The sequence below is a fragment of the Pseudomonas sp. S2_H10 genome (assembly GCF_054668285.1).
On the sequence record NZ_CP162754.1, the window covers coordinates 5231021 to 5285016 of the forward strand.

Genomic DNA, 53996 nt, shown 5'->3' on the forward strand with positions numbered 1-53996 from the left:
AGATTATTCGCGCAGCCGGGTCAACTCGCGCTGCGCTTTTCGTGCGTGCCAAATCAGAGCCCGCAGGAAACTTGCCTGGAGGGGGAGAACTTTTGCGAAAAGCCCGAGTCTATGTTTGCAAGTCTGGTGGTTTACTTCTGCAAGCCTCCTCCGAGCTCATCGAGGAGTGTTCATGCTAACCCAGGAAGAGGATCAGCAACTGGTCGAACGCGTTCAGCGCGGCGACAAGCGTGCTTTCGATCTGCTAGTGCTGAAATACCAGCACAAAATTCTCGGGTTGATCGTGCGTTTCGTGCACGACACCCATGAAGCCCAGGATGTGGCACAAGAAGCCTTTATCAAGGCATACCGTGCACTTGGAAATTTTCGCGGAGACAGCGCGTTTTATACGTGGCTTTACCGCATCGCCATCAACACGGCGAAAAACTATCTGGTTTCACGCGGCCGTCGGCCGCCGGATAGCGATGTCAGTTCCGAGGATGCAGAGTTCTACGATGGCGATCATGGCCTCAAGGATCTCGAGTCGCCAGAACGGGCCTTGCTGCGGGATGAGATCGAAGGCACCGTCCATCGAACCATTCAGCAACTGCCGGAAGATTTGCGTACGGCTTTAACTTTACGTGAGTTTGATGGTCTGAGTTACGAGGACATTGCGAGTGTCATGCAATGTCCGGTAGGCACCGTGCGCTCCCGGATCTTCCGCGCCCGGGAGGCCATCGATAAAGCCCTGCAGCCATTGTTGCAGGAAAACTAAAGACAGCGGCGACAGCCAAGAGAGGAACGCCATGAGTCGTGAAGCCCTGCAGGAATCGCTGTCCGCAGTGATGGATAACGAAGCGGACGAATTGGAATTGCGTCGGGTATTGAATGCCTGCGACGATGTTGAAACCCGTGAAACCTGGGCTCGTTATCAGATCGCTCGGGCAGTGATGCACAAGGATCTGCTGCTTCCACGTCTGGACATCGCCGCGGCCGTTTCTGCTGCCCTGGCTGACGAAGCCGTGCCGGCTAAAGCTTCCCGCGGTCCATGGCGCAGCCTGGGTCGTCTGGCGGTCGCAGCTTCCGTGACCCTGGCCGTGCTGGCCGGTGTGCGTCTGTACAACCAGGATGAGATCGCCGGTGTCGAACTGGCCCAGCACTCCACTCAACCTGCGCTGGCCGTTCCTCAAGTAAAAGGCCCTGCTGTTCTGGCAGGCTACAATGAGAGTTCGGAAGCTACCGGCCCAATGGCCAATGGCGTTTTGCAAGGTCAACCAGGCTGGCACGATCAGCGTCTGCCAGGCTACTTGCGCCAACACGCACAACAGGCTGCACTGAAAGGTACTGAGAGCGCTCTGCCTTACGCTCGTGCGGCAAGTCTGGAAAACCGTTAAGGAGGATCATGCGCGCCATACCTCTACTTTCGCTTCTGCTCAGTGGCTGGTTCATCGTTCCAGCCCAGGCCGATGATGCCCAGGACTGGTTGACCCGCCTGGGCCAGGCAGAGCAAACGCAAAGCTTTCAGGGTACTTTCGTCTACGAGCGTAACGGTAGTTTTTCTACCCATAACATCTGGCACCGGGTCCAGGATGGAAAGGTCCGCGAGCGTTTGATCCAGCTCGACGGTTCTGCCCAGGAAGTCGTTCGCATTGATGGGCATACTCAATGCGTCAGCGGCAAACTGATCGCAGGGCTTGGGGACTCTCCCAATTCCGCTGCCCGTGCACTCGATCCCCAAAAGCTCAAGAATTGGTATGACCTTGCCGTCATTGGCAAGTCACGTGTTGCCGGGCGTCCGGCGGTCATCGTGTCGCTGACACCCCGCGATCAACACCGCTACGGTTTTGAATTGCACCTGGACAAAGAAACCGGCCTGCCTCTGAAGTCTTTGCTGTTGGACGACAAGGGGCGGTTGCTGGAGCGCTTCCAGTTCACGCAACTGGATACGGCTGACGTTCCTTCCGAAAACGATCTGCAGGCCAGCAACGATTGCAAACCGGTCAATCTCGACAGTGACAAGGCTTCTGCCGTCAAGTCTGCCCAGGTCTGGCGTTCCGACTGGTTGCCACCCGGCTTCGAGTTGACCAGCAGCACCGCTCGCAAGGATCCGCAGACCAAGACCCAGGTCAACAGCCTGATGTATGACGATGGCCTGGCGCGTTTTTCGGTATTCCTCGAGCCGTTGAATGGCGCAACCGTCACCGACACCCGTACTCAGTTGGGGCCGACCGTTGCAGTGTCCCGGCGCCTGACCACGGCACAGGGTGAGATGATGGTGACCGTCGTCGGCGAGATACCGGTCGGTACTGCCGAGCGGATAGCGCTTTCGATGCGCACCGACGCCGCTGCATCCACGCAGTGAGCCGAATTCGAAATGTTTCGTGAGCATTTCAATTTGCAAAAATCCCTTAAATTTTCTATAGGTCAGAGCCCCTCGGCTCTGGCCTTGTTTGTTGTTCCCGGAACAAAAATACCGGCGTATTGTTCCCGGTGTTCCTTGCTCCATATCGCTTAACCATGCTCGTCGTAACGGGAGCCGTATGTCGATACCACGCTTGAAGTCCTACCTTTCCATTATTGCTACCGTGCTGGTGCTCGGTCAGGCGGTCACCGCCCAAGCGGTCGAATTGCCTGACTTTACGCAACTGGTCGAACAGGCCTCGCCTGCGGTCGTGAACATCAGTACCACGCAAAAGCTGCCGGATCGCAAAGTCAACCAGCAGATGCCCGATCTCGAAGGCCTGCCGCCAATGCTGCGCGAGTTCTTCGAGCGGGGCATGCCGCCGCAATCGCGCTCACCTCGTGACCGTCAACGCGAGGCAACCTCCCTGGGCTCGGGTTTCATCATCTCTCCTGATGGCTACATCCTGACCAATAACCATGTGATCGCCGATGCTGACGAAATCCTCGTTCGCCTGGCCGATCGCAGCGAAATGAAAGCCAAGCTGGTCGGTACCGATCCACGTTCCGACGTGGCGCTGCTGAAAATCGAAGGCAAGGATCTGCCGGTGCTCAAGCTCGGTAAATCCCAGGACCTGAAGGCCGGCCAGTGGGTGGTCGCTATCGGCTCGCCCTTCGGTTTTGACCACACCGTGACCCAGGGCATCGTCAGCGCCGTCGGTCGCAGCCTGCCGAACGAAAACTACGTGCCGTTCATCCAGACCGACGTGCCGATCAACCCGGGTAACTCGGGCGGCCCGCTGTTCAACCTGAACGGTGAGGTGGTCGGGATCAACTCGCAGATCTATACCCGCTCCGGTGGTTTCATGGGTGTGTCGTTCGCGATTCCGATCGACGTGGCCATGGATGTTTCCAATCAGCTGAAATCCGGTGGCAAGGTCAGCCGTGGCTGGCTGGGCGTGGTGATTCAGGAAGTGAGCAAGGACCTGGCCGAGTCGTTCGGTCTGGAGAAGCCGGCCGGTGCTCTGGTTGCCCAGATCCAGGATGACGGCCCGGCTGCCAAGGGTGGCCTGCAGGTTGGTGACGTGATCCTGAGCATGAACGGTCAGCCAATCGTCATGTCGGCCGACCTTCCGCACCTCGTTGGCGCATTGAAGTCCGGCGCCAAGGCCAATCTGGAAGTGGTTCGCGACGGCAAGCGCAAGAATGTGGAGCTGACCGTCGGTACAATTCCGGATGAAGGCGCGGAGATGGATGCGTTGCCAAAATCCAGCATCGAGCGCAGCAGCAACCGCCTCGGTGTATCCGTGGTCGAGCTGACTGACGAGCAAAAGAAAACCTACGACCTCAAGGGTGGTGTGCTGATCAAGGAAGTGCAGGACGGTCCTGCCGCCATGATCGGCTTGCAGCCGGGTGATGTGATCACCCACCTGAACAACCAGGCCATCGGTTCCACCAAGGAGTTCGCGGAAATCGCCAAGGCGTTGCCAAAGAACCGCTCGGTGTCGATGCGGGTATTGCGTCAAGGTCGTGCAAGCTTCATCACTTTCAAGCTGGCTGAATAACCGGTTTGACGGGTGAATAAAAAACCGCCTCGAAAGAGGCGGTTTTTTTGTGTCCGGACTTTTGGTCTGCGAGGGCGTCAGCCCATCATGTCCTTGATCATGCGCTCCTGTTCCATCAGTTCGCGTTGCCGCGCATCGATCCGCGAAGATAGCGGGAAGTTGCTGCCGGCCTTGCGTTTGGCGAAGTCCAGTTGCTGGATGGCCTGCCTGTAGTCCCCGACCAGCGCAAAATATTCGGCGCGCGCCTGATGCAGGCCGATGATATTGCCCGACAGGCCACGCGTCTCGGCAACCTGATACCAAACGTCCGGGTCATCCGGACGCGATTTGAGCAGGCCTTCGAGGGCTTTCTCCGCATCCGCGGTGCGGTTTTGCTTGAGTAGCAGGTCGACGCGCATCTGGTTCAGCGGGTAGTTGCCAGGGAACTGGGTAATCAACCGGTCAACCCGGGACTGTGCGTCCGGCAGGCGATTGTTGGTGATGTCCAGGTCGACCTGGGCCAGGTTGTAGATGATTTCGTTGGGGGCCTTGGCCAGCAACTGCTTGAGGTTTTCCCGCGCTTCGTTCAGTTGACCACCCTTGATCTGGGCGATCGCCAGGCCGTAGCGTGCCACGTCGTTTTTCGGGCTCTCCTCGAGCTGGGCGCGGAAGCGTTTGGCGCCGAGCCCCGGGGTTTCCTCATAGATCAGCTGTACGCGTGCGCGGATCAACTGGTAGCGCATGCTGTCTTCGATACCGCCGATTGGAAACTGTTCGGCGCGGTTGCGGGTGTCGGCGATTCGCGATTCGGTGACCGGGTGAGTCAGCAGGAATTCCGGTGGCTTGGCATCGTAGCGATACTGACGCCCCAGGCGCTCGAACATGGTGGGCATCGAGCGAGGATCGTAACCGGCCTTTTCCAGATTGAGGAGGCCGATACGGTCGGCTTCCTGTTCGTTCTGGCGGGAGAACCGCCGTTGTTCCTGGATGGCCGCTGCCTGTGTGCCGGCAATGGCCGCGATCCCGGCGTCACCGCCGCCCGCGGCTGCAATCACGATGCCGGCCAGCAATGCAGCCATCATGGGGACTTGCATGCGTTGTTGCGCTTCGACACCCCGGGCAAAGTGGCGCTGCGACAAGTGAGCCAATTCGTGCGCCAGTACCGAGGCATATTCGCCTTCGGTCTGGGCGTTGAGGAACAAGCCGCCGTTGACCCCGACGATCCCGCCCGGCGCCGCAAAGGCGTTGAGCTGCGGGCTGTTGATCAGGATGAACTCCAGGCGCCGGTCTGTGACCTGGCTGGTCTCCACCAGGCGGTAAACGCTGGATTCGACGTAATCCTTGAGCTGCGGATCGTTGAGTTGCGCAACCTGACTGCGCAGCATGGCCAGCCAGGCGCGGCCGAGCTGGTATTCCTGTTGTGGCGAGACAATGGCAGAACTGGCGTCGCCGAGTGACGGCAGGTCGTCGGCGAAGCCCGGTGAGGCGAGCAGGCAAGCGAGCGTCAGCAGGGTGGGGCGCAGAAATGTCATGCACAAAGCCTTAGTCGACAAAGACCTTACTGTAGCCGGACACCGGCGTTGCGACCAGATATTCTAGGCACCTCAACCACCTGACCCGGAGTGAAGCAATGACCGACGCTGTAGAGCATGACGTTGAACTGGACGCCAGCGGCCTGAATTGTCCCTTGCCATTGCTCAAGGCCAAGATGGAGCTCAACAAGTTGGCCAGTGGTGCGGTGCTCAAGGTCATTGCCACAGATGCCGGTTCGCAGCGCGACTTCCGCACCTTTGCCCGATTGGCCGGTCATACGCTGCTGCTTGAAGAAGAAGAGGCGGGTGTTTACCGCTATTGGTTGAAAAAAGCCTGAAACCTGCTGCGTTTGCTCCTAAGGATTATTGATGTTCAAAGTGTTACGCGACTGGATTCAGCGCTATTTCTCCGATGAAGAAGCGGTGGTGCTGGCTGTCCTGCTGTTTCTGGCTTTCACCGCCGTACTGACCCTGGGCGGCATGCTGGCGCCGGTGCTCGCCGGGATGGTGCTGGCGTACCTGATGCAGGGGCTGGTGGTGACCCTCGAGCGCCTGCGCGTGCCGGGCGGGGTCGCGGTGGGGATGGTCTTTGCGCTGTTCATGGGGCTGTTGTTGGTGTTCATCGTGGTGGTCGTGCCGTTGCTCTGGCATCAACTGATCACGTTGTTCAACGAATTGCCCGGCATGCTCGCCAAGTGGCAGTCGCTGTTATTGCTGCTGCCCGAGCGCTATCCGCACCTGGTGTCCGATGAGCAAGTACTGCAGGCCATCGAAGTGGCGCGTGGCGAAATCGGCAAGTTCGGTCAGTGGGCACTGACGTTCTCGCTGTCGAGCCTGCCATTGCTGGTGAACATCATGATCTACCTGGTGCTGGTGCCGATCCTGGTGTTCTTCTTCCTCAAGGATCGGGCCATGATCGGCCAGTGGGTGCGTGGTTATCTGCCCCGAGAGCGGGCGCTGATCACCCGTGTCGCGCATGAGATGAACCGGCAGATCGCCAACTACATTCGCGGCAAGGTCATCGAAATCTTCATTTGCGGTGGCGTGACCTACATCGCCTTTGTCGTACTTGAGCTCAATTACGCGGCGTTGCTGGCATTGCTGGTGGGGATCTCGGTGGTAGTGCCCTACGTCGGTGCCGTGGTGGTGACCGTGCCGGTGTTTCTGATTGCGCTGTTCCAGTGGGGCTGGAGCGATCAGTTCATCTACCTGATGGCGGTCTACGGGATCATCCAGACGCTCGATGGCAACGTGCTGGTGCCCTTGCTGTTCTCGGAAGCGGTCAACCTGCACCCGGTGGCGATCATCTGCGCGGTGCTGCTGTTTGGCGGGTTGTGGGGGTTCTGGGGGGTGTTCTTCGCGATTCCCCTGGCGACGCTGTTCAAGGCGGTGCTGGACGCTTGGCCGCGCAAGGAACCGGTCGTGGCGCCGCTGCTTTAGCGGTCAGGCTTTATTTTCAGTGAGGCTGATGGCCTCTTCGCGGGCAAGCCCGCTCCCACAGGATCAGCGCAGTCCTTGTGGGAGCGGGCTTGCCCGCGAAGGCGTACTGACAGACGCGGATGAATCAGGCCTTGTTCAGCGCCTGAGCAGCCGCCAGAACCGCATCAACATGCCCCGGCACCTTCACGCCGCGCCATTCCTGACGCAGCACGCCGTTGGCGTCGATCAGGAACGTGCTGCGGTCCACGCCCATGTATTCCTTGCCGTAGAGCTTTTTCAGCTTGATCACGTCGAACAGCTGGCAGATGGCTTCGTCCTTGTCGCTGATCAGCTCAAAGGGGAATTCCTGCTTGCACTTGAAGTTCTCGTGGGATTTCAGGCTGTCGCGAGACACGCCGAACACTTCGGTATTGGCGGCCTTGAACGCAGGGTACTGATCACGAAAACCCTGGCCTTCGGTGGTGCAGCCGGGCGTGCTGTCTTTCGGATAGAAGTAGATCACCACCTGCTTGCCCTTCAGGCCGGCGAGGCTGACGGTCTGCCCGCTGGTGGCGGGGGCTTCGAAATCGGCAACCGGTTGGTCGATGGCAACGGCCATGAAAGCTTCCTTACATTGGGTTCTGTGGGCGCCAGGGTTCGATCAGGGCGTCGAGGTTCAGCGCGTCGGCAAAATCCAGGAACTGATCGCGCAGCCAACTGATCTGCACGCCGGCCGGCAAGGTCACGGTAAACGTGGCGTTGAGCATGGTGCCGCCGGTCTGCGGAGCCTGATAGGTGTCGCAGGTCAGGTTTTCCAGCTCGACATTGTGGTCCATGAAGAACTGGCACAGCTCGTTGATGATGTCCGAGCGGTAGGCCGAGCTGACATAAGCGACGTACGGCAGGGCCTGGGGACGGTTTTCCAGGGCGGCGCTGCGTACCACGTTGACCGTGAACGCATGCCGCTTGGCCAGCACTGGCAGGCTGCCTTCCAGGCGCGCCAGGGCATCCCAGCTACCGGAGATTTCCAGCACCAGCGCACTGCATTCGCCATGACGGGTCAGGCGGGAGGTGACCACGGCGCAGCGGTTTTCATGGCTGGCGCGGCACAGGACGTTGGTCAGCTCCATGGGGTTGGCGCCGAGGGCACTGATGACAAGGAATTGTTCGCGAACTGTGGGGGTGGACATGCAGCATTCCTAAAGCGATGAGCGGTCGGTACATCAAAGGGCTGATTTGCCGGGAGCGAGCCTGCGGATGCGAACTCAGAAAGCCCCGAGTGACAGCTTGCACCGTGCTCCGGCAGGGCGGGAGCGAGACGTGGCAACGCTGGATCAGGACTTGTGATGCCGAAAATGGAGGCTGGAACCCGACGGACGAGCTTATCTGTACCGATCAAAGTCTGAAGGGTAGCGAAAACCGGCGCCAAGGGGAATGGCGGCAGCACAGTACTTCGCTTGTGCAAGCAACTTGGCGCCAGTACCATTACGGCTCTCTTTTTCCGGCAGGAGCGGTTTCATGATTGCGGGCAGTATGGTGGCACTGGTCACACCCATGGATGCACAGGGGCGTCTTGACTGGGACAGCCTCAGCAAACTCGTGGACTTCCACCTTGAAAACGGCACCCATGCCATTGTCGCCGTCGGTACCACCGGCGAATCGGCGACCCTTGATGTCGATGAACACATCGCCGTCATCAAGGCAGTGGTCAAGCAGGTCAATGGTCGCATCCCGGTAATTGCCGGCACCGGCGCCAATTCGACCCGCGAAGCCGTCGAATTGACCCGCAATGCCAAGGAAGCCGGCGCCGACGCCTGCCTGCTGGTCGTGCCGTACTACAACAAGCCGACCCAGGAAGGCCTGTACCTGCACTTCAAGCACATCGCCGAAGCGGTCGACATCCCGCAGATCCTCTACAACGTTCCCGGCCGCACCTCCTGCGACATGCAGGCCGAGACCGTGATCCGCCTGTCCACCGTGCCGAACATCATCGGTATCAAGGAAGCGACCGGCGACCTAAAGCGCGCCAAGGCCATCCTCGACGGCGTGAGCAAGGACTTCATCGTCCTGTCCGGCGATGATCCGACCGCGGTCGAGCTGATCCTGATGGGCGGCAAGGGCAACATCTCCGTCACCGCCAACGTTGCCCCGCGTGAAATGGCCGATCTGTGCGAAGCCGCCCTCAAGGGTGATGCCGAGACTGCGCGGGCAATCAACGAAAAACTGATGCCGCTGCACAAGGACCTGTTCATCGAAGCCAACCCGATTCCGGTGAAGTGGGCTTTGGTCGAGATGGGCCTGATGCACCAAGGCATTCGCCTGCCGCTGACCTGGCTGAGCGCACCTTGTCACGAAACGCTTCGCACGGCCCTGCGCCAGTGCAGCGTCCTGGTTTAATTGAGGAAGTACAACGCATGAAGCGAATGGCCGGACTTTCCGCACTTGCCTTGATTATCTCCAGCACCAGTGGCTGCGGATGGGTCTGGGGCCCGGAAGGTTATTTCCGTGACCGTGGTAGCGATTACCTGGAAGCGCAACAGACTGCACCGATGCAAATTCCGCCGGATGTGCAAACCGCCAAGCGTCTGGATCCGCTGTTGCCGATCCCGCGCAACGTGGCCGATGACACCGCCACGGGCGAATACATCGTTCCTCGTCCGCAGCCGCTGACGGCGGCTGCCGACGCCAGTGCCTACTCGCTGCAGAAGAGCGGCGGCACCAGCTCCATCCTGGCGCAGAACCCGCCGGCCGAAGTCTGGCCCGTGGCCGTTCAGTTCTTCCAGGACAACGGTTTCCGCCTGGATGAACAGCGTCCGCAAACCGGCGAATTCACCACGACCTGGCAGCATTCCGACGAACTGTCCGCCGCCGTGGCCAAGCGCCTGAGCGCGGCCGGCGTCAGCACCGACAGCGAAACCCGCGTGCGGGTGCGCATCGAACCAGGCGTGCAGCGCAACACCAGTGAAGTCTACGTGGTCAGCGCCGAGCGTCCTGCCGGCAGCACCGCCGACGTCGAGTTCACCAACCGTTCGGTCAACACTGGCCTGGACGCGGCACTGGTCGACGACATGCTCGCGAGCATGAGCCGTATCTCGGAGAAGGGCGGTTCGGTCTCCATGCTGGCTTCGCGTGATTTCGACGCACCCAGCCGTGTCAGCCTGAGCGAAGACGGCAGCGGCAACCCTGTGCTGAACGTCGGTACCGACCTCGACCGTGCCTGGTCGAGCGTAGGTCGTGCGCTGGAGCAAGGTGAATGGCGCGTTGAAGACATCAACCGCAGCCTGGGCCTGTACTACATCAACCTGGCCGAAAAAGCCGAGAAGAAAGACGACAAGCCTGGTTTCTTCAGCAGCCTGTTCGGCAGTGCGCCGAGCAAGGAAGAGCAGGAAGCCCGTGCCGAGCGTTATCAGGTTCGCCTGAGCAAGGTTGGCGAGAACGTCCAGGTCACCGTCGAGAAGAACATCAACACCGTGGCGCCGGCAGATGTGGCGCGTAAAGTGTTGAGCAAGATTCAAGACAACCTGGGCTGATCCTATGCGTTTTGCCGTTCTCGGCAGCGGCAGTCAAGGGAACGGCACGCTGATAGCCAGCGCTGATACGTATGTATTGGTCGATTGTGGTTTCTCCCTGCGGGAAACCGAAAAACGCCTGCTGCGCCTGGGTGTGAACCCTGCGCAGCTGAGCGCGATACTCGTGACCCACGAACATGCCGACCACGTGCATGGCGTGGGTTTGCTGTCTCGGCGCTACAATCTGCCTGTCTACCTCAGTCGCGGGACCTTGCGCGGGATGCGCAAACCGATAGAACCCGCAGGCTTTGTGGCCGGCGGCGAGCAACTGCAGATCGGCGACTTGAGCATCGACGTCATTGCCGTGGCCCATGATGCTTTGGAGCCGACGCAATACGTGTTCAGTGACGGGGAGCGGCGTTTCGGCCTGCTGACCGACCTGGGCTCGTACTGCAACAAGGTGCTGGACGGCTATCGCGACCTCGATGCATTGATGATCGAGGCCAACCACTGCCGTGACAGGCTGGCTCGCGGTCACTACCCGTACTTTCTCAAGCAGCGGGTAGGCGGTGAACTGGGACATCTGAACAACCATCAGGCGGCATTCCTGGTGGCCGAGTTGGGCTGGAAAGACCTGCAACACCTGGTCCTGGCCCATCTGAGCAGCAAGAACAACCTGCCGCAGCTGGCCCGGCAATGTTTTGTCGACACCCTCGGGTGCGACCCGGACTGGCTGCAACTGGCCGATCAAGATTCAGGGCTCGACTGGCGCCACATCGCCTAGCCCATCTACTTAGCAAGCGGAGCCCATCATGGAAAAACGTGAAGAACTCTACCGCGGCAAAGCCAAGTCGGTTTACAAGACCGACGACGCTAACCGTTTGATCCTGCTGTTTCGCAACGACACTTCGGCGTTCGACGGCAAGCGTATCGAACAGCTCGACCGCAAAGGCATGGTGAACAACAAGTTCAACGCCTTCATCATGCAGAAGCTCGAAGCTGCCGGCGTGCCGACCCAGTTCGACAAGCTGCTGGGCGACAACGAGTGCCTGGTCAAGAAGCTGGACATGATCCCGGTCGAGTGCGTCGTGCGTAACTACGCCGCCGGCAGCCTGGTCAAGCGCCTGGGTGTCGAGGAGGGCTTGAAGCTCAACCCTTACACCTTCGAACTGTTCCTGAAGGACGACGCCAAGGGCGACCCGTTCATCAACGAATCCCACGTCGTGGCATTCGGCTGGGGCACCGCCGAGCAACTGGTTCGTATGAAGGAACTGTCGCTCAAGGTCAACGAAGTCCTGAGCAAACTGTTCGACGACGCCGGCCTGCTGCTGGTCGACTTCAAGCTGGAATTCGGCGTGTTCCACGACGGCTCCATCGTCCTCGGTGACGAGTTCAGCCCGGACGGCTGCCGTCTGTGGGACAAGGCCACCAAGAAGAAAATGGACAAGGACCGCTTCCGTCAGGGCCTCGGTGACGTCATCGAAGCCTACGAAGAAGTCGCCAATCGTCTGGGCGTACCGCTTTAACCGACGCAAGCATCTGAAAGCACAGAAATATTTCGCTTAGGGGGTTCGCTTCCGGCGAAAGTGTTGTTATGATGCGCGCCGTTGGAGAGATGCCAGAGTGGCCGAATGGGACGGATTCGAAATCCGTTGTACCTTCACCGGTACCTAGGGTTCGAATCCCTATCTCTCCGCCATTATTGAACAAGACGAAGCCCCCGTAATCATTGATGATTACGGGGGCTTTTTCGTTTCCGGGGTTTTATTTAGGGCATTTTTAGGGCAAGAAGTATGTCTATGGGGCCGCTTCAGGCTGCTCTATGCCTTGTCTTAAATGCTGAAACACGACGCTCCATTAGTTTTCTGCTGGCGCCTTGATATGATTCATTCCTATGGCTGCGAAGCTGTGTAGAAAGTGATTCAATGCTGCGATAGGGAAAAGGAGTTTATCAATGCTAATCGCGATACTGCATATAGTGGGAGCCGTTCTAGGGACAATCGCGTTTGGTGTGATCGTCTTGTTTATTTCCTCGTGGGAGATAAACAGGAATAAAAGAGCGTTTCTGCAGGATCTCGCGATAACACTCGGGGTGGCTGTAGAGGATCTGAGCGACGAAAACCTTTCCCCTAGGATCGTTGCGCTGACATCTGAACGTTATAGCAACGATCGTTTTAGCAACCGACTCTCTGACCTTTGTGGAGTAGTGCGGGCTGCCTGGGATTGGCTTGGATGGCTTCTTCAGGTGGGAACATTCGTTGGCGTAGTTTGGTTTACCTTCACAGAGTCACTGACGAATGCCGTCAATGCTTGGTCGATCGTCGCGATCGGAGTGTTCTTTTGGATTGCAGGTGTGCTTTTCTCCCAGGCATGCCGACTGTTGACCGGGCGCTACCCAGGTCAAGCCAAGAAAGCCAGGAAGGGGATGGCCGACTTTCTCAATGCGCGGGGTAAGGACATAGTTTCATCGTAAGTCAGATCGTGATCTTCAGCGCTAGGTGCGAGTGGTCTGTACTGGGCCCCAACCTTGGCGGTCGTCCTTTGAAGGGGCTCCGGTCTTCATTCGTTTCTAAAACCAAGCATTTTTGAAACTAGCCCCGCCATGCTCTTGGTGTCCTTCGGTATCCATCTCCCGTAATGCTTTCGCACCATCGTTGTATCGGCGTGGCCCAGTTGCCTTGCCACCCATTCGACCGGGACGTAGCTCGACAGCATCTGACTGGCAAAGGTGTGGCGACACTGGTTCGCCCCGCGGTGCCTTACCTCTGCTTTTTTCAGATGGGCGGTAAACCAGTTGCTCAACGTCTTACCACTCCAGAGCAGGCCGCTAGTCGAACTGCGGAAAAGAAACCTGACTTTCATTTTCTTGGAGGTGATGTTGTCGCGCTGGATGACAGTGATTTCCACGGTGGGGGCGTCTTCGGCAGCGGCAACAATCTCCCGCATCAGTTCGAGAGCTGGGTCGATGAGCTCGACGACTCGAACCCTGGAGCGTTCTTTGGGGACTTTGAATTCACCGACGACCAATGCCCGGCGGACATGTACCAGGCCGGCTTCAAGATCGATGTCTTCAACGGCGAGCCCGATGAGTTCGGACAGGGACAGACCGGCCCAGCAGTTGAACTCAATCATCCGGGCGTCAGCTCGCCGGCCGGGATCCGCGTTGCCGATCAAGTCGATCTCGGTGCGACTGAAGGGGTCGGCATGCTCCAGGTCGACGTCAGATCCGACGTTGCTGATCCGGTCAAGCGGATTGGCTTTCAGGATGCCATCGCCAAAGGCATCAGCCCAGACCCCACGGACGACGGTGAAAATGTCGTTCACTGTCTTCGGGGCGAGGCCTTGCTTGAGCAGCTGCGCCTGGAACAGCTCGATGTCGCTCTTGCTGATGTCGACGATCCGGCGCTTGCCGAATTTCTTCTCGACGTGCACAGCCTTGCTGACGTAGTTGACGACGGTGCTTGAAGCTTTGAGCGCGCGCTGAACCTCCAGCCAGCGATCAATGCCTTCTTTTACGGTGCGCTTTAGCGAAGGGCCGCCAGTTCCTGTGAACATGGCAGCCCGGGGCGAGTTAGGAAAGTGGGCCGCATAGTCGAAGCGGCCCTCTTTGATTTCCGCCATGATGGTACGGCGCTTGTTGTCGGCATAGGCGATCGCGGCTTTGTTTACCTTCGAGATCCCTTCCAGTGGCTCCCGGCACCGTTGGCCGTTGAAGATGAACCAGATCCTCAGCTGCTTACCGTTCATCTCAACGCCGGTCGGCATCTTGTCGATCATGGTTTCCCTTCCATCCAGCGTTCGATGGCTGCGCGGTTATAGACGATTACGTTGGCCGGGTCGTAGCGCCAGTGCTTGCCTTCGAGCCAGAGGCCTCGGGTGCGGTACTTGCGGACAGCTTCGGTGCTTAGGCCGAAGACTGGGTACAGCAGGTCTTGGCGGAACCAAGCACCAGGTGTGATGTGGAAGTCGAGTTTCTCTGCTGCGCTCATTGTGTCTTCTCCGCTGCGCGCCGGGCGATGCTTTCTGCCTGACGCTGTTTGCTGCATTGTTCGTGGCTGCCATGCGCCCGCGACTTATTGCACTTGTCGCAGATGGTCTGTAAGTCGAGAGGCGGCATTTGCCCGCGCCGGATTCGGACCGTTCGGCGAAGGGCTGTCATGCAGCCTCCTTCAGCGCTTCCGCTTGGCGCCATGGATTGTTTGCTTGCGCCAGAGCTGCCATCGGTGGAGGGCTGACGCTGTTGCCGCACATGTGGACCTGCTGGGTCTTGGTGAATGGCTTGCCGTCCGCGCCGTGGCTGATGATGTAGTCCGCCGGGAAGCCCTGGGCCTTGTAAAGCTCGGCGGGTTGCAGCATCCGTAGGCAGATGTCGACGATCACATAGGGAGTGCCCTTGATCGTCACGGTGACCAGTGCCAGGCGATCCTTGGTGGTGATTGTCGGTGCTGGCTCGCCAGCGCTGCTTACGTTCTCGGTGCCGTAGTAGCTGATTAGGAAGGCCGCGACCCGCAGTGCGCCAGCTTCAACCTCTGGCGAGAGCTGGAGCTCAATCAGCGAACTCTTTCCGCCACCGCCGGCAGTGATGGTTGGTGCCGGTTCGTTCACGGCTTGGCCAACGCTGGCGCCGAACTGGCGTTCCATGAAGGCAGTGAGCAAACCGTGATGAGTGCCGCCGGCGCTGATGGTGTGCAGTGGGTCAGCGGCGTCCCGGGCATCGCAGTTGCCGCGCAGGTGCACCAAGTTCGCCGTCACCAGCTGTTGCTGGCTACCGGTATTGGTCACCGTGGTCATCGGATCCTCGATACTCTTGGCTGCCGTGGTGTTGAATCCGCCATTCATCTGGGCCATGAACACTGTCGAAATACCCATCGCGTGGGCGGCACCGGCCGGCCGCTGGTAGTTGCCACCGCTGGTGATGGTCGGCAGCGGCTCATCGAGCGCCTTGCCTTCGTCTGCAAAGCGGAACTTCACCAGGTGCGCAGCGGCGAGAGCATGCTTCACGCCGCCGGCGACCACGGTGCCGAGCGGTTGATCGAGGCCCGGCACCCGCGGTTCTTGTCCAGTGCGCTCGCCGTAACCGGTTTGAATCAGGGTTGGACTGATGAGCGTCAGCTCGCCGCGATTGGCACAGGTCACCGTCGGCAGTGGGGCGTGCGGGTCGTTGACGCGGTCGCTGCCTTGGTGCGTGGCTGGAGCGATGATCGGGCTGGCCATGGCGAACGAGCCACCGCGTGGCCAAGAGGTCACGGTGCGCAGAGGGTCGTGTGCTGACTGCACGCTTTCGCCGGACCAGTTCGCGATCGGAACAATGAATGGGTCAGCCGCATCGATGACGAACTTCTTCATGCCTTTGGCGATCCGGCGCAGGGTGGCCGGTGCCAGCGGCTTCGGCCGGTCGAAGATGCTCTTGCTTGGGATCGTCCAGTCGATGCACTCGGCGGCGGTGCGCCACTTCTTCTGGCCTTTGGTCGGGTGCTTGGCGTGGGTAGGCTCAGGCCACACGATAGGCTGGTCGTCGCAACGGGCGATCATGAACAGGCGCTCCCGGCTGGTCGGCGCGCCAAAGTCGCAGGCCTTCAGCACCCGCCACTCAACGATGTAGCCCAGGTGCTGCAGCTCAGCAACGAACACGGCCCAGGTCTGCCCGCGGCGCTTCGGGTCGGGCACCAGGAACTGCTGGTGGACCGGCACCACTTCGCCCGGTGCTGCAATGCCGCCGCCCAGCTTCACGACGCGGCCGGTGGACTTGCAACGCTTGGCGATCAGCGGACCCCACTGGAGGATCTGTTTCACGTTTTCCAGGCTGATGACGCGGGGCTTCTTCTTACCGGCCCACTTCAGGCCGATCCACGACAGGTTGCGGATCTCCCGCTTGCGCGGCTGTCCGCCAGCGGCCTGGCTGTGGTGTGTACAGTCCGGTGACATGTGGAACCAGCCCACGGCCTTGCCGCCGCATTCGGTATCCGGATCGCCGTCGAACACGTCGGTGGTGTAGTGCACGGCGCTCGGGTGGTTGACAGTGTGCATGCTGATCGCGCTGGCGCTGTGGTTCTTTGCCACATTCACCGCGCGACCCAGGCCCATTTCCAGCCCGGTACCGGCGCCGCCACCACCGCAGAAGAAATCGACAACGATCTCGTCATCCTGTGCATTGAACCCAAGGCCATATTGGGTTTTGAAGTCGAATGGATGCTTTTTGAATGCGGTCATACAGCGGCTCCCGGCTGAACGGTGTCGCTGATGCGGTTGGCCAGTTCGATAACTTTCTTTGCCTGCTGCCCGGCCTTCAACTGGGTCGATTCGGTGCCTGGCATTGCCCGCCAGGTTAACTGGGCGAGAATCAGCGTGGCGTGCGCTTGCAGCAGCGTTTGATGGTCAGCCCAGGTGAGTATCGATTCGGCTTTGGGTGTTTGGCTGAGGCGGATGATGTCGCTCGTCAGTGCGGCGACTCGCTCCCGGTGGTACTTGGATTGAGCCGCAACACCCCGCGCGACGGCGAGCAGGACTGCTTGGCGGATGAAGTAGGCAATCAGCAACAGCCCGGCGGCTGAGCAGGCGGCGATGATGATCAAGTGTTGTGTTTGCATGTGCTGTGCTCCTCGGTAGAACCCGCCGCCGGGATCATTGGTGAGAGGCCGGCGGCGGGGTGCTGCAGTGGTTGTTGCCCCTGGACGGCAGGGGCCACCGGTAAATCAGGCGGCTGCCGTCAACGCTTGGGCGTCAAGGTAGTCGGCAAGGTCGTGCAGGTAGACCACCGGCTTGGCCCGGGTTGAGCCGTGCAGGCGCTTGACCGTGAGCTTGATACGGCCTTTCTTGATCTCGGTCAGCAAGTGGCGGTCGGTGCGGATGTGTGAGAAGTAGTGCTCGCGGACCGCTGCCAGCGTCGGGCACGGTGTTGCGAACTGGCGCCGAAGTTGGTCGAGGGTGTTGCTCATGCCGCGTCCTCCCCGAACCCCTCCGATGGGGGCAGCAACTTGAGGCGGATCAATTCGGCTAGGCCTTCTTTGCTTTTGCCCATTGCCGCAGCGCAGACGTTGCCGCGTTGGTCGGCGACGACGGCACCGTAGGGGTACTCCGGCGATTTAGTCGGAGTGACGTAGGCGATTTGCCCTTCGCCAATGACGGCGTCGACACAGCGAAATACCTCGGCCAGTTCGGCGGTGACGGGTGGCAGCGATTCCAGCAAATGTACGGCTTCGGCTGATGCGCCGATCAGCGTGGCGCGGCTGATGATGGTCGGGTGGTTGAGAAACATCGGGACCAGCTTCAGTGCGCCGATGGCTTGGGTAATGGCGTTCTGGCTCATGCTGCGGCGTCCTTGTGCGTAATGGTGATGTTCAGTTTTTTGGCGATCCACTCGACACCTTCTTCCTTCACCATCACTACGGCGTAATGGCGAAAACGGTTGGTGTTTCCGATCTGGACGCTGCGCGGATCCGAATACAGATAGCCCCGGTCGCGGTGATGGCTGGCCAAGTCGCCGTCATTGGTCAGGATGCGCAGTTCTCGCAACCTGGTGCGGAAGGCGCGGGGCTTGAGGCCGAGCACGGCGGCCGTTTGTTCCAGGGTGCGATTCACGGCGCTGTCCTCAGGCTGCGAGCAATTTTCGAACGTTGTTCAGCAGAGCTTCCGACTCGGCCAACATCTGTTGTATTTGTGCTGCGCTTCCGGGTTGCTCTGGTGGCGGCGAAGGTTCTGCCGACTCAATTCGGCCGTTCGCGATGTCCTGAATGAAATCCCGCAGATGCAGATGATTGGCACGATCTGAACGCTTGAGGGTCAGCTCTCCGGTGTGGTCGCCGAAGTCCACGCTGATGATTGCGCTGTCGTCGGTGAGTTCCACTTCAAACCTTGCATGGATGGTTTGCTCTGGCCGTTGAAGAGGGCATACGGCTGCGCCGCCAACCTGAAGCATGCGATGCAGCAGGTCTTGTTTTGCGAGTGGGATGAGGTAGTTGTTCATGCTGCATCCCCCCCGAACGGCAATGAGCTTTCAACGCCAGCAGTGCCGGTATGCTCGGCGGCCGCGGTGCGACCTTTAGAGGTGGTAATTACTAGCAGGCCTGTTTGGCGCTGGATGGCTTCGACGGCATCTCGGCTACTGCAGGCAGAGGGATGTAGAAAGACGGGGCAGCGCGTGCTGCTGTGCTGTGTGGTTTGCATTGCTCGTACTCTTTGGTGAGAGGAAGATACGAGTGCAAAATTAGCAACAGCTAAATAAACATGCAATAGCAGATGCTAATTTAGTTTTGCGGTATGCAAAAAAAACCCGCACTTGGCGGGTTCTTTGAGACGCGTACGGTTACAGCAATACGGAATACCAGAAGACTTTGCCGATCACGATGATTTCGTTTTTGAGCAGTTCGGTCGCGCTGTACTCTTCGTCTGGATGCTCTTCCCGGTTATAGCTACGCATCCTGATGCCTCCACCAGGTAGCCGGTACAGCGTTTTCACTCGCAGCTGACCTCCGTGATTCAGCGCGTACATTTTTCCATCGGTGATGGTTGTACAGCCCTGGTCAACACCTACGGTGCTTCCGTGGGGAAGAACTGGTTCCATGCTGTTGCCATTAACAGTCACGCAGACCGCTTCATTCGCCTGGACGTTTTGCCGCCTTAGGGTCATTTTTCCGAAGCGAAGTTTTTGTTTGTGAGACTGATGTACTGCTGTTCGGCCGCTCCCAGCGGATAGTTCAACTTCCTTAAGAAACGGCACGTAGACCTCGTCATCATCCAAGGGGGTATCGTCGTCCCAAACATCAATGGGGCCGAGATACTCGGCATTGCTTGGGACGATTTCATTCTCTGGCGTTTGCGGCGCTCTGGATGTGGAGGCGCGCATCGAGCTGGAGGGCGCTGTTAGCGTGCCCTCGGCAAGACCAATTTTCGCTTCAAGATTCGCAGCCGCTTTCTCGCCGAGCGATCTATGCCCATTGAGCAATTGCGACAGGTATGAGGCGTCTAGGTTGTATTGGTCGGCGAACTCTTTCTGGGTTTTTTCGCCCATCAAGTCGCGCAGCACCTGAACTCGCATTTTCTTTATATCCATTCCCCAATCATCGCTTTCCGTTAGCAAACAGTAAATTACGGTTTGCTATTGCTGAAAGCATTAGCAGTTGCTAATCTCGGCATTCAGAAGGAGGTGCATATGACCTTGCACGAGTATTTGAAGAGTCTTGATAAAGCCGCGCTGGATGCATTCGCGGGCCGTTGCGGCACGTCGGTTGGCCAGTTGAAGCAGGTCGCTTACGGCAACCGTCGGGCTGGCGCTGCTTTGGCGGTCGGTATCGAGCGAGAGTCGGCGGGTTCAGTCACTTGCGAGCAACTCCGTGCAGACATTGACTGGGCTTACCTTCGCGGTTCCAAAGCTGCTTAAAAAGTGCCGGGCTGGGGCCTCTCACCAAAGAATCCCCCAGCCCAGCGACGACGACACACAGCACATGCACATCGGTCGTGGTCGTAGGATAGGGTTTGCCCCGTCTTATGGCTACACCGTAAACAGGGGATTTACGGTTATGAGTCGAACAGATCTTTTGCCGGACGCGGGTCCGGTCCTTCCTTTGCGCCAAGCGATTTACCGCGCTGGTCGTGACTACAGGGGCGGAATCACCGCCCTTGCCTTTGACATGGTGTTGGACAACGACACCCTGCAGAAGAAACTCAAACTTGATGAAGAGCGCCGCTGGCTGAACCCGGATGAGCTTGAGGAGGTGATCCGGCTGACGGGCGATTCACGTTTGCTTGATGCGTTGATGCGCCCAGCGGGTGCGGTGTGGTATCGCCCGGTTCCGGTACCGGCAACCCGGGATGCTTTGAAAGCCGTTGGCAAGTTGCTCGGTGAGACCGGGGAGTTTGTGGCTGCGATGCACGACGGCGCAGCCGACAACGTCTGGGAGCTGCGCGAGGTCGTAGACCTGGAGCAGCGCGGCATGGACGTGATTCGCGAAATCCTCGGCATCATGGCGGGTGCCCGCCAGGCGATGGAGGATCGCAACCATGGCTGACGAAATCGATCGTGCTAATGACCAGGCACAATACCTGCTCGACGTTGCCCTTCTGCGCAGTCGCCGTGTGCCTTCGAACCGCGTGAGCGCGCAGTTCTGTGCCGATTGCGACGAGCCCATCCCGTTACGCCGGCAACAGTCGATTGAGGGTTGCCAAACCTGCGTTGACTGTCAGGGGTTGCGGGAGGCTCGGCGATGACTGAACCGGCCAAAGGAATAGCCATCGCCACATGGGCAAAACGTTACATCAACACTTTCGATCTCGCCCTGGTATCAATCGAGCCAGGTGAAAAAGCCCCAAAGGGCTTGGGGTGGAACAAACCGGGCGGCTACATTACCGATGCCGCCACCGCTGAAGCATTCTGGCAACGAAACCCTAATCACAATCTCGGCGTCGTACTTGGGCCGAGCCGTATTTGTTCGCTGGACGTCGACGACGTTCAGTGGACGCGGCATGTGCTGTATGAGTTGCTGGGTGTCGATCTGGATGCCATGGCGTTGGTGTACCCGACCATTGTGGGGAACCCTGCGCGTTTCCGGGTGTTGTTCAAGCTGCCGGAAGGAATTGAGCTGACCCGGCATTCTCTTTCGTGGCCGAATGAAAAAGACCCTGACGGTTCGATCCACAAAGGCCTGATGGACAAAGCCAAGGCTGCGAAAGAGCAGGGTGATGGTGTCGGAGAAGCTGCGGCGCGCACGGAGGCCGAAGAGTACAAGCGCTTCACGGTGTTCGAACTGCGTGCTGGTTTGGTACAGGACGTGTTCCCGCCTTCGATTCATCCGGGTACCGGCAAGCCTTACACCTGGCGGACGCCACCCAACGCTGCGGACGGATTGCCGACGCTGACCGATGAGTTGCTTTCTGTCTGGCAAAACTGGGACTTCTTTAAACGTGATGCCGAAGCGGCATGCCCTTGGGCGATCAAGCCGACCACTGCACCGGCGAAAGTTGCCAAGCGTCCAGCAGCTGCGGTGGGCCAACGCCCGTCGGTAATCGACGAGTTCAATCGCTGCCACGACATCGAGGAGCTGCTGCGTAGCCACGGATACATCAAGCGAGGCAGCAAGTGGCTTTACCCGCAGAGCAGCACCGGGCTGCCCGGCGTGACCATCAGTGAGGGCAAGGTCTATTCGCACCACGGTGCCGATCCACTTGCTAACGGGCATCAGAATGACGCCTTCGAGGTGTTCTGTTTGCTCGAGCACGGCGGGGACCAGTCGAAGGCGGTGAAGGACGCTGCTCGCATGATGGGTATGCAGCATTCCTCGCGCCCTGATCCGCGTGACCTTCCCCCGACCCCATCTGGTGACCAGTGCGAGCCGAGCCCCGCCGACGACGAACTCAGCGAGGCCGCTCCGGCTCCTGGCGGGGGCGCGGGGGACTCGCTCACGCTTGACCAGCTATTGCGACGTTTTGCGCTGGTCGAGGGCACCACGCAAGTGTGGGACTGCGATCAGTCGCGGGTGATGAAGAAGGCCGCCTTCGAAGCGCGGGTGGGCAAGCCGCTCGCCAAGGCTTGGCTGGATGACACGGGCAAACGGTTGATTGCAGATGATCATGTCCGCGACATCGAGCAAGCGCGACGCATGGCGGGCAAGAAGGGCGGTGCGTTCGGCATGCCGCCGACAGACCGTTACGTGTACATCGACGGCACCAAGGATGTCTGGGATCGGGAAAAGAAACGACGGATTGCCGAGGGCGCGGTGAAGATGGCGCTGGGCGACACGTATCCCCTATGGCTGAACAGCAGTGAGCGGCGCACCGTGGATGTCGAACATATTGTGTTTGATCCGACCATGAGCAAGGACCCAGCGGTGTACATCAATACCTTTGATGGCCTGCCGCTCGAGCCGGTCAGGGATGACGAAGCCTGCGCCAATCTGCGCTGGCTGATTTCGTTTTTGTGCAACCACGATGAGGCTGCGGCTCAATGGCTGACCCGCTGGCTGGCGTACCCGTTGCAGCACTTGGGTGCCAAGATGGACACCGCCGTGCTGATGCACTCGATCATGGAGGGCTCTGGCAAAAGCCTGCTGTTCGCGGATGCACTGGGCATGTTGTACGGCCAGTACGCGGCCACGGTCGGCCAGACGCAGCTGGAGAGCAACTTCAACGCCTGGCAAAGCCGCAAATTGTGGTCGGTATTTGAAGAGGTCGTGAGTCGCGATCAGCGCTACAACCAGGTGGGCAAGATCAAGCACCTGATCACCGGCAAGACGGTGCGTATGGAGTCGAAGTTCATCAACGGTTGGGAGGAAGCCAACCATATGAACGCGGTGTTCCTGAGCAACGAAATTTTGCCATGGCCGATCAGCGACAGTGACCGTCGGATGCTGGTGATGTGGCCGATGGAAACGTTGCCGGTCGAGCGGCAGAAGGCAATCGGACGGGAGCTGGAGCAGGGTGGTGTCGCGGCGCTGTACGGGTGGTTGTTGTCGATCGACCTGGGCGATTTCAACCAGCGGACGCGGCCACCGTCGACGGATGCCCGTGAGCGCTTGGTGGCCTTGAGTCGGGCCGGATGGCAGACGTTCTTGCATCTGTGGAAGTACAGCGAGTTGGGCCAGGGGCTTTGGGGGCCGTGTTTGTCGACTGACCTCTATTCGCTGTTCCTCGAGTGGTGCCAGCGCAATAAAGAGCATGTGATGAGTCAGACGAAGTTCTCGCTGTTCATCAGTTCTGAGGTCGATAAAACGCGCGCTATTCCCTGGACCGATGGCAGCAACCGGCGCTTTGGCGCGTTCTTCTTTCCGGTCGATCCGGACGCTTCCCCGCCCCCATCACTGAAGGCGGCCGAGCTGGGCAAGCAAGTGGAACACTGGCGGGCCAAGGCGAAGCTGGCGGGCTGGCATGTGGACAGCTGGGACCACATCAAGGCGGCTGCCGCATGACTAAATCTAAAAGTGTGTTGGGTGTGTCGGGCGTGTGTTGGGTTGATTTTGGATACCTCACACAGGTCGGATCCTTCTTTTTCGGCGGTTTGCGGGCTTTGTGTGGGGTGTGTTGGGTTTCGCTACGCGTGCGCGCATGCGTGACGTTAGATGTTCGGTTTCCTAAGGCTGATTATTTTCTTCATGCGAGGACGGAAGCACCCAACAAACCCAACACACTAAACACAACTCGATTAAAGCTATTGATTTTAAAGGTTTTTATTTGTGTTGGGTTTGTGTCGGGTTCGGTGTTTTCTGTGTCGGGTTCGGTTTTCGGGGGAGTAGGGCGATGATCGAGGCAATGGAAGTACTGCTAAAGCACTGGGGCGAGCAACTTCGACTCAATGGCGAAAGCGGCGGCATGGGCAGCCCAATGGCAACGATCATGGAGTGGGGTGGCTGCGCGCCACGCGGCACGCCAGGGTCCCGAGTCATCCTCGGCGCTGGAGCAGGGCCTGATGCAGTTGCACAGGAGATCGCCGCCGCTCTGTCGGAGATCGGGCGTCAGGATGAGCAGGGTGATCGGTTGATGCGGTTGGCGGGTTTGCGTTACGGCGATGATCCGGCGCCGACCTGGTTGATGCAGTTGCATCTGCTTGGGATGGAGTCGAGAGCGAAACAGACCTACTACGATCAAGTTCACCGCCTGCATGAGAGGCTGCTGGTGGTGTTGACCGAGCGTGCTGATGCTCGTAAGTGGCTTACCGCTGGTCGGGGCGATTTGCCTCAAAGTCTCCTCAAAGTTGCGTCAAAGTTGCGTCGAGTTGGGTAACCGAAAATGACCTCTTTTCGGTTCCGTACTCAGGGGGTAAAAAGTCACCACGATATGAAATTTGCGCCTTGGCGCTGACCTCGCACGTGCTGTGCAGCTTCACCCGGCCCACCCTGAGCCGGTCACCTAACCCCGCTTCGGCGGGGTTTTTCATTCCATTGCCGAGGAGGCAACGCATGTCGACTGAACAGGAGGTGCAGCAGTCGCTGGCCGACCTTCCTACCTGGCTGCTGATTCTAGTGGCGCTCGCGGGGTTAACAGGGGAGATGTGGCGCGCTGATGCGGCAGGGATGGCGGTGCCGGTGTTGGTCAAGCGGGTGCTGTTGCGCTTCGGTGCTTCGGCAGTGTTTGGCCTGGCGACAGTGATGCTCGCCACGGCGCTGGGTTGCAGTCTGATGACAGCCGCTGCGATTGGTAGCGTTGTGGCTTGCCTTGGTGCTGATGTAGCCAGCGGGTTGTACGCACGTTGGCTGGCGAAGAAGGCTGGGCTCTGCGAGGTGCCCCCGAGTAGTCAGCATGAGCAGTGATCGACGAGGTAGCAGTGCTGAGCGTGGTTACGGTTTTCGTTGGCAGCAATCACGGGATGTATTCCTTCGTGAGCATCCATTCTGCTGCATGTGCTCGACCGACTTGAGGCCCGTCGCCTCGATCATTGTCGACCACAAGATTCCCCCGCGGTTGAAGGATGCGAAGGCCAGTGGTGATCCACTACGCATCAAGACTGCGTGGAAGTTGTTCTGGAGTCAGGACAACTGGCAGCCGCTGTGTAAGTTCTGCCACGACTCGACCAAGCAGCGGCTTGAAAAGACTGGCCGCATGGTTGGTTGCACCACCGATGGGATGCCTCTCGACCCGAACCATCACTGGAATCGGCGCTGATTGAGAAATCGCGGCGGCGCACCGGCATGGTGTATAGCAAAGAGCTATGGGGAGGGGGGGTGAAAAAGTTTCGTCCTATCGCTAGCTAGACCGCCTCTCGCCCTCCGTGTGCAAAGTCGGGAAAAATGGGGAGGGGGGGGTATCAACTTTAGGAGGTGAATTGTGGCGGGAAATGGAAATTCTGGGCGCCCGGCGAAGCCTGCGGTAGTCCATGTGTTGCAGGGCAATCGTAGCAGAAAAAACATGGACCAGTTGATCGACGAAGCAAGGCAGCCGGCGGTACCGGTGTGTGCCCCGCCGATGCCTTCTGTGCTGACCGCCGACGCCGCAGCCGAGTGGGAGCGTTTGGTTCCTGATCTGATTACCCTGGGACTCGTTTCGACGCTGGATCAGATGGCACTCGCAACCTACTGCCAGGCGTATGCCGATTGGTTGAAGTATCAGCGGCTGATCGCTACTCGCAATGCTGACTCCGTGGATGAATTGGGGGGAGACATCCAGACCTTCAAGACCGGAGCGCAGCAAATGCATGTGCTTCGGCAGTTGGCAAACGACGCGGAAAAGCGCGCAAACGCAGCTGGTGCGTCGTTCGGATTCTCCCCCATGGCCCGCCGCAACCTGAAGGCGGCCATCCAGCCGCAAGGCGAGCTATTCCCCAATGACCAACGAGACGCAGCAAACCGATACTTCAACTGATCGCGTTACCGGCTTCGCCCACGCGGTGCTGTCTGGCGAGATTGTCGCCGGCCCCGATGTTCGCAACGCCTGTCGCCGCCATCTGCGCGACCTGGAGCATGGCCCAGCACGGGGGCTGATCTGGAATCTTGAGCTCGTTGATCGGGCGATCGGCTTCTTTGAAGACGTGCTCTGTCTCAACGGTGGCGACTATGAGGGGATGCCGTTCTACCTCGCGCCCTGGCAAGCCTTTGTCGTGGGTAGCCTGTTCGGCTGGATGACCGAAGACGGTTACCGTCGTTTCCGCTTGGCCTATATAGAGACCGGCAAGGGGTCGGGGAAAAGCCCGTTGGTAGGTGGCATCGGTCTTTATGGCTTGGTCTCCGACGGCGAACAACGCGCGGAGATTTACGCCGCCGCGACCAAGCGTGACCAGGCAATGATTCTGTTCCGTGATGCGGTATCGATGGTGAACATGTCACCGGCGATGTCCAGTCGATTGGTCCAGTCAGGCCGTGACGAAAAGGTCTGGAACCTGTTCTATCCGAATAACAACTCATTCTTCCGACCGATCAGTTCGGACGAGGGGCAGTCGGGGCCACGTCCGCACATCGGCTTGCTCGATGAGGTACACGAACACAAAACCGCAACCGCCGTGAACATGATGCGCGCCGGTACCAAGAACCGCCGTAAGGCCATGGTGGTAATGATCACCAACAGCGGCTCGGACAAGAAAACGGTGTGTGGTCAGTATCACGACCTCGGCGTACGCATCTGTGCCGGCCAGGAAGAAGACGACAGCTTCTTCGCGTTCATTTGCTCGTTGGATGACGGTGACGATCCGTTCAAGGACGAATCCTGCTGGGCCAAGGTGAACCCTTCGCTGGACTTCATCGCCGAAGGACAAACCGACGGGATCCCAGGTCGAAAGTATCTGCGTGAACAGGTCCAGTCAGCGAAGGGCCTGCCGGCACAAGAGTCGGTGGTGCGCCGTCTGAACTTCTGCGAGTGGACGCAGGCCGAGTCGCCGTGGATTTCGTGGGAAGTCTGGAGCCAGGCCATCGAGCGGGTACCGATGCGAGTGCTGCGAAACAGGCCATGCGTGGGAGGGCTCGACCTTGCCAGTACCACCGACCTCACAGCCTTCGTGCTGCTGTTCTATCCGACGGTGGCTGATCCGCACTGGCGGTTGCTGCCGTATTTCTGGATTCCGGATCACGACCTGGCTGAACGGGAAAAGCGCGACAAGGTTCCCTACGCCCTGTGGATCAAGAACAAAGAGCTTGAGACCACTCCCGGCCGAGCGATCAGCAAACTGTTCGTGCTGCGGCGCTTGCAGACGATCTGCGCGTACTTCGACGTGCGCAAGATCGCCTATGACCGTTGGCGGATTGAGGACTTGATGCAGCTGATGAGTGAGCACGATATCGAGTTGCCAGAAATGGCGCCGTTCGGCCAGGGCTTCAAGGACATGGGGCCAGCTGTCGACGAGTTCGAACGCCGGCTACTTGGTCTGCCACCACAAGGTGACGTTATCGATCTGGACCCCGACGACTTTCACGTTGTCAGCGAGGTCTCCGATGTTGAAACCCTGCGGCATGACGGAAATCCAGTGATGACCTGGTGCGCGGGTAACGCCGTGATTGTCAGCGACCCGGCGGGAAATCGAAAGGCTGACAAAGCCAAGGCCACTGGCCGCATCGACGGAATCATCGCAGGACTGATGGCGACCGGTCTCAGCGGTACCGCCATTGAGGGCACGGGTACATCCATTTATGACGAAGGGGCAGGCATATGAAACATCTTGAACTGCTGGCCTGGGTCGCCGGCCTGCTGGGCTTCGGTCTGCTGATTGCCGGAGTGGCCCTGCTGAATGTTCCGGCCGCACTGATCACTGGCGGGGTGCTGCTGATGGGTTGGTCTTATCTGGCTGACAAGGCCGCTGCCGGGCCTGAGCCCAAGCCTGATGCGGGAGGAGGCTGATTATGTTCCTCAGCAAGCAACGCGGCGTCTCGCCGAGCGCGGTGCCGAACACAGGTGGTGGCGGTTGGCGTGGGTTGATCGGTTCGGGAGGCAACAGCTCCGGGGTCCGAGTGACGCCGGAGTCGGCACTGGCAGTGCCGATTGTTCAAAACTGCGTGACGTTGCTGGCCGAGAGCGTGGCGCAGCTGCCGCTGGAACTGTACCGGCGCAAAGAAAATGGTCAGCGTGACGCTGCGATCAACCACCCGTTATACGACGTGCTGCGTTATCAGCCGAACGGTTTCCAAACGCCCTACGAACACCGTGAGTGCAGCCAGATGGCTTTGGGGTTGCGGGGGAACAGTTACAGCTTCGTGGAGCGCCGGGAGGACGGCAACGTCACCGCGCTATGGCCACTGCACAACGATCAGGTTGTCGTGTGCAAGGGCGGCGATTTGCTGCCGTACTACCAGGTCGGTGCCTACCCGGAACGGTTAGCGATGCGTCAGGTGCACCATGTGCGCTGGCACGCGCATAACTTCTACGAGGGGTTATCGCCGATCTTGCTGCATGCGGAAGCCGTAGGCCTGGCTCAAGCAGTGCGCCAGTACACCGGTAAGTCGTTTGCTAACGGTGTGTCCGTATCGGGCGTGATCGAGCGGCCGCGTGAGGCACCGGCGATCAAGGACCAGGGTTCGATTGATCGAGTGCTTGATCAGTGGGGCAACAAGTTCGGCGGCATGGACAACGCCAAAAAGGTCGCGATGTTGCAGGAAGGCATGACCTTCAAACCTGTCTCGATGACCAACGTGGATGCGGAAATTATCGGCATCCTCAAGTTGTCGGGCGTCGATTGCGCGCGGATCTACAAGATCCCCCTGCCCATGGTCAACGACCTGGACAAGGCCAACTACAACACCATCGAGCAGTTGCTGATCCAGTTCGTGGTGTTCGGTCTGTTGCCGTGGGTCAAGCGACATGAGCAGGCCATGATGCGTGACTTCTTGCTACCCACGGACCGGCGCGACTACTTCATTGAGTTCAACCTCGCTGGCCTCATGCGCGGTGACCAGAAAAGTCGCTATGAAGCCTACGCAATCGGGCGGCAATGGGGCTGGCTCTCGGTCAACGACATTCGGCGCTTGGAGAACATGCCGCCTGTAGCAGGTGGCGACATCTACTTGCAGCCTTTGAACATGGTCGACGCTGGCAAGAGCAAGCCCGATCTCAACGACCCTGCCGTGCGAGCGCAGCTGGAGCTGCAACAGCGCGATATCGAGAGGATGCTTGCACAATGAAAAGTTACTTACGGGCATCCAGCCTGTTGTTCAACCAGCCTCTGCTGGTGACGCCTGACATGCTGGACTTGGGCGTGCGCTGGGCCAACCAGGCGATGAGCTTGAACATCGTCAACATCGGCGCACGGGAGGGGGCGGCGCTCTGGGCGGATGACGGTTTGGATCGTATCGCCCAACGCGAAGAGGAGCGCCGAACGGCAATTGCCAGAACCGGTATCGAAGTAATCCCGGTGAGCGGCGTCCTGGTCAGTCGCGGTAGCCATGTCAGCATGTGCGAAACAATGACCAGCTATGAATCGTTGCGCGCACAGATCCGCAATGCAATCGCGGATCCGATGGTTGAGCGCGTGGTGCTGGACATCGACAGCCCAGGCGGCTCTGCCGTTGGCGCTTTTGAACTGGCAGCGGATATTCGCGCCATGGCTCAGCAGAAGCCGATCACCGGTATCGTCAACTTCATGGCCTACAGCGGCGGCTATTTGATCGGTTCGGCCTGCAGTGAACTGGTTGTGAGCCAGACTAGTGGGGTCGGCTCCATTGGTGTCATTGCCAGCCACATGGACCGCTCCAAGATGGAAGAAGGGATGGGGGTCAAGGTGACCACGGTGTATGCCGGTGCCCATAAAAACGACCTCAGCCCTCACGAGCCACTAAGTGACCAATCCCTCAAGTACCTCAATGATGTCGTTCAGGAGAGCTACCAGCTCTTCGTCAACGCCGTGGCTGAGTACCGAGGGCTTTCCGTCCAGCAAGTTGTCGCGACGGAGGCCGGTCTGTACCGAGGTCAATCAGGCATCACCGCCGGACTCGCTGACCGCATGCAAAGCCCGCAACAGGCAGTCGATGATTTGTCCCACTCGGTAGCCCTCAGTCGGGCCAATCGCCAAGGTGGTCGCCTTTCTGTTCGAGCCGCAGCACTGAACCTTCAAACCCAGATCTGACCGCGTTCGCGGCAGTCGTCGAAGCCCGCCTTGTGCGGGTTTTTTTATGCCCAGGAGGCACCATGTCCCTTGTACTTCAAATGCGTAGCGAACGCGCCAAGCTCAATGAGTCGATTCAGGCTCTGGCCCAGCTTGAATCGAAAGGCGAAACCCTCTCGGCCGAACAACTCGCGCAATTCGCAGATCTCGAAACTCAGTTCAATGCGTTGACCGACAAGATCAGCCGTGCGGAGCAGGCCGAACGAATGGCTGCGGCCAGCGCGGTTCCTCTCAATGAGTCGGCGCAGGGCCTGAACAGTCCACCCACTCATATCTCTGGCCCTCACGCACCGAAGCTGGCGCCTGGTGTGCGCATGGCTCAGATGGTTCGCCTGCTCGCCGCAGCCCAGGGCAATCAGCACCAGGCTGCTCAGATGGCACAGCAGGGTGGCTACCCGACTGAGGTAGCGATGGCGTTGAGTACAGTCACCCCCGGTGCGGGCGGTGTGCTGGTACCGCAGAACTTCTCGACCGAGATCATCGAAGCGCTTCGCCCGATGTCGGTAGTGCGCAAGATGGGCACCCGAAGCCTGCCGTTGAACAACGGTAACTTGACCATGCCCCGGATCACCGGCAACACCGTCGTCACCTACATTGGTACCGAAACGGATATTCCAGTGACTGGGATGACATTCGCGGACACCAAGCTGTCGGCGAAAAAAGCCGCTGCCATCGTGCCGCTCTCCAACGACCTGATTGCGAATGCCGGTATCAATCCGCGTGTCGACAACGTGGTCGTGAATGACCTGGCGGTTTCCATGGGCCTCTCGGAAGACCTGCACTTCATTCGCTCCGATGGCAGCGGTTCGCTTCCGAAGGGCATGCGCTACTGGGCGCAGCCTTTCAACGTGTTGCCAGCTCCAATCGTCGATAGCTCTCTCACCCTGGAAAAAATCGACCTGTTTTGCGGCGGCATGATGCTGCGCCTGGAAACGGCCAACGTGATGATGAAGGACTGCGGTTGGCTGATGCATCCACGCGTGCTGCGCTGGTTGCAGACGCTGCGCGATGGCAATGGCAACAAAGCCTATCCAGAAATCGAACAGGGCCTGTTCAAGGGCTACCCCGTTGGTTTGAGCAATCAGATCCCGGTGAACCTGGGAGCAAACGGCGACGAGACGGAATTCTACTTCGTCAACTTCGCCGACATGATGATCGGCGAGGACATGGACCTGACGATCTCGTTCAGTAGCGAGGCCTCCTACAAGGACGCGGACGGCAACATGGTCAGCGCGTTCCAGCGCGACCAGACCCTGGTCAAAGTCATCGCCAAGCACGACTTCGGGCCGCGCCACGTCGAGTGCATCGTCGTCGCTGTCAACGTCAAATGGGGCGCTGGCATGTAATCCCTTTGCCCCGCTACGGCGGGGCATTGCATATCGAGGTAAGTGCGATGAGCGATAAAGTTGTAGTGCGTTTTTTGAAAGCCTGGCGTGGTTACTCGACTGATGAGTTGGCCGGATTTGATGAGGCGGTTGCCGATGGCCTGAAAACCAAGGGTTTCGCGGAAGCCTACGAGGCTGACGGCGAGTCGCCGCGAAAACCAGCGAAAGCCACCCGGGCGGCTGGCTCGAAGCCGAATAGCCAAAAAGCTGGTGGTAAAGCTGGTGCTTCCAATACCCCATCCGACTCGCCAGATACGACAACGACAACCGATGCTGTTGGTGGCGAAAGCACTACGGATGAAGTTGTTGATGATGAAGTCGACGACGAAGAGAAACCCTGACCATGGCCCGGCGCATTGCGTACACCGGCGAGCCGGTGTTGACGCTCGACCAGGTTGCGTATCAGTGCCGGCTGGAACCTGAAGATCTTCAACCTGAATTGATTGAGCAGATCATCATTCCAGGTGTAACGGGGCAGGCAGAGTCGCGTTCGGGCGCAGCCATTCGAATGGCTGAGTATGAAGACGAGTGGCCCGAGCATTATGGCTCGGGCCACGCACTCGACCAGGGCCAGGCCAAAGAGATCATTTCGATCAGTCGAATTCGCTCAGACGGCTCGGAGGAGGCGCTCACCGTTGCGCACCAGCTCCGTGTCCGTCAGCGCGAAAGCTTTCTGTATTTCCCGGAGGGACGACCGTCCGGTGATCTGCTGATCCGATATCGGGCTGGCCTCGATCTTGAGCAGTACCCAGCGGTGCGGTCGTGGCTCTTGATGCATGCGGCCACGGCGTTTGAGAGCCGGGAAACGCTGGTCATCGGCACCATACTCGCCGAACTGCCGGGGTCGATACTGGACACGCTTCTGAGCGAAATCACCGTCCCTCCGAGGTTTTGATATGCGATCAGGTCCAGCACGTCACCGGTTCAGGGTTCAGGAGTCGGTAAATGCGCCGAATGGCTCGGGAGGTTTTGTCGTTACCTGGCGGGATATCGGCGGTGTATGGGCCGAGGTGACGCTCCCGTCCGGCCGAGTGGAGCCGGTAGCAGAGCGACTCGATGCCAAGGTCACTGCCGAGCTTCGCGCACGACCGCGGCCCAGCTTAATCGCCGGCCGACGCCTATCCCGGTCGACCGTCACCTATTTGATTGAGGCCGCATTACCGGACAACAAAAGTTCGATGCTTCGGCTCCTGTGCTCAAACGTTGTAAATCCTTGAAGGGGGCTTTCATGAAATTGCGTGCATTGGGAAACCTTTCTGGCGCCGTGGGCGAACAGGAAGCGGGTGCAGAGTTCGAGGTTGACGACGATCTCGGCCAAAGCCTGCTTGATCGCGGCATTGCAGAGCGTGTGAGTGAAACAGTTGCGGAATCAGCCAAGCCAGAAAAAACTCCGAAGGAGTAGATCATGGCTCGTCGATCCCGCATGTCCGGCGATTTCAAGCTCCGACGCACTCTGCGCAATATCCACTCGACCATGGACAACGAACTGGTGCCGGCGATGCAGCAATCGGCAGATCGGATACTGACCACCATGCGGCAGTTGGTGCCGAAGGACACCGGCGCCGCTGCCTCGGCATTGAAGGCTTTCATTTCCAAAAGTGGTCTGGATGCCCAGATTGGTATCCGTGGAAAAAGGGATATGCGCCGCTTCTTCTATCTGCGGTTCATTGAGTACGGCACCAAAGGTTACAGCGGCACGCTGTATCGCCGCGCGGACGCGGATGCCGTCGGGGGCGCGCACACCAACAATCGAGATAAATCGCAGCTCAAAGGGCGCCGCAACGCTCTCAATCAGCGGCCTACAAAAAACAAAAGCGACGGCAAAGCGTTTTACGGCAAGTACCCGGATATTCCAGCTCGCCCCGCCCATCCCTGGCTTCGGCCTGCGATGGCGGTCAATCGGGAGTTTGTCTTGGCAAACATCAGCGCCGCCGTCGCAAGGACCCTAAGCAAAGCCAGTAAGGGAGGTGTTAATGGCTGATCCGTCTGTTGCACTGCAGGAAGCGTTGTTCGTTCGGCTTCAATCTGAGGTCTCGTGCCCGGTGTACGACGGTGCTCCCCTGAACACTGCGATGCCTTACATTTCATTTGACCGGGAAGTTTCCGCAAACAGTCGACCACTCTCCGGTCGCAAGCGTGAAACTCGGCTGATCTATCTGTCCGTATGGTCGGATGCCCACGGCCAGGCCGAAGTGAAACGCATCAACGGCGAGGTCTTCGCCGCGCTGGACCAGCGCCGGTTGCCACTCTCTGTGGGCCGAGCCGTATCCGTACGGGTCGAGCAAGCAGACGCCCAGCGCGATGCTGACGGCGTCACGTACCAGGGATCGATCACGGTCCGCGTTATCACCACCCACTGAACCCAAACCCTGGCCGCCGAGCGGCTTTATCCAATGTGCCTTTGGAGGAACCCCCATGGCCGAAGACAACCTCAATACAGCCGCCGGCTGCCGAATTTCTATCGGCAGCAAGAACGGCGCCGACACCGAAGCCCTCTACAAGGCCGACACCTACGTCGAAATTGGCGAGGTCGAAGACCTTGGCGAGTTTGGCGACACCTTCAGCTCCGTGACTTTCACGTCGCTACGTGATGGCCGGGTGCGCAAATACAAGGGCACTGCCGATGCCGGCGACCTGACCCTGACCGTCGGCCTCGACAACGGCGACCTGGGCCAAGCCAAACTGAAAGTCGCGCACAAGGACCGCAGCAAGGGCGACTACAACATCAAGATCACTCTGAACGACGGTGATCCGGATGCTACCCCGGCGCTGTTGCCGTCCACGTTCTACCTGCGCGGCAAGGTGATGAACAACACCGTCGCCGCCGGCGCCGCTGACAATGTGGTCCGCCGTAACGTCACGATCGGCATCAACTCCGACATCCTGGAAATCCTCCCGGCTGCCGCCGCCTAACTTGCGGGGCCTCGGCCCCGATTACAAGGATTTGCCACATGAGTAAGACCCTGCTCGGTACCGTCGACATTACACTCGATGGTGAGACTTACACCCTGAAGCCCACCCTGGGCGCAGTGCGGGCGATCGAGGCCCACTTCGGTGGCCTGCGTGGCGCATCTCAGGCAATCAATGCCCTGAGCGTTGATGGTTGCGCTGTGATCATCGCCAGCGGTGCAGGCCTAAGCGGGAAGGCCTCCGAGGCAATTCCTGAGCAGGTTTGGCAGGAAGGGGTTCTGGGAGTGTCCGTCCAGCTCAATGCGTACCTGGTCGCGCTTTACAACCCCAAGGGGACTGAGGCGGGAAAGCGGCAGCCGGCGAAGGCGTAAGTGCTGTCGAAGACGGCAGTTACGTTGACCGGCTTTACGCGGTGGCCACCGGGTGGCTTGGTTGGTCGCCTGAGGTGGCTTGGAATACCCCACTCCCAGAGTTGTTTCTGGCAGTGGATGCCCGGGTTGAGTGGGTGCAGATGACCAATCCATTTGGTGGCAAACCAACTGCCCCAAAGGAAAAGCCGAAACCTTCTACTGTCGCAGCCAAGCTGCGTCAGGCACTGACGGGGCGGCAAAGCAGTTGATTGGGGAGGATTCAGTTTTTTGATACGCTGCCGGTTTGAACGGAGTCATAACCGATGCAATTCCTCATAGTATTGCTTCTTCTAGTCATAGCCATTGCATTGGCTCCGGGTTTTTTTCTGGGGCTCATCGCGTTGGTGTTATCCCTGGGAAATGTGATCCTGTTTTCTTTGGCGTCAGTGTTAGTAATTCTGGCGGCAATTTTTGTTTGGGAGCGTAGGGCCTCCGACCCAGCTCGGCAGCAGGCCAAAGAAGAGCGGCGGATCAGAAAAATTACCGATGCTGCCAATCGAGCGAACTCAAGGAAAAACTAGGTTTAGTTCGCCATCCATTAAAACCCGCTACGGCGGGTTTTTTGTTGTCAGGAGAAATGCATGGCAGATACAGACGTTCAGGGAATGCTGGTTCGCATCGAGGCGACCACTGCCCAGCTGCGGCAGGAAATGGCCCGGGCGGACGCCAGTGTCGCCCAGGCGTCTGGCAAGATCGATAAGAGCCTGGGACGTGTCGATGAGGCTTTTGATCGTGCTGGGGAGAGCGCTGAAGGTGCCGCCGGGCTGATCAAGAGTGCCCTTGCTACGGCCATTGGTGCCGCGTCTATCAGCAAGATCATCGAGACGGCAGACTCCTACGGTCAAATGTCTGATCGAATCGGCATGGCCACCAGTAGCGTGGGTGAATTTGACCAGGTGCAGCAGCGTCTGCTGGAGACTGCGAAGCGTACTTATCGCCCGTTGAGTGAAGCGCAAGAGCTTTACATTCGGACAGCTGACAGCTTGAAGTCGATGGGTTACGACACCGGCCAGGCGCTGGATGTGATGGACAGCTTCAGCTTCCTGCTGGTGACCAACTCGGCCTCGGCCGACAAGGCCAGTGCCGCCATCGACGCCTATTCGAAAGCGCTACAAACCGGAAAGGTCGAGGCTGACGGCTGGCAGTCGATTCTCGCGGCTATGCCGACGGTGGTCGACACCATCGCCAAATCAACCGGCAGGACGGCTGAAGAGATTCGTAGTCTTGGAGCCCAGGGCAAGCTCAGCTTGGACGTCCTGACGGAAGGTCTGCAAAAGTCTGCTGAGGCCAATGGAGTCTTGGCGGACAGCATGAGTGTGGCCGTCCGCGATGCCGTTCAAAACCTGTCAAACGCTTTCTCTGTGTACATTGGCCGGCTCAACGAAAGTACAGATGGCACTGGCGCTCTTGCCGGAGTTATCAGTGGTATTGCAGATAACTTCGAAACTCTTGCAGAAATTGCGGGTGTCGCCGCTGCCGGAGCTTTGGCCGTTTATGCGCGCGGGTTAGCAGTTGCAACTGCCGCATCAGTTCTTTCTACCAAAGCTGCGATTGAGGATTCTCTGGCGCGTCGCGCACAAGCTGCGTCTGCTTTGCTCGCCGCTCAAGCCGATCAGAGAAAAGCTCAAACCGCCGTTTTTTTAGCCGAGAAAGAATCGATAGCTGCGAAAGGAACGGCTGTACAGACTCAAATGTCCATCCAGCTTGCAGAAGCGAGGATGGCCGAAGCGCGAGCAACCAACGCAGTGGCGGTTGCTCAATCGGCTGTTGTCGGTCCCACGAGGACAGTTCTTGGGTTGTTGGGTGGGCCAACGGGCATCGCGCTGTTGGCAATTGGCGCCGCGACTGCGTTTCTCACTCTGCGCGACAATACGAGTGTGCTCGAGCAGAAGCTGGGTGATTTGAGTGATCCGCTCGACAAACTGACAGAGCGCTTCAACAAGCTCAACCGCGCCACACAGTCCGTTACTTTGCGCGAGTTGCGCGCCTCAATCGCGGATACAGAAAAGGACCTCGCCACCGCCGCCGGCTCGATCGCTTTTGAGTTTCAGTCAAGCTTAACCAACGCCGGTCTTGCCGGTGCTTCTGGTTTTATGGGCGGTATGGCCCCGCTACCAGCCGAGTTCCAATCGGCGATGGACCTCGTCAACAAGGCGGTTGCCGACTCTGCAAAAGGGCAGGTGGTAGATTGGAAGGTCGTGGCGGACCAGGTCAGACTGATTCCTGGTGTCACAGAGGAAATGGCCCAGTCGATTGAGACCGGGCAAATCAAGGTTTCCGATCTCACAGTAACCCTCGATAAGCAGCGGCAGACGCTGGCAGAGCTAACTGGCGAGACGGAAGCCAACACCACGGCTCGTGGAAAGAACAACGCCGCAATCGCTGCTGCGGATCAGGTTGGTCAGAAGTACCTCGAGCAACTGCAAAAGCAGCTGGGTGCCGCCCAGGACAAAACAGCCCTCGAAGCAGCAAACAGGTTCATCGCCGAAAATACCGACCTCACGGAGGGCATGATCGTTGCCATCCGTTCGGCGGCAGCCGCCAAGGATGCACAAAAGGCTGCTGATGATGCAGCCGCCAAGGCTTCGAAAAAGAATGCCAGCGAATCGGAGTCGGCTGCCAAGCAGCAACTGAAAGCTTTCGAGTCGACAGAGGAGAACTTCAGGCGCCAGATCGATCTGATCAACACCAGCGGCGACAAACAAAAAGATGCCACTGAGGTAATGAAGCTGTCCTTCGAGCTGCAGGAAGGCAAGCTCGGCAAGCTGAACGAAGCGCAAAAGCAAAAGCTCATGGGCATGGCCGCCGAGCTGGACGCGCTGAACAAAATCAAAAAGGCCAATGAAGACGATCTGAAACTGACGGCTTTCAAAAATGCCCAGGCCACAGGGACGCAAACCACCAAAGACGGGTTCGACCAAGAACTGGCCGGCATCGGGTTGGGCGACAAAGCCCGTGACCGCATGCGTGCAGACCTGGCCCTTCGGCAGAAGTACGCGGCAGACCTGGCCAGCCTAAACGAGCAGCGCAATACCGATCAGATCACGCCGGAGCTCTACGCCAGTGAGACAACAGTGCTCAAGGAGGCACTGGCTGAGCGTCTAATCGCTCAAGAGATGTTTTACCAGCAGGTCGACGAGTACCAATCGAACTGGATGAACGGCGTCAATGATGCGTGGGCCAACTATGCCGATGCTGCTCGGGACTATTCGCAGATCGCCGCCGACTTCACGTCGGGTGCACTGGATACCGCTACGGGCGACTTGGGCACGTTCTTCTCGGACGTGGCCAGCGGTGCGGAAGAAGCAGACGATGCCCTGGGCGACATGGTCGGTAACTTTGCCAAGTCGATGTTGAAGGCGCTGGGCGACATGGCTGCGCAGTGGCTGATCTATCAGGGCGTGCAGTTGTTGGTCGGGAAGTCCACCCAGGCAACAGCGGCGGGGACGCTCGGCGCCAATGCGGCGGCGATGTCTTTGCAAGCGGGGCTGAACGCCTATGCCGCCACTGCAGCGATTCCGATCATTGGTCCAGCGGCTGCGCCTGCCGCGATGGCTACGGCGTTGAGCGTCACGGGCCCACTTGCTTCGGCGGTTGGCATGACGGCGATGTCTGGCGTTGGCTTTATGGAGGGTGGCTACACCGGCAATGGGCGACGTGACGAAGTTGCCGGGCCGGTTCACCGTGGCGAGTACGTGTTCAACTCGGAGGCTACGGCGCGGATTGGCGTTGGAACCCTGGAGGCAATGGCCAACGGCAAGGCTGCGCTGATCAGGCCGTCAGGCAGCGGCGGTGGTGATTCTTCATCCAGCGGGCCGGCCCCCATCATTTTCAACGCTCCGGTGACCGTGCAGGCACAGCCAGGCATGAGCGAGCAACAAGCGCAAATGCAGGGCGAATCAATCAGTGCCGGTCTTGAATCGCGGTTCGGTCAGTTTCTCGATCGGGAAATGCGCCAAGGCGGAAGACTTTGGAGGCGTAGCTGATGGCCGAAGTATTCATTTACGACGTTCAGCTGGGTGCTGATGGGGATGTGTCGCAATCAACCTGGGAGAACGAATTCGGTGATGGCTACGTCCAGGCTGGAGGGATTGGCATCAACACCAAGCGCCAGGTCTGGAACCTCACGCACACCGGCTCATTGGAGGCGGGCGATGAGTTGCCCCTGGTGTGGGCGTTCCTTGATCGTCACGAGGGTTACAAATCCTTCCTCTGGACACCGCCGGGTGGCGTGCAAGGCAGGTACCGCTGTACCGGTTACAAGCCACGTCCACAAGGCGGCACGCTCTATACGCTGACCTTCGTCTTCAGGCAGGTCTACACCCCCTGATCCATCACTCAATCGAGCCCCGCCAAGTGCGGGGCTTTCTATTTCTGGAGGCTCATGAACTACAGCACTGACATCCAGAAGCTCGAGCCGGGCAACCAGATTCGGCTCTTCGAGCTCGATGCCACTCGCCTGGGGGCAAACCTCTGGCGCTTTCATGGACACGCCCAAGAGGGCGACATCATCTGGCAGGGGCAGGTGTATTCACCACTCCAGATCACGGCAAAAGGTTTCGATATTCGGGGTGATGGCCGTCCAGCATCGCCGACGTTGCAGGTGGCCAACGAGTTGGGCGGCGTTCGCGGCGCTATCACCGCGCTGTGTTTGCAGTTCCGTGATTTGGCCGGGGCCAAGGTACGGGTCATCGAAACGTTTCGGCACTTTCTGGACGCGGCGAACTTCCCTGGGGGAAACCCTACTGCCAGTGACCAGAGCAAGATCAATCTCTGGTACATCGAGCAGAAGACAGAAGAAAGCCGCGCCGCCGTGGTGTTTTCGCTATCGAGCCCTACCGACATGGAGGGCCAGCAGCTGCCGTCACAACAGATCACCAAGCTCTGCCGCTGGGCTTGTCGTGGCGGGTACCGGGGAGAGGCCTGCGCGTACACCGGCACCGCGATGTTCGACAAAAAGAATCAGCCCACCGACAACCCTGCGTTCGATCGCTGCGGCGGCTGGTGGAGCAGCTGCAAGCTGCGCGGCAACACTCGCCGGTTCGGCGGATCAATGGGCGCGAGCCTGATCGCAAGCTCGAGGTAATCCATGCGTATCAACAAACAATTGCAGGACGCGATTCGCGCTCACGCGGCACAGGCCTATCCGGCTGAGGCCTGCGGGCTGCTGATCAAATCCGCCGGCGGCCGTGAATATGTGCCGTGTGCCAACTTGGCGAAAACTGACCGGGAAAACTTCCAGATCTGCGAGCGTGACCAGGCCGCCGCCGAGGATCGCGGTGAAGTGCTGGCAATCATTCACAGCCACCCGGACAAGGCGCCGGCGCCGAGCATGGCCGACCGCGTCAGTTGCGAGCTGCACGAACTACCCTGGGGCATCGTCGGCTGGCCCGGTGGTGAGTTTGAATGGTTCAAGCCTTCGGGCTTCCAGGCGCCGCTGTTGGGGCGAGACTTCTCCCATGGCCTACTGGATTGCTGGGCGGCATGTCGGGACTGGTACGCACGGGAGGCGGGGCTGCAACTGCCGAACTTCGAGCGACAGGATCTGTGGTGGGAGGATGAGTCAGGGCCGAGCCTGTACGAAGACAACTTTAAAGCCACCGGCTTTTACCAGGTAAGCGAGGCGCGACGCGGCGACATGCTGGTATTGCAGATCCCGACCCCGGGCAGAAACTGTTTTCATCCCAACCATGCGGCGATCTACTTGGGCGATGAGCCCGCTTTGGTCAGTGAGCCCGCGGCCACCCTGGGCGGCGCCGGCCCATTCATTTACCACCACATGCCCGGGCGTCTGGCCAGCCGTGAAGTCTACGGCTGGTCGCAGGCCAATCGGGTGAAGTTGATTCTGCGGCACAAGGACTACCGACCATGAAGCGAACCATCAAATTAGGTGGTGTGCTGGGTAAGCGTTTCGGCCGCCAGTATGTGCTGGATATCCACGGCGTGCGCGATGCGATGAGCGCGCTGTGCAACATGAAACCAGGCTTCGAGCAGTTTCTGCGCCAAGCGGAGGAGCGGGGCCTTGTCTTCGCTGTGTTCGTCGATGATCGAAACATCGCCGAAGCTGAGCTCGACCTGAAGGACTCCAGCGGTGGGGATATCCGCATCATGCCGATCATTCAGGGCAGCAAGCAGGCGGGCATGTTTCAAACGCTGCTCGGTGTGGCGCTGATCGTGGGGGGATTGTTCAGCGGTGGCACGAGCACAGGGTTGGGCATTGCCTTGCTCGCCGGTGGTGCCGCTATGGGGCTGGGCGGCGTAGTGCAAATGCTGTCACCCACCACGAAGTCCAACACCAACGACAAGAACGAAGACGGCAACAACCCCAGCTACGGCTTCGGCGGAGCAGTCACGACCATTGCCCAGGGCAATCCGTACCCGCTGCTTTATGGCGAGCGGGAGATCGGCGGGGCGATTGAGTCCGGCGGAATCTACACCCAAGACAATATTTAACTACCCGCTTCGGCGGGTTTTTGCATTCTGGAGAGGCGAATGAGCGCAGCACCGAAGGCATCGCGAACTGCACTTAGAAAACGCCGCGCTGTCACCGGCAGCAAGGGCGGCCAGGCCAAGCAAAAGCAGCCGAGCATTGCATCCAACAGCGTTCCGTCTATCGCAACGGCGCGGATTGTTTACCTCTGGAGCTGGGGACCAATTGTTGGGCTGGTGAACGGTCTTCGTTCGTTGAAGCTTGACGGTACGCCGGTGCAGGCTGAGGACGGAACGCTCAATTTCCCTGGTGTGAAATGGCAGTTCCGCTCCGGAGAACTGAACCAGTCGCGCCTCGAAGGGATTTCGGAAGCGAGCAATGAAATCTCCGTGAATCAGCCGTTGGTCAGCACCACGCCGTGGTTGCACTCAATCAACAATTCCCTGATAGATGCCGTCCGCATCCGCTTCGCGTGGCCGCAGCTGCAAAGCCAGGATGCCAGCGGCAATATCAACGGCGTCCGGATCGAGTATTCCATTGAGATTTCGACCGACGCCGGACCGTACGTGCAAGTCCTCAGTTCTTTTGTCGACCGCAAGAACGTCACGAAGTACGAACGTTCTCACCGGGTCGATCTCCCCGCCGGCAGTCGCTGGACAATCCGTGTTCGGCGCCTGACACCTGAGGCAAACAGCTCGCTGATTCAAGACGGGATGCTGGTTGAGGCGATCGCTGAGGTGGTCGACAGCGATCAGGAATACCCATTGACCGCAGTGGGCTGCCTTGAGTACGACGCCCAGCAGTTCGGTGGAGACATCGCCAAGGTCGCGGCACTGATGCGCGGGCGCATCGTGCGGGTGCCAGCCAACTACGACGCTGCGACCAGGACTTACCGCACCAGTGGTACTGGTACAAGCGGAGGCGTTTGGGACGGAACCTTCAAGGAGGCCTACACCAACAACCCGGCCTGGGTGTTTTACGACCTGGTGCTGCATCCGTACTACGGCCTCGGTGAGCGCATTGACGCAACCATGGTTGATCGATGGTCGCTATACCGCATCGGTCAGTACTGCGATCAGATGGTGCCGGATGGCAAAGGCGGCCAAGAGCCTCGCTTTACCTGCAACCTGTACTTTCAGAAACAAGCCGAAGCCTATGCGGTATTGCAGGATCTGGCTTCGATTTTCCATGGCATGGCTTATTGGGACGGCAGCCAGATTGTCGTCAACGCCGATATGCCCGGCGACCCGGTCTACACCTACAGCCCGTCACAGATCCTCAATAACGGTGAGATCAAGTATGAGGGCACCCGGGCGCGCGACCGGCACACCCTGGCGATGGTTGCGTGGGATAACCCGAATCAAGGTTTCGAGACTGACAAGGAACCAGTGTTCGATGACGACGCAATGGCCGAACTGGGCATGGTGCGCGAGCTCGCCGTCGACGCCATCGGCTGCACGTCGCTGGGCCAAGGGCAGCGCGCTGGGCAATGGGCGCTGTTGACCGAGCAGTTGCAAACACGTGGTGCCACCATGCGCGTGGGGCTTGATGGGCAAATCCCCAAACCGGGCCAGGTGATTGCCATCGCCGACCCGGCGCTGGCTGGCCGTGCGAATGGTGGGCGAATTTCAGCGGTTGCCGGTCGAGTTATAACCTTGGATCGCGATACTCCGGTACCAGCCGGTGCGAGGCTCTTCGTCAACCTGCCCAGCGGCAAGTCAGAAGCCCGCGTGGTGAAGTCGGCAGTCGGCCGGGCGCTGACCGTTATGGCGGATTACAGCGAGGTACCGCAGGTCGAATGTGGGTGGGCCATCGATTACGACGACCTGAAGCTGATGCAGTTCTATGTCCGCAACGTGACGCGTCCTGAGTGGCATCAGTTTCAATTCGAGATGATTCAGCATGAGCCGAGTAAGTTCGATGCGATCGATTTCGGCGCGGTCGTTGATACGCGGCCAATTACCGGTATTCCGGTCGGCACGCAGGCTGCACCGGCCCGCGTGTTGCTCAGCCAGCATGTCGTTGTTGAACAGGGCATTGCCGTCACGAACATGACCATTGCCTGGGATTCTGCACCAGGCGCTGTTGGGTATGACGTCGAATGGCGCTGGGGTGCCCGCGAGTGGGTCAAAATTCCTCGCACCGGTGAGCTAGCGGTGGATGTGCGGGGTATTTACTCCGGCCAGTACTTGGCCAGGGTTCGCGCAATTAGTGCGTTGAATGTGGCTTCTATTCCGACAACCTCGGTTCTCACCAACCTGCTGGGGAAAACCGGATCACCGCCGGCAGTGTCGTTCCTGACCGTCACCAGCGAGTTGTTCGGGATCGGCATCAAATGGGGGTTCCCAGCCGGTGCCGGGGACACCCAGCGCACCGAGATCTGGTATGGCCCAACCAATAGTCTCGGCGCCGCGACCAAGCTGGCAGACTTGGCCTATCCGCAGGCCGACTACCGGATGCAAAGCCTGCTGGCCGGCGCGAGATTCTTCTTCTGGGCGCGCCTGGTAGACCGGACCGGCAACATCGGCCCGTTCTATCCGGTGGTAGCCGGCGTGATGGGGCAGGCCAGCTCTGAAGCCGGCCCGATCCTGGACATGATTTCCGGCCAGATCACCGAGTCCGAACTTGGCCAGCATCTGCTCGATGAGATCGACAAGATCTCTGGCGACGGACCCGAGTCTGTCAATGGTCGAATTGATGCGGCCAAGGATGAGCTTCAGGGCCAGATCGATGACATCACTGATGCACTGGAATACGTCCCGACGAAAAGCTACCTGAAAGACGACAACGTGCGCGGCGGCCAGCGCCTGTACACCGCCATCAAGGCCGTGCCTGCCAACGCCGGCGGGGCCAATGCGCCGCCTAATTCGACCTACTGGCTCGACATCGGCGGCATCGTGACGACGGTCAACGCCCAAACTGTGCAGATCGATAAAAACACGAGCGACATCAGCACGGTGGACGGCAAGGTCACGGCAACATCGTCTTCCCTGCAATCACTGCAGGCGTCGTACCGGGATGAGGATGGGGAAGGGGACTTGGCCGGGGCGCTTAGTGGGTGGGATAGCGCCGCGAGGTTCGCGGTGGAAGTGCGAACCACCGCTACGGAAAGAGAAGCAACGGCCATCCGCCTGACCACACTCGATGCGCAGGTCGCAGGCAACCAAGCCGGAATCCGTACTCTGGAGACGGTGCTGGCCACCGACCGCACTGCATCAGCGAGCCGCCTGGATTTGTTGAGTGCAAAGGTTGGCAGCAATACCGCAGACATCGGTTTTGAGTCCGAGGCCCGCGTTAGTGCTGATGACGCGATAGGGAGGAGGATCGGCACGATTGAATTGGAGGTCGATGGCAACACGGCGAAGATCCAGGACGTGCAGGACGCACAGGTGGATACCGACGCGGCGGTGGCTTCGATGCGGACAACCGTCGAGGCCGTTTACACGGCCGGGCGGGATGATGGCGCGGAGGGCGATCTGGCTGGAGCGTTGCAGGCGTGGGGATCTACGGCGAAGTTTGCCGAGGAAACCCGCGTCAGGGCGGACGGTGATACAGCCCAGGCGCGGCGCTCGGAACAGCTGGAAGTGTCTATCGGTAGCACGAACGCAACCGTGCAGACGGTCAGTCAGGCGGTGGTAGCCCTCGACGGCAAGGCCAGCACGATGTGGTCGGTAAAAATGCAGCTGAACAGCCAGGGTCAGTACGTGGCGGCTGGCATCGGCCTGGGCATTGAGAACGGCCCGGCAGGGTTGCAAAGCAAGTTCCTGGTGAGCGCCGATCTGTTTGCCGTGGTTAACGGCATCAGCGGGACGCTGTCCTCTCCGTTTGCTGTTACGGGTGGCCAGGTGTTCATGAACTCGGCGTTCATCCAGGACGGCACCATCACCAACGCCAAGATCGGGGGCTCGCTCCAGTCGACCGACTACATCGCAGCCACTCAGGGGTGGATCTTTCCGAAGACCGGCCCGTGGGAACTGAACGGTACGGCGGGCGGGGCACGGATGCAGCTCTCCAACACCTCCATCAAGTTTTACCATCCCAACGGAGTGCTGGGGATCGACATGAGTCTCTGAGGAGGGGCCAATGACTGGACTTGTACTCAAGGACGCACTGGATCGGGTAATGGTCGATATGACCATGAACATCAGCCAGACAATGGGGTCGGTTACAACGGGCGCTGTAAATGGTGGGACAACCATACCGGCGCCCCCTGCTGGAAAGACCGCATACTTCATCGTCGTGCCCATTGTGAGCGTAGGCCTCTACGGGAAGATACCCGGCGTGACTCTATCGGGCACGTCGTTGACCTGGGTCTACTCCTTTCCCACAAACGGTTGGGGCTTCTTCGCAGCCAACGCTAGAATCTACTACGGGTACTTCTGATGACAGGCCTGATCGTTAAGAAGTTGGACGGTAGCCTGCTCTTCGATACCAGCAAGATTACATATGGGTTGGTGAAAAGCGGGAACCTTGCCTACATCAGCAATTGGGGACGTAGGGGGCTCAAGTCGCCTGGGCTAGATAAGAACGATGGTGCAAGTTGGACGGCACCAAACGAGATTGTTGCGAATGACAACTCGCTCGATATCATGCACGGGTTCACACTGGCCAACTTCAAGTCCCCCATCGTGTTCCTGGTCGGGCCTGGCTGTCTGAATGGAACCACGCAGTCGGGGACAAACATTACATTCTACTATGTCAATGCGAGCCCCTCGACTAGGTACTACTGCTTTGACCTGATGGCGGACAACATCGCCGGGTCTCCGTACCTGAAGACGTTTGATACTTCGGGTAACTGCACGTTCAACTCACTCCAGCCCGCCTTAAACATCATTGGGACACAGTCTCCACCCCCGCCATCCGGCCTCCCCTACACTGGGGGTACTAACCAGATGCTGCAGACGAGTGGGACTAGTGCATCTGGTCGGATCATCTACCCCCGTGCGCAATGCACTTTCACCTACAACTTAACTGCGGGCGTCGAGTACGCGGCCCACCTACCCTGGTCTCGCGGGTGTGGTCTTACTATCGGCACTGACCTGAGTCCTATTGCCCAGGCATCAAACTCGGGGTGTGTTGAGGGCGTATATGGGGGAACGGGCTTTATAACCTTCATGATGGCGAATTCTGCCGCGTCAACTTACGACACCCAGATCTTAGCCGTGAACGGTTATCAGTGGCAGAACATTCCAACCCTGCTCCCAACGGCACTGATCATCAGAACTGCAAACCTCCCATTTCCCTTCGGATAAGGAACAACCATGCCCTGGTACAGATCAGGAACAGTCGCTGTCACAAGCGGCAGCACCACCGTGACCGGCACCGGTACGGCCTTTGCCGCCAACGCGCGCGTGGGCGACGGTTTTCAAGGCCCGGATGGGCGTTGGTACGAAGTCTCGAACATTGCCAGCACTACGGTGCTTTCGATTCTCCCCGCATATCAAGGTGCTACCGCCGCTGGCGGGGTGTATGCCGTGGTCCCGGTGCAGGGGTACGTGAAAGAGTCCGCCGACCGTCTACGGCAATTGGTCGACCAATGGGGTGCGACGTTGGCCGGGCTCGGCGCGGTTTCTACCGAAAACGTGGTGCCCGTTGCCAAAGGCGGGACCGGTGGCACTACTGCGGCCTTGGCCCGTGCTGGCTTGGGCCTGGGCGCAGCTGCAGTCGCGGCTATTCTCGGAACCGTCTCGCAAGGCGGCGGCGTACCTTCCGGTGCCATTTTTGAAAAGGTGGTGAACGCGAACGGTGAGGCCACGAAATTTGCAGACGGCCGGCTGATTTGTACGGGGCCGATTGCGGACTTCGCAGTGGCCGCTGGTGCCGTCGCGACGGTGTCGCCGCTGGGCGTGTTCCCGGTGCTGTTTGCCGATACCACCTACACCTTTCAGGCCTTTGGCACCCCTCAATCAAGTCTTGATGTGTATGGCTACACCACAGATAACTCAAGGGCCAACTGGTCTGCCAAGGCGGTTTACCGCAATGGTGCGACCGCTCAAACAATCTCCGGTGGCCGGTATTTAGCAATAGGAAGGTGGTTCTGATGATCATCAAGCTTTCACCACAGGGCGGCCGTGCGCCGCTTTCAGTTCAGAAATCCGGCGATGTGCTGATCATCAATGACGAGTCGTACGATTTTCGGCAGCTGCCGGAGGGTGCGGTTCTGCCCTGGTCGGCGGTTCACTGTCAGCATGTGGTGGGTGATGTGACCCGGCGCAATGGTGACCTCATTATCGCCCTAGGGATTCCTTGCGACGCGGATTCCAGTATCGCGGTCCGCTTCCCCAGCGACATTGTTAATCCACCCGATGGTGAAGTGAGGCTTCCAGAATGAAAATCGACTTCAGCCAAATGATCACCGCCGAGCAGCAGCAGGAAGAGCGCAAGAATGCGGAGCTTGACGCTGCGCTCAATGCGCGTCGGACCGCCTACCTTGCTGAGTCCGACCCGTTGCGGCTGGAGGCGGACTATGACGCGCTCTCCCAAGGCCTGGAGCCTGACTACACCGCGTGGCTCGCCTCGGTGGCCGCCATCAAAGCCCGGTACCCGTTGCCGGTGAGTGCCGAAGCGTCTGAGTCCAACGAAGCCTGAGTGCGCCTTGCGCACACCAAGGCCCGCCAAGTGCGGGATTTTTTTTGCCCGGAGAAAAGTGATGCCCGTATCCGAGAATGACCGCGACATCCTCGCTCGCACGTTGTGGGGCGAGGCCCGCGGCGAATCACTGGCCGGCCAGATCGCCGTGGCCTGGACCATCTGTAATCGCGTGAACGACGGCAAGACCAAGTCGTGGTGGGGGGAGGGCTATGCCGGCGTGTGCCAGAAGCCCTACCAGTTCAGCTGCTGGAACAGGAGCGACCCGAACTTCGCCTACCTGAGTGGCGCCAAGAAGATTCCATTTCGTGAACTCGCGCAGGCGCGGATTGCCGCTGACCAGGTGCTCAATGGAAAGGTGTCGGATCCCACCGGCGGTGCCACGCACTACTACGCGACCACCATGCCCAAGCCGCCGGCCTGGGTGAAAGGTGCCAAGCAGACGCTGGCGCTCGGTCACCACCTGTTCTTCAAGGATGTGCCATGAACCCGGGCACGGTGAAGTTGGCGCTGGTGGGTGTGCTGGTTCTGCTGCTGATCACTGCCGGCGGCGTATGGAAGGTGCAGGACTGGCGCTACGGTGGCCAGCTCGCTGCTCAAGCATTGCTGCACCAGTCCGACCTGAACGCCCTCAGCAATGCCGCCGCTGCCCAAATCCGCACCGATCAGGCCAAGCACCTCGCACTCGAGCAGCGCCTGTCGGCCAGCGACCAATCCCACCATGAGGCTTTGACCAATGCACAGAAAGACCAGGCTCGCCTGCGTGATCGCCTTGCCACTGCTGATCTGCGGCTGTCAGTCCTTCTCGACGCCACGGATTCAGTCAGTGGCTGTTCAGTGCCAGCCGGTACCGGCGCCGGCGGCATGGTTCATGGAGGAACACGCGCCCGACTTGACCCAGCGCATGCTCAACGAATTGTCGCCATCACCGACGCCGGCGACCAAGGACTGATCGCGCTGGCCGCATGCCAAGCCTACGTGCGTGAGTTGTCACGCTGATGGGGGAATGGATCGGCGTACGGATTTTCACCTTTGAGAATTCGTATCTGGGTGGTCAGTTCAGTGATGTGTTTGTTGCTCGCCATCAGCTGCCAGCTACTCCGCGTCTCGATCTCAGTCGCGAGCCTGTTCGCATCCGCCGTTTCAGTTTTGGCGGTGGCCAGTTGAGAGCGAAGCGAATCGCGTTCATTGGCAGCTTCGGCGTGCATCTCAACCAGCTTGAAGATTTTCTCCCGGGCTTGGCGCAGCTGCAGAGTCAGTTCCTCAAATTCGTTCTCATACATCCGGAGTTGATGCTGGCAGGTTTCGAGCGGAGTCGGGCAGCCGAGCCAGTCTGAGGTGTCTTCGGTTTCGTACGGGTCCACGGTCACACCTTACGCATGCTGGTTTTATATACAGTAGTTTAGGTGTGACGATTAGGCGAGATCAAGGTGACGAACTGTTGGGTCATTCCGGTTTCGTAACCTCAACACGAAAGAAAAAAGAGCGACCGAGCTGGGTGCGTCAACACCCAGCCTGGCCGCCGTCCCTGCAGATTGTCCCTGCAAGTCCAGCCAAGGCTCTTGCTCCGTGCACAAAGCGCGGCGAGCCTAGCACCTGTTTATCCATACAGTAAAGGTCTTGCTATCTATGTCCACACCCATCATTCCTTGGATGGGCGGAAAACGCCGCCTGGCCGACCGTCTCATTCCACTTTTCCCGCCCCACGAATGCTACGTCGAAGTCTTTGCTGGCGGCGCCGCGCTGTACTTCATGCGACCCCAGGCTGCGCCCGTGGAAGTCCTCAATGACATCAACGGCGACCTGGTGACGCTCTATCGCGTCGTGCAGAACCACCTCGAGGAGTTCGTGCGCCAATTCAAATGGGCGCTCAGTTCGCGCCAGGTGTTCGAGTGGCAGAAGATGACCCGTCCTGAAACGCTCACCGACATCCAGCGCGCTGCCCGATTTTTCTACCTGCAGCACCATGCCTTCGCTGGCAAAGTGACTGGTCAGACTTTTGGCACGGCCACTACCGGTCCGGCAATCAACCTGTTGCGGATCGAAGAAAATCTCTCGGCCGCCTGGCAGCGCCTGGCCGGTACTTATGTTGAAAACCTCCCCTGGCTGGAATGTGCCGAACGATACGACCGTGCGCATACCTTCCACTACATGGACCCGCCTTACTGGCAAACCGCCGGATATGGGGTGGCCTTTCCGTTTGAGAACTATGAGCGGATGGCCGACTTTATGCGGCGCTGCAAGGGTAAAGTCATGATCAGCATCAACGATCACCCTGACATTCGAAGGGTATTTGAAGGTTTTCATTTCGAGACGCTGGACATACGCTACTGCAACACCAACCAGCGCCATAGAACGGCCGAGGTGAGTGGAGAGTTGATTATTATGAACTGGATGCCATTGGAGCTTGGTGGACTTTTCTGAGCTCAGACAACTTCGAAAACCTTCAGTACAGAGCTAATTCTCCGGAATGAATTGATCCGAGGTCTCGAAATATCTAGGTGCTTTTCATCCGAAACGCACCTAGCTTCGCCAATGAAAGTACTGAATTATGGGGATTCGCTTGTAGATGAGCCTTCGGTTCCAGGTAGCCTCCATCTGAGAACGCAACCTTTCATATCCTGGGAGGCGATTTGGTAGTGTCCCCAATAGTAGAAGTCATCATTCGAGCTGTGACAAAGTGCGTGGCAGCTACCATTAATCCTTAGATCTAAAATTGGAGTCTGCTCCTTTGTTTTTGTATTAAATTTAAATATTGTCGTGTTATTTCCGCAAACAAAAATATCATTTCCGAGTCTGGTGATTCCGTGAGGATTGATAATTGAGTTGGATTGGTAATCACGGATGACTTCTCGAGTGTCTCCCGAAAACATGAGTGTGCCGCCGTTTCCAAAAATAACTAATTCGCCATCGGATGCGTAGCATCCCGCACTAAAATCATAAGGTTTTATATCGATGTAGCTGTTTTTTTGGAATCCTAACTCGACACCTAAAGTGGAAATTATCGCTTTGGCTATTCTGTCGTTTTCAGATGTATATGAAAACAGACGCACAGTATTATCAGGATGAAGCATAAGGTTAGCGCCGTGTAGCAGACCTCCGCCAACAAAGGTCAATTTCCCATCTGATAGCTTTCCTACTCCTGCATAGCGACGAATAAATATGTTTCCTTCGTTGTCAAGTAACGTGCTTCCTTGGCAGAATGGGAAGTTTAATAAACTATGGAAGCTTTTTTTCTTGTGATCTACAAGATGGATTCCATCCATGGTGGTTATTATTAATTCATTCTCGTTCGGAATTGCTAAGCCATACTGTCCGAATGGAATGTTTGATAGGACGGTCTCTAGGCCGAAGTTAGTAGGTGCTGCCGCAGTGACTGGTATTAGCTCTGGGGGTGTTGTAAATTCGATTTCATTAGTGGTCGGGTTTTTGTTTCGGTATAGATCTTCAATGGCTGAATACGCGATGCCTTCAAGAGATGCTTTTTTGAGAAGTTTGGTTATCATTTCTTCTGGTGGTACGAATCCACTTAGCATCGCTTCGAGATGAGTTTCATCGAGGCAGATAATGCTGAGTCTTTCGCCGTCAGTTAAGTCGGCTATGGATTCTGGTGAGTAGCCGGCAATTGAAATAAATATTCCGGTTGTTCCTTCGATGCGTTGCCTCACACGTTTTTGAAGCTTTGCGATATCGCCAGTGTCCGTTTTCTTTTGTTCCCATTTAACTTCTATTATGTAGTGTTTTGAATTGATGGTGGTGATTGTGTCGGTTTCACCTTTTCCATTTTTATGGCGAATGTTTGACTCGGCTTCAAGTCCCCAGCAGGTGAACATTTTTGCTATGAGTTCATTCAGCGCCTGCCCTCTTGTTTGGGCAGAGTACCCATCAAAAGCCTTCATTTTTCCGTATTCTGAAATCAGGCTTTGCAGCTTTTCTGGGTTTTGTAGTTGCATTTGGTTCCTTCCTCGCGTAGGGCCGGTTTTGGGAGTTATCCCATGTTCGTCTGATTGGATCTAGACGTGGATTGAAAAACTCAGAGGGGTAGTGGCCCGGCCACCGCAGCTGAAAGGATTGGTTAGGGCAAATTTAGGGCAAAACGTAGACCGTTTGACGCCGCTTCAGACCAGCATGGTTGTCGCGTAGCCTTATTTTGAAAGGCCTTAAGCGGCCTGCGGTGTAGGCGGAAGGGGTTCGAATCCCTATCTCTCCGCCATTACATGGAAAAAGCCCCGTAGCTGAAAAGTTACGGGGCTTTTTCGTTTCTGAAGATTTTTTCAGTGGTTTTCGCTGCCGGTGGCCCGTCCCCGAATCCACTGGAAGCCCTGTCACTCAGGGTGTCAGGTGCGAAATATCCCCTGACATTGAAAATAGCCGCCCTGGAAACGCCTCCTCTACTCTGCTTGCGCAGGTTACTGACCTGCAGTCACCAGCAATCGCAAGGAGCGAGCAATGTATTTTGAGATTTACAGGCAAATCCGCGGCACCCTTCTGACTGGCAAGGGCCAGTGGCGGTGGCGGTTGAAGGCGGGGAATCATGAAACGATTGCCAGCGGGGAGTCTTACGTCAACAAGGGCGATTGCATGCATGCAATCAACTTGATCAAGGGGACCTGCGAGCAGACCCCGATCAAGGAAATCTAGTTTGAGGAGGGTGAAGCTGCTCGTTCAGAGCAGCCTCGTTCTCAACCCGCCTTACGGCTGGGTATGGCCCGGTTTTCTCTTGAACAGTTCGTAGACGTCCTTGTGGGTGGAGTTGTGCAGGGTTTTGTCCTGTTGGACCTGAGTCGGATAGACGGCACTCGCCTCAGCTACCTAAACTGTCAGCAGATTTGGGGATCGGGGACAGTGGATGAATCGCAACGAACTGCGCAAGGCGGATATCAACCTGATGGTGGTGTTCGAAACACTGATGCTCGAGCGCAATGTCACTCGGGTGGCGGAGAAGCTGTTTCTCGGTCAGCCGACCATCAGCTCTGCACTCAACCGCTTGCGTGCGATGTTCAATGATCCACTGTTCATACGTGTAGGCCATCGCATGGAGCCGACAGCGCGGGCAGAGGAGATCATCAGGCACCTGTCGCCGGCGCTGGACTCCTTGTCCGTGGCCTTGAGCCTGACCCATGATTTTGACCCGGCCAGCAGCACGATGACGTTCCGCATCGGCTTGTCCGACGATGTCGAGTTCGGCCTGTTGCCGCCATTGCTGCGAGCGCTGCGCCAGGAAGCGCCAACAGTGGTGTTTGTGGTGCAGCATGTCGATTACTGGCGGATTCCCGACTTGCTGGCGTCCGGCGATATCACGGTGGGTATCAGCCAGACTCGCGGTTTGCCGGCCAATGCCAAGCGCAAGTTGCTACGGCACATCCAGCCCAGCATATTGCGCGCCGATGCCAGCGACACACCGCTGACCCTCGATGAATATTGCGCGCGGCCGCATGTGCTGGTGTCCCATACCGCCAACGTCAGTGGCTACGCCGACGAGTGGCTGGCGGAAATCGGCCGCACGCGCCAGGTGGTGCTCTCGGTGCCGCAATACAGTTCGTTGCCGGCACTGCTCGCCGGGACGGACCTGATTGCCAGCCTGCCGGACTACACCGCCGAGGCGATGGCTGCATCGGGAATGCTGTACAAGGAACCCTTTCCGTTCAAGACGCCGACCCTGGATCTGTCCATGGTCTGGCTCAGTCATGTCGATACCGACCCTGCCGAACGCTGGTTGCGCTCGCGCCTGGAGGCGTTCATGAGTGAGCGTGCCGTTTTACCGCTGCCCGAATGAATCGGGCGGCGCCCTGTTATACGTACGTCCTTTCCATTCACCAAGGAGTCAACTCATGCCCCACCTGCACATGGAATACACCGCCAACCTGACTGACCTGAATGCCGATGTGGCGTTGATGCGGTTGAACAATACGCTGGTGGGTTCCGGTCAGTTTGCTGCCGAATTCGACATCAAGAGCCGCGCGGTCAAGGTCGAGACGTTCAAGGTCGGCACGGCGCTGGCTGAACGGGCGTTCGTGCACGTGAAGCTGGCACTGTTGAGTGGTCGTTCCGCACAGATCAAGAAACAACTCTCCGACAGTCTGCTGGCGGTGTTGCAGGACTTGTGCGAGTGGCCGAGCGGCGTTGAGGTCCAGTTGTGCGTGGAAATTCTCGACATCGATCGCGATTCCTACAGCAAGACCGCCATCAACAACTGAACATCAGGCAATTTCCTGCTCGACACAGGCCTGTATCACTTGCGCTCGCAGCCAGGTGTTGGCGCTGTCCCGGTCAACACGTTCATGCCACTGCATGTCGAGGGTGAAACCCGGTAAGCCTTCTGGCGCTTCACGGTGATCGAAGGTGTCGGCACTGGCCAGCAATCGCTGGATGCGTCGGGGCAGGGTCAG

65 protein-coding genes and 1 tRNA gene (1 of these 66 cut by a window edge) are annotated in these 53996 nt (G+C 58.7%); 51 read left to right on the forward strand and 15 right to left on the reverse strand.

The window, feature by feature from the left end:
- Window positions 1-172: 172 nt before the first annotated feature.
- The 4 genes from rpoE (at window position 173) to AB4O16_RS23490 (ending at window position 3944) form a co-directional block, all read left to right on the forward strand.
- Window positions 173-754 carry an RNA polymerase sigma factor RpoE gene (gene rpoE, locus AB4O16_RS23475; protein WP_003172477.1) on the forward strand — a complete coding sequence of 194 codons (582 nt, stop codon included), beginning with the start codon at window positions 173-175 and terminating at the stop codon, window positions 752-754.
- 31 nt (window positions 755-785) lie between these two features.
- Entirely contained in the window at window positions 786-1373 is a 588-nt protein-coding gene (locus AB4O16_RS23480; protein WP_160389138.1) for a sigma-E factor negative regulatory protein, read from the forward strand.
- Between the two features lie 8 nt (window positions 1374-1381).
- Window positions 1382-2341 (forward strand): MucB/RseB C-terminal domain-containing protein, encoded by a 960-nt coding sequence (locus tag AB4O16_RS23485; protein WP_160389139.1) that lies wholly within the window; start codon window positions 1382-1384, stop codon window positions 2339-2341.
- Between the two features lie 178 nt (window positions 2342-2519).
- Window positions 2520-3944 (forward strand): DegQ family serine endoprotease, encoded by a 1425-nt coding sequence (locus AB4O16_RS23490; RefSeq protein WP_160389140.1) that lies wholly within the window; start codon window positions 2520-2522, stop codon window positions 3942-3944.
- Window positions 3945-4021: 77 nt separating this feature from the next.
- Here AB4O16_RS23490 and AB4O16_RS23495 read toward each other — a convergent pair whose 3' ends face one another.
- The gene (locus AB4O16_RS23495) at window positions 4022-5455 is read right to left on the reverse strand and encodes a M48 family metalloprotease (RefSeq protein WP_460155929.1); all 1434 of its coding nucleotides are present in this window, start codon (window positions 5453-5455) and stop codon (window positions 4022-4024) included.
- 98 nt (window positions 5456-5553) lie between these two features.
- Here AB4O16_RS23495 and AB4O16_RS23500 point away from each other — a divergent pair, with 98 nt between their 5' ends.
- Together AB4O16_RS23500 and AB4O16_RS23505 are read left to right on the forward strand one after the other, a co-directional pair.
- Window positions 5554-5793: a sulfurtransferase TusA family protein gene (locus tag AB4O16_RS23500; RefSeq protein ID WP_160389142.1), complete on the forward strand. Its 240-nt coding sequence runs from the start codon at window positions 5554-5556 to the stop codon at window positions 5791-5793.
- Window positions 5794-5824: 31 nt separating this feature from the next.
- On the forward strand, window positions 5825-6895 hold the full coding sequence (locus tag AB4O16_RS23505) for an AI-2E family transporter (protein ID WP_460155930.1): 1071 nt from the start codon (window positions 5825-5827) through the stop codon (window positions 6893-6895).
- A gap of 124 nt (window positions 6896-7019) precedes the next feature.
- Here AB4O16_RS23505 and AB4O16_RS23510 read toward each other — a convergent pair whose 3' ends face one another.
- Complete coding sequence (locus AB4O16_RS23510) at window positions 7020-7493, reverse strand: peroxiredoxin (RefSeq protein ID WP_150717794.1); 474 nt, start codon at window positions 7491-7493, stop codon at window positions 7020-7022.
- A 10-nt stretch (window positions 7494-7503) separates the two neighbouring features.
- The gene (locus AB4O16_RS23515) at window positions 7504-8064 is read right to left on the reverse strand and encodes a glycine cleavage system transcriptional repressor (protein WP_007979776.1); all 561 of its coding nucleotides are present in this window, start codon (window positions 8062-8064) and stop codon (window positions 7504-7506) included.
- 328 nt (window positions 8065-8392) lie between these two features.
- On the opposite strand from AB4O16_RS23515, the gene dapA reads away from it, so the two are divergent.
- The 6 genes from dapA (at window position 8393) to AB4O16_RS23545 (ending at window position 12856) form a co-directional block, all read left to right on the forward strand.
- Complete coding sequence (gene dapA, locus AB4O16_RS23520; protein WP_160389143.1) at window positions 8393-9271, forward strand: 4-hydroxy-tetrahydrodipicolinate synthase; 879 nt, start codon at window positions 8393-8395, stop codon at window positions 9269-9271.
- Window positions 9272-9288: 17 nt separating this feature from the next.
- Entirely contained in the window at window positions 9289-10404 is a 1116-nt protein-coding gene (gene bamC, locus AB4O16_RS23525) for an outer membrane protein assembly factor BamC (protein WP_160389144.1), read from the forward strand.
- A 4-nt stretch (window positions 10405-10408) separates the two neighbouring features.
- On the forward strand, window positions 10409-11167 hold the full coding sequence (locus AB4O16_RS23530) for an MBL fold metallo-hydrolase (RefSeq protein ID WP_160389145.1): 759 nt from the start codon (window positions 10409-10411) through the stop codon (window positions 11165-11167).
- A gap of 28 nt (window positions 11168-11195) precedes the next feature.
- Window positions 11196-11909, forward strand: coding sequence for a phosphoribosylaminoimidazolesuccinocarboxamide synthase (gene purC / locus AB4O16_RS23535; protein WP_150717797.1), 714 nt, complete (start codon window positions 11196-11198; stop codon window positions 11907-11909).
- Between the two features lie 83 nt (window positions 11910-11992).
- A tRNA-Ser gene (locus AB4O16_RS23540) sits at window positions 11993-12082 on the forward strand.
- A 255-nt stretch (window positions 12083-12337) separates the two neighbouring features.
- The gene (locus AB4O16_RS23545) at window positions 12338-12856 is read left to right on the forward strand and encodes a hypothetical protein (protein WP_460155931.1); all 519 of its coding nucleotides are present in this window, start codon (window positions 12338-12340) and stop codon (window positions 12854-12856) included.
- 86 nt (window positions 12857-12942) lie between these two features.
- On the opposite strand, the gene AB4O16_RS23550 is transcribed toward AB4O16_RS23545, so the two are convergent.
- The 9 genes from AB4O16_RS23550 to AB4O16_RS23590 all read right to left on the reverse strand — a co-directional run bounded on the left by AB4O16_RS23550 (window position 12943) and on the right by AB4O16_RS23590 (window position 19432).
- Complete coding sequence (locus tag AB4O16_RS23550) at window positions 12943-14160, reverse strand: Arm DNA-binding domain-containing protein (RefSeq protein WP_460155932.1); 1218 nt, start codon at window positions 14158-14160, stop codon at window positions 12943-12945.
- The gene (gene xisR / locus AB4O16_RS23555) at window positions 14157-14372 is read right to left on the reverse strand and encodes an excisionase family protein (protein WP_008036021.1); all 216 of its coding nucleotides are present in this window, start codon (window positions 14370-14372) and stop codon (window positions 14157-14159) included. The genes AB4O16_RS23550 and xisR overlap by 4 nt, the downstream gene beginning before the upstream one ends.
- Window positions 14373-14538: 166 nt before the next feature.
- On the reverse strand, window positions 14539-16593 hold the full coding sequence (locus AB4O16_RS23560; protein WP_460155933.1) for a DNA cytosine methyltransferase: 2055 nt from the start codon (window positions 16591-16593) through the stop codon (window positions 14539-14541).
- Window positions 16590-16970, reverse strand: a complete 381-nt coding sequence (locus AB4O16_RS23565) for a hypothetical protein (RefSeq protein WP_460155934.1) — start codon at window positions 16968-16970, stop codon at window positions 16590-16592. Before AB4O16_RS23565 ends, AB4O16_RS23560 begins: the two co-directional genes overlap by 4 nt.
- A gap of 105 nt (window positions 16971-17075) precedes the next feature.
- Window positions 17076-17318, reverse strand: coding sequence for a pyocin activator PrtN family protein (locus tag AB4O16_RS23570; RefSeq protein WP_090453416.1), 243 nt, complete (start codon window positions 17316-17318; stop codon window positions 17076-17078).
- Window positions 17315-17689 carry a hypothetical protein gene (locus AB4O16_RS23575; protein WP_460155935.1) on the reverse strand — a complete coding sequence of 125 codons (375 nt, stop codon included), beginning with the start codon at window positions 17687-17689 and terminating at the stop codon, window positions 17315-17317. Before AB4O16_RS23575 ends, AB4O16_RS23570 begins: the two co-directional genes overlap by 4 nt.
- Entirely contained in the window at window positions 17686-17961 is a 276-nt protein-coding gene (locus AB4O16_RS23580) for a hypothetical protein (protein WP_460155936.1), read from the reverse strand. The genes AB4O16_RS23575 and AB4O16_RS23580 overlap by 4 nt, the downstream gene beginning before the upstream one ends.
- A gap of 10 nt (window positions 17962-17971) precedes the next feature.
- On the reverse strand, window positions 17972-18346 hold the full coding sequence (locus tag AB4O16_RS23585) for a hypothetical protein (RefSeq protein WP_460155937.1): 375 nt from the start codon (window positions 18344-18346) through the stop codon (window positions 17972-17974).
- 339 nt (window positions 18347-18685) lie between these two features.
- The gene (locus tag AB4O16_RS23590) at window positions 18686-19432 is read right to left on the reverse strand and encodes a S24 family peptidase (protein ID WP_460155938.1); all 747 of its coding nucleotides are present in this window, start codon (window positions 19430-19432) and stop codon (window positions 18686-18688) included.
- 99 nt (window positions 19433-19531) lie between these two features.
- Here AB4O16_RS23590 and AB4O16_RS23595 point away from each other — a divergent pair, with 99 nt between their 5' ends.
- From AB4O16_RS23595 to AB4O16_RS23765, 35 genes are all read left to right on the forward strand, one after another.
- Window positions 19532-19759, forward strand: coding sequence for a transcriptional regulator (locus AB4O16_RS23595; protein ID WP_160388883.1), 228 nt, complete (start codon window positions 19532-19534; stop codon window positions 19757-19759).
- A 139-nt stretch (window positions 19760-19898) separates the two neighbouring features.
- Window positions 19899-20387 carry a phage regulatory CII family protein gene (locus AB4O16_RS23600; RefSeq protein WP_460155939.1) on the forward strand — a complete coding sequence of 163 codons (489 nt, stop codon included), beginning with the start codon at window positions 19899-19901 and terminating at the stop codon, window positions 20385-20387.
- Window positions 20380-20586: a TraR/DksA family transcriptional regulator gene (locus AB4O16_RS23605; protein WP_460155940.1), complete on the forward strand. Its 207-nt coding sequence runs from the start codon at window positions 20380-20382 to the stop codon at window positions 20584-20586. Before AB4O16_RS23600 ends, AB4O16_RS23605 begins: the two co-directional genes overlap by 8 nt.
- Window positions 20583-23279: a DUF5906 domain-containing protein gene (locus AB4O16_RS23610; RefSeq protein ID WP_460155941.1), complete on the forward strand. Its 2697-nt coding sequence runs from the start codon at window positions 20583-20585 to the stop codon at window positions 23277-23279. The genes AB4O16_RS23605 and AB4O16_RS23610 overlap by 4 nt, the downstream gene beginning before the upstream one ends.
- 328 nt (window positions 23280-23607) lie before the next feature.
- Window positions 23608-24090, forward strand: coding sequence for a hypothetical protein (locus AB4O16_RS23615; protein WP_460155942.1), 483 nt, complete (start codon window positions 23608-23610; stop codon window positions 24088-24090).
- Between the two features lie 176 nt (window positions 24091-24266).
- The gene (locus AB4O16_RS23620) at window positions 24267-24617 is read left to right on the forward strand and encodes a phage holin family protein (RefSeq protein WP_460155943.1); all 351 of its coding nucleotides are present in this window, start codon (window positions 24267-24269) and stop codon (window positions 24615-24617) included.
- Entirely contained in the window at window positions 24607-24969 is a 363-nt protein-coding gene (locus AB4O16_RS23625) for an HNH endonuclease (RefSeq protein ID WP_460155944.1), read from the forward strand. The genes AB4O16_RS23620 and AB4O16_RS23625 overlap by 11 nt, the downstream gene beginning before the upstream one ends.
- A 243-nt stretch (window positions 24970-25212) precedes the next feature.
- Window positions 25213-25665 carry a phage terminase small subunit P27 family gene (locus AB4O16_RS23630; protein ID WP_460155945.1) on the forward strand — a complete coding sequence of 151 codons (453 nt, stop codon included), beginning with the start codon at window positions 25213-25215 and terminating at the stop codon, window positions 25663-25665.
- Window positions 25628-27442, forward strand: a complete 1815-nt coding sequence (locus AB4O16_RS23635; RefSeq protein ID WP_460155946.1) for a terminase large subunit — start codon at window positions 25628-25630, stop codon at window positions 27440-27442. The genes AB4O16_RS23630 and AB4O16_RS23635 overlap by 38 nt, the downstream gene beginning before the upstream one ends.
- Window positions 27439-27627, forward strand: coding sequence for a hypothetical protein (locus AB4O16_RS23640; RefSeq protein WP_460155947.1), 189 nt, complete (start codon window positions 27439-27441; stop codon window positions 27625-27627). The genes AB4O16_RS23635 and AB4O16_RS23640 overlap by 4 nt, the downstream gene beginning before the upstream one ends.
- A gap of 2 nt (window positions 27628-27629) precedes the next feature.
- A complete protein-coding gene (locus tag AB4O16_RS23645; RefSeq protein ID WP_460155948.1) occupies window positions 27630-28904 on the forward strand; it encodes a phage portal protein in 1275 nt (424 codons plus the stop codon).
- A gap of 59 nt (window positions 28905-28963) precedes the next feature.
- Window positions 28964-29845 (forward strand): S49 family peptidase, encoded by an 882-nt coding sequence (locus tag AB4O16_RS23650; RefSeq protein ID WP_460155949.1) that lies wholly within the window; start codon window positions 28964-28966, stop codon window positions 29843-29845.
- 62 nt (window positions 29846-29907) lie between these two features.
- Complete coding sequence (locus tag AB4O16_RS23655) at window positions 29908-31230, forward strand: phage major capsid protein (RefSeq protein ID WP_460155950.1); 1323 nt, start codon at window positions 29908-29910, stop codon at window positions 31228-31230.
- A gap of 47 nt (window positions 31231-31277) precedes the next feature.
- The gene (locus AB4O16_RS23660) at window positions 31278-31610 is read left to right on the forward strand and encodes a hypothetical protein (protein WP_460155951.1); all 333 of its coding nucleotides are present in this window, start codon (window positions 31278-31280) and stop codon (window positions 31608-31610) included.
- 2 nt (window positions 31611-31612) lie between these two features.
- Window positions 31613-32164: a hypothetical protein gene (locus AB4O16_RS23665; protein WP_460155952.1), complete on the forward strand. Its 552-nt coding sequence runs from the start codon at window positions 31613-31615 to the stop codon at window positions 32162-32164.
- Between the two features lies 1 nt (window position 32165).
- A complete protein-coding gene (locus AB4O16_RS23670; RefSeq protein WP_460155953.1) occupies window positions 32166-32486 on the forward strand; it encodes a head-tail adaptor protein in 321 nt (106 codons plus the stop codon).
- An 11-nt stretch (window positions 32487-32497) separates the two neighbouring features.
- The gene (locus tag AB4O16_RS23675) at window positions 32498-32671 is read left to right on the forward strand and encodes a hypothetical protein (protein ID WP_460155954.1); all 174 of its coding nucleotides are present in this window, start codon (window positions 32498-32500) and stop codon (window positions 32669-32671) included.
- Window positions 32672-32674: 3 nt separating this feature from the next.
- Window positions 32675-33250, forward strand: coding sequence for an HK97 gp10 family phage protein (locus AB4O16_RS23680; protein WP_460155955.1), 576 nt, complete (start codon window positions 32675-32677; stop codon window positions 33248-33250).
- A complete protein-coding gene (locus AB4O16_RS23685) occupies window positions 33243-33629 on the forward strand; it encodes a DUF3168 domain-containing protein (protein WP_460155956.1) in 387 nt (128 codons plus the stop codon). Before AB4O16_RS23680 ends, AB4O16_RS23685 begins: the two co-directional genes overlap by 8 nt.
- Window positions 33630-33684: 55 nt before the next feature.
- A complete protein-coding gene (locus AB4O16_RS23690; RefSeq protein ID WP_460155957.1) occupies window positions 33685-34182 on the forward strand; it encodes a hypothetical protein in 498 nt (165 codons plus the stop codon).
- Between the two features lie 38 nt (window positions 34183-34220).
- Window positions 34221-34550, forward strand: coding sequence for a hypothetical protein (locus AB4O16_RS23695; protein ID WP_460155958.1), 330 nt, complete (start codon window positions 34221-34223; stop codon window positions 34548-34550).
- 302 nt (window positions 34551-34852) lie between these two features.
- Entirely contained in the window at window positions 34853-35110 is a 258-nt protein-coding gene (locus tag AB4O16_RS23700) for a hypothetical protein (protein ID WP_460155959.1), read from the forward strand.
- 60 nt (window positions 35111-35170) lie between these two features.
- The gene (locus AB4O16_RS23705; protein ID WP_460155960.1) at window positions 35171-38575 is read left to right on the forward strand and encodes a tape measure protein; all 3405 of its coding nucleotides are present in this window, start codon (window positions 35171-35173) and stop codon (window positions 38573-38575) included.
- On the forward strand, window positions 38575-38919 hold the full coding sequence (locus tag AB4O16_RS23710) for a phage tail protein (RefSeq protein WP_460155961.1): 345 nt from the start codon (window positions 38575-38577) through the stop codon (window positions 38917-38919). The genes AB4O16_RS23705 and AB4O16_RS23710 overlap by 1 nt, the downstream gene beginning before the upstream one ends.
- A 54-nt stretch (window positions 38920-38973) precedes the next feature.
- The gene (locus AB4O16_RS23715; protein WP_460155962.1) at window positions 38974-39675 is read left to right on the forward strand and encodes a phage minor tail protein L; all 702 of its coding nucleotides are present in this window, start codon (window positions 38974-38976) and stop codon (window positions 39673-39675) included.
- A gap of 3 nt (window positions 39676-39678) precedes the next feature.
- Window positions 39679-40461 carry a C40 family peptidase gene (locus AB4O16_RS23720; RefSeq protein ID WP_460155963.1) on the forward strand — a complete coding sequence of 261 codons (783 nt, stop codon included), beginning with the start codon at window positions 39679-39681 and terminating at the stop codon, window positions 40459-40461.
- Window positions 40458-41042: a tail assembly protein gene (locus AB4O16_RS23725; protein ID WP_460155964.1), complete on the forward strand. Its 585-nt coding sequence runs from the start codon at window positions 40458-40460 to the stop codon at window positions 41040-41042. The genes AB4O16_RS23720 and AB4O16_RS23725 overlap by 4 nt, the downstream gene beginning before the upstream one ends.
- A gap of 39 nt (window positions 41043-41081) precedes the next feature.
- Window positions 41082-45092, forward strand: coding sequence for a TipJ family phage tail tip protein (locus AB4O16_RS23730; protein WP_460155965.1), 4011 nt, complete (start codon window positions 41082-41084; stop codon window positions 45090-45092).
- A 10-nt stretch (window positions 45093-45102) separates the two neighbouring features.
- Window positions 45103-45402, forward strand: a complete 300-nt coding sequence (locus tag AB4O16_RS23735; protein WP_460155966.1) for a hypothetical protein — start codon at window positions 45103-45105, stop codon at window positions 45400-45402.
- Complete coding sequence (locus AB4O16_RS23740) at window positions 45402-46271, forward strand: hypothetical protein (RefSeq protein WP_460155967.1); 870 nt, start codon at window positions 45402-45404, stop codon at window positions 46269-46271. The genes AB4O16_RS23735 and AB4O16_RS23740 overlap by 1 nt, the downstream gene beginning before the upstream one ends.
- A gap of 9 nt (window positions 46272-46280) precedes the next feature.
- Window positions 46281-47060 (forward strand): phage tail protein, encoded by a 780-nt coding sequence (locus AB4O16_RS23745; RefSeq protein WP_460155968.1) that lies wholly within the window; start codon window positions 46281-46283, stop codon window positions 47058-47060.
- Window positions 47060-47350, forward strand: coding sequence for a hypothetical protein (locus AB4O16_RS23750; protein WP_460155969.1), 291 nt, complete (start codon window positions 47060-47062; stop codon window positions 47348-47350). Before AB4O16_RS23745 ends, AB4O16_RS23750 begins: the two co-directional genes overlap by 1 nt.
- A complete protein-coding gene (locus AB4O16_RS23755) occupies window positions 47347-47607 on the forward strand; it encodes a hypothetical protein (RefSeq protein WP_460155970.1) in 261 nt (86 codons plus the stop codon). Before AB4O16_RS23750 ends, AB4O16_RS23755 begins: the two co-directional genes overlap by 4 nt.
- A 61-nt stretch (window positions 47608-47668) precedes the next feature.
- Window positions 47669-48094 (forward strand): cell wall hydrolase, encoded by a 426-nt coding sequence (locus AB4O16_RS23760; RefSeq protein WP_460155971.1) that lies wholly within the window; start codon window positions 47669-47671, stop codon window positions 48092-48094.
- Window positions 48091-48606 carry a lysis protein gene (locus AB4O16_RS23765; protein ID WP_460155972.1) on the forward strand — a complete coding sequence of 172 codons (516 nt, stop codon included), beginning with the start codon at window positions 48091-48093 and terminating at the stop codon, window positions 48604-48606. The genes AB4O16_RS23760 and AB4O16_RS23765 overlap by 4 nt, the downstream gene beginning before the upstream one ends.
- On the opposite strand, the gene AB4O16_RS23770 is transcribed toward AB4O16_RS23765, so the two are convergent.
- Window positions 48582-48971, reverse strand: a complete 390-nt coding sequence (locus AB4O16_RS23770; RefSeq protein WP_460155973.1) for a hypothetical protein — start codon at window positions 48969-48971, stop codon at window positions 48582-48584. The two genes, AB4O16_RS23765 and AB4O16_RS23770, sit on opposite strands and share 25 nt — an antisense overlap.
- Window positions 48972-49236: 265 nt before the next feature.
- On the opposite strand from AB4O16_RS23770, the gene AB4O16_RS23775 reads away from it, so the two are divergent.
- Window positions 49237-50031, forward strand: a complete 795-nt coding sequence (locus AB4O16_RS23775) for a DNA adenine methylase (protein ID WP_460155974.1) — start codon at window positions 49237-49239, stop codon at window positions 50029-50031.
- A gap of 125 nt (window positions 50032-50156) precedes the next feature.
- On the opposite strand, the gene AB4O16_RS23780 is transcribed toward AB4O16_RS23775, so the two are convergent.
- Window positions 50157-51560 carry a restriction endonuclease gene (locus AB4O16_RS23780; RefSeq protein ID WP_460155975.1) on the reverse strand — a complete coding sequence of 468 codons (1404 nt, stop codon included), beginning with the start codon at window positions 51558-51560 and terminating at the stop codon, window positions 50157-50159.
- A gap of 496 nt (window positions 51561-52056) precedes the next feature.
- Between AB4O16_RS23780 and AB4O16_RS23785 the strand changes: the two genes are divergently transcribed.
- The 3 genes from AB4O16_RS23785 to AB4O16_RS23795 all read left to right on the forward strand — a co-directional run bounded on the left by AB4O16_RS23785 (window position 52057) and on the right by AB4O16_RS23795 (window position 53804).
- A complete protein-coding gene (locus AB4O16_RS23785; RefSeq protein ID WP_150717798.1) occupies window positions 52057-52248 on the forward strand; it encodes a YegP family protein in 192 nt (63 codons plus the stop codon).
- Window positions 52249-52456: 208 nt separating this feature from the next.
- The gene (locus AB4O16_RS23790; RefSeq protein ID WP_160389148.1) at window positions 52457-53383 is read left to right on the forward strand and encodes a LysR substrate-binding domain-containing protein; all 927 of its coding nucleotides are present in this window, start codon (window positions 52457-52459) and stop codon (window positions 53381-53383) included.
- Between the two features lie 55 nt (window positions 53384-53438).
- A complete protein-coding gene (locus AB4O16_RS23795) occupies window positions 53439-53804 on the forward strand; it encodes a 5-carboxymethyl-2-hydroxymuconate Delta-isomerase (protein WP_160389149.1) in 366 nt (121 codons plus the stop codon).
- Between the two features lie 3 nt (window positions 53805-53807).
- Here the strand turns inward: AB4O16_RS23795 and AB4O16_RS23800 are convergent, their stop codons facing one another.
- Window positions 53808-53996 carry the 3' portion of a LysR family transcriptional regulator gene (locus AB4O16_RS23800; protein WP_460155976.1) on the reverse strand. Its footprint extends 750 nt past the window's final position, so 189 of the gene's 939 nt are visible here — the last part of the coding sequence; its start codon lies beyond the right edge, outside the window; the stop codon is at window positions 53808-53810.

Bases quoted from the DNA above. Each gene is read 5' to 3' on its own strand.
- AB4O16_RS23550 (WP_460155932.1), bottom strand. From the start codon at position 14,160: ATGATCGACAAGATGCCGACCGGCGTTGAGATGAACGGTAAGCAGCTG.
- AB4O16_RS23690 (WP_460155957.1), top strand. From the start codon at position 33,685: ATGGCCGAAGACAACCTCAATACAGCCGCCGGCTGCCGAATTTCTATC.
- AB4O16_RS23665 (WP_460155952.1), top strand. From the start codon at position 31,613: ATGGCCCGGCGCATTGCGTACACCGGCGAGCCGGTGTTGACGCTCGAC.
- AB4O16_RS23640 (WP_460155947.1), top strand. From the start codon at position 27,439: ATGAAACATCTTGAACTGCTGGCCTGGGTCGCCGGCCTGCTGGGCTTC.
- dapA (WP_160389143.1), top strand. From the start codon at position 8,393: ATGATTGCGGGCAGTATGGTGGCACTGGTCACACCCATGGATGCACAG.
- AB4O16_RS23795 (WP_160389149.1), top strand. From the start codon at position 53,439: ATGCCCCACCTGCACATGGAATACACCGCCAACCTGACTGACCTGAAT.
- AB4O16_RS23785 (WP_150717798.1), top strand. From the start codon at position 52,057: ATGTATTTTGAGATTTACAGGCAAATCCGCGGCACCCTTCTGACTGGC.
- AB4O16_RS23730 (WP_460155965.1), top strand. From the start codon at position 41,082: ATGAGCGCAGCACCGAAGGCATCGCGAACTGCACTTAGAAAACGCCGC.
- AB4O16_RS23755 (WP_460155970.1), top strand. From the start codon at position 47,347: ATGAAAATCGACTTCAGCCAAATGATCACCGCCGAGCAGCAGCAGGAA.
- AB4O16_RS23480 (WP_160389138.1), top strand. From the start codon at position 786: ATGAGTCGTGAAGCCCTGCAGGAATCGCTGTCCGCAGTGATGGATAAC.
- AB4O16_RS23750 (WP_460155969.1), top strand. From the start codon at position 47,060: ATGATCATCAAGCTTTCACCACAGGGCGGCCGTGCGCCGCTTTCAGTT.
- AB4O16_RS23530 (WP_160389145.1), top strand. From the start codon at position 10,409: ATGCGTTTTGCCGTTCTCGGCAGCGGCAGTCAAGGGAACGGCACGCTG.
- AB4O16_RS23605 (WP_460155940.1), top strand. From the start codon at position 20,380: ATGGCTGACGAAATCGATCGTGCTAATGACCAGGCACAATACCTGCTC.
- AB4O16_RS23725 (WP_460155964.1), top strand. From the start codon at position 40,458: ATGAAGCGAACCATCAAATTAGGTGGTGTGCTGGGTAAGCGTTTCGGC.
- AB4O16_RS23610 (WP_460155941.1), top strand. From the start codon at position 20,583: ATGACTGAACCGGCCAAAGGAATAGCCATCGCCACATGGGCAAAACGT.
- AB4O16_RS23760 (WP_460155971.1), top strand. From the start codon at position 47,669: ATGCCCGTATCCGAGAATGACCGCGACATCCTCGCTCGCACGTTGTGG.
- AB4O16_RS23650 (WP_460155949.1), top strand. From the start codon at position 28,964: ATGCTGGACTTGGGCGTGCGCTGGGCCAACCAGGCGATGAGCTTGAAC.
- AB4O16_RS23560 (WP_460155933.1), bottom strand. From the start codon at position 16,593: ATGACCGCATTCAAAAAGCATCCATTCGACTTCAAAACCCAATATGGC.
- AB4O16_RS23740 (WP_460155967.1), top strand. From the start codon at position 45,402: ATGACAGGCCTGATCGTTAAGAAGTTGGACGGTAGCCTGCTCTTCGAT.
- AB4O16_RS23630 (WP_460155945.1), top strand. From the start codon at position 25,213: ATGGACCAGTTGATCGACGAAGCAAGGCAGCCGGCGGTACCGGTGTGT.
- AB4O16_RS23660 (WP_460155951.1), top strand. From the start codon at position 31,278: ATGAGCGATAAAGTTGTAGTGCGTTTTTTGAAAGCCTGGCGTGGTTAC.
- AB4O16_RS23575 (WP_460155935.1), bottom strand. From the start codon at position 17,689: ATGAGCCAGAACGCCATTACCCAAGCCATCGGCGCACTGAAGCTGGTC.
- AB4O16_RS23505 (WP_460155930.1), top strand. From the start codon at position 5,825: ATGTTCAAAGTGTTACGCGACTGGATTCAGCGCTATTTCTCCGATGAA.
- AB4O16_RS23635 (WP_460155946.1), top strand. From the start codon at position 25,628: ATGACCAACGAGACGCAGCAAACCGATACTTCAACTGATCGCGTTACC.
- AB4O16_RS23565 (WP_460155934.1), bottom strand. From the start codon at position 16,970: ATGCAAACACAACACTTGATCATCATCGCCGCCTGCTCAGCCGCCGGG.
- AB4O16_RS23515 (WP_007979776.1), bottom strand. From the start codon at position 8,064: ATGTCCACCCCCACAGTTCGCGAACAATTCCTTGTCATCAGTGCCCTC.
- AB4O16_RS23675 (WP_460155954.1), top strand. From the start codon at position 32,498: ATGAAATTGCGTGCATTGGGAAACCTTTCTGGCGCCGTGGGCGAACAG.
- AB4O16_RS23700 (WP_460155959.1), top strand. From the start codon at position 34,853: ATGCAATTCCTCATAGTATTGCTTCTTCTAGTCATAGCCATTGCATTG.
- AB4O16_RS23715 (WP_460155962.1), top strand. From the start codon at position 38,974: ATGAACTACAGCACTGACATCCAGAAGCTCGAGCCGGGCAACCAGATT.
- AB4O16_RS23670 (WP_460155953.1), top strand. From the start codon at position 32,166: ATGCGATCAGGTCCAGCACGTCACCGGTTCAGGGTTCAGGAGTCGGTA.
- AB4O16_RS23590 (WP_460155938.1), bottom strand. From the start codon at position 19,432: ATGGATATAAAGAAAATGCGAGTTCAGGTGCTGCGCGACTTGATGGGC.
- AB4O16_RS23545 (WP_460155931.1), top strand. From the start codon at position 12,338: ATGCTAATCGCGATACTGCATATAGTGGGAGCCGTTCTAGGGACAATC.
- AB4O16_RS23680 (WP_460155955.1), top strand. From the start codon at position 32,675: ATGGCTCGTCGATCCCGCATGTCCGGCGATTTCAAGCTCCGACGCACT.
- AB4O16_RS23510 (WP_150717794.1), bottom strand. From the start codon at position 7,493: ATGGCCGTTGCCATCGACCAACCGGTTGCCGATTTCGAAGCCCCCGCC.
- AB4O16_RS23495 (WP_460155929.1), bottom strand. From the start codon at position 5,455: ATGACATTTCTGCGCCCCACCCTGCTGACGCTCGCTTGCCTGCTCGCC.
- AB4O16_RS23695 (WP_460155958.1), top strand. From the start codon at position 34,221: ATGAGTAAGACCCTGCTCGGTACCGTCGACATTACACTCGATGGTGAG.
- purC (WP_150717797.1), top strand. From the start codon at position 11,196: ATGGAAAAACGTGAAGAACTCTACCGCGGCAAAGCCAAGTCGGTTTAC.
- bamC (WP_160389144.1), top strand. From the start codon at position 9,289: ATGAAGCGAATGGCCGGACTTTCCGCACTTGCCTTGATTATCTCCAGC.
- AB4O16_RS23780 (WP_460155975.1), bottom strand. From the start codon at position 51,560: ATGCAACTACAAAACCCAGAAAAGCTGCAAAGCCTGATTTCAGAATAC.
- AB4O16_RS23705 (WP_460155960.1), top strand. From the start codon at position 35,171: ATGGCAGATACAGACGTTCAGGGAATGCTGGTTCGCATCGAGGCGACC.
- AB4O16_RS23790 (WP_160389148.1), top strand. From the start codon at position 52,457: ATGAATCGCAACGAACTGCGCAAGGCGGATATCAACCTGATGGTGGTG.
- AB4O16_RS23625 (WP_460155944.1), top strand. From the start codon at position 24,607: ATGAGCAGTGATCGACGAGGTAGCAGTGCTGAGCGTGGTTACGGTTTT.
- AB4O16_RS23765 (WP_460155972.1), top strand. From the start codon at position 48,091: ATGAACCCGGGCACGGTGAAGTTGGCGCTGGTGGGTGTGCTGGTTCTG.
- AB4O16_RS23485 (WP_160389139.1), top strand. From the start codon at position 1,382: ATGCGCGCCATACCTCTACTTTCGCTTCTGCTCAGTGGCTGGTTCATC.
- AB4O16_RS23595 (WP_160388883.1), top strand. From the start codon at position 19,532: ATGACCTTGCACGAGTATTTGAAGAGTCTTGATAAAGCCGCGCTGGAT.
- xisR (WP_008036021.1), bottom strand. From the start codon at position 14,372: ATGAGCGCAGCAGAGAAACTCGACTTCCACATCACACCTGGTGCTTGG.
- AB4O16_RS23710 (WP_460155961.1), top strand. From the start codon at position 38,575: ATGGCCGAAGTATTCATTTACGACGTTCAGCTGGGTGCTGATGGGGAT.
- AB4O16_RS23775 (WP_460155974.1), top strand. From the start codon at position 49,237: ATGTCCACACCCATCATTCCTTGGATGGGCGGAAAACGCCGCCTGGCC.
- AB4O16_RS23685 (WP_460155956.1), top strand. From the start codon at position 33,243: ATGGCTGATCCGTCTGTTGCACTGCAGGAAGCGTTGTTCGTTCGGCTT.
- AB4O16_RS23720 (WP_460155963.1), top strand. From the start codon at position 39,679: ATGCGTATCAACAAACAATTGCAGGACGCGATTCGCGCTCACGCGGCA.
- AB4O16_RS23600 (WP_460155939.1), top strand. From the start codon at position 19,899: ATGAGTCGAACAGATCTTTTGCCGGACGCGGGTCCGGTCCTTCCTTTG.
- AB4O16_RS23490 (WP_160389140.1), top strand. From the start codon at position 2,520: ATGTCGATACCACGCTTGAAGTCCTACCTTTCCATTATTGCTACCGTG.
- AB4O16_RS23745 (WP_460155968.1), top strand. From the start codon at position 46,281: ATGCCCTGGTACAGATCAGGAACAGTCGCTGTCACAAGCGGCAGCACC.
- AB4O16_RS23500 (WP_160389142.1), top strand. From the start codon at position 5,554: ATGACCGACGCTGTAGAGCATGACGTTGAACTGGACGCCAGCGGCCTG.
- AB4O16_RS23655 (WP_460155950.1), top strand. From the start codon at position 29,908: ATGTCCCTTGTACTTCAAATGCGTAGCGAACGCGCCAAGCTCAATGAG.
- AB4O16_RS23645 (WP_460155948.1), top strand. From the start codon at position 27,630: ATGTTCCTCAGCAAGCAACGCGGCGTCTCGCCGAGCGCGGTGCCGAAC.
- AB4O16_RS23735 (WP_460155966.1), top strand. From the start codon at position 45,103: ATGACTGGACTTGTACTCAAGGACGCACTGGATCGGGTAATGGTCGAT.
- rpoE (WP_003172477.1), top strand. From the start codon at position 173: ATGCTAACCCAGGAAGAGGATCAGCAACTGGTCGAACGCGTTCAGCGC.
- AB4O16_RS23570 (WP_090453416.1), bottom strand. From the start codon at position 17,318: ATGAGCAACACCCTCGACCAACTTCGGCGCCAGTTCGCAACACCGTGC.
- AB4O16_RS23620 (WP_460155943.1), top strand. From the start codon at position 24,267: ATGTCGACTGAACAGGAGGTGCAGCAGTCGCTGGCCGACCTTCCTACC.
- AB4O16_RS23615 (WP_460155942.1), top strand. From the start codon at position 23,608: ATGATCGAGGCAATGGAAGTACTGCTAAAGCACTGGGGCGAGCAACTT.
- AB4O16_RS23585 (WP_460155937.1), bottom strand. From the start codon at position 18,346: ATGAACAACTACCTCATCCCACTCGCAAAACAAGACCTGCTGCATCGC.